Source organism: Lentzea aerocolonigenes, from assembly GCF_000974445.1.
In the GTDB taxonomy this organism is placed as follows: domain Bacteria; phylum Actinomycetota; class Actinomycetes; order Mycobacteriales; family Pseudonocardiaceae; genus Lentzea; species Lentzea aerocolonigenes.
This window is the reverse complement of the sequence record NZ_BBOJ01000042.1, coordinates 1-41,057: the sequence shown is the minus strand read 5'-3', so window position 1 is coordinate 41,057 and position 41,057 is coordinate 1. Positions and strand designations below refer to the sequence as shown.

General features: G+C 70.1%; 51 protein-coding genes and 1 pseudogene. 26 read left to right on the top strand and 26 right to left on the bottom strand.

The features are described from left to right. Positions 1 to 282: 282 nt before the first annotated feature. From AOM45_RS47640 to AOM45_RS47620, 5 genes are all read left to right on the top strand, one after another. Positions 283 to 1,188, top strand: coding sequence for a universal stress protein (locus AOM45_RS47640; protein ID WP_051784782.1), 906 nt, complete (start codon positions 283 to 285; stop codon positions 1,186 to 1,188). A gap of 78 nt (positions 1,189 to 1,266) precedes the next feature. Continuing rightward, positions 1,267 to 1,827, top strand: a complete 561-nt coding sequence (locus tag AOM45_RS47635) for a CBS domain-containing protein (protein WP_030473789.1) — start codon at positions 1,267 to 1,269, stop codon at positions 1,825 to 1,827. Between the two features lie 72 nt (positions 1,828 to 1,899). After that, entirely contained in the window at positions 1,900 to 2,337 is a 438-nt protein-coding gene (locus tag AOM45_RS47630; protein WP_030473790.1) for a universal stress protein, read from the top strand. After that, positions 2,334 to 2,792 (top strand): OsmC family protein, encoded by a 459-nt coding sequence (locus tag AOM45_RS47625; protein ID WP_063757215.1) that lies wholly within the window; start codon positions 2,334 to 2,336, stop codon positions 2,790 to 2,792. Before AOM45_RS47630 ends, AOM45_RS47625 begins: the two co-directional genes overlap by 4 nt. Then, a complete protein-coding gene (locus tag AOM45_RS47620) occupies positions 2,792 to 4,177 on the top strand; it encodes a DUF4389 domain-containing protein (RefSeq protein ID WP_051784783.1) in 1,386 nt (461 codons plus the stop codon). The genes AOM45_RS47625 and AOM45_RS47620 overlap by 1 nt, the downstream gene beginning before the upstream one ends. Positions 4,178 to 4,265: 88 nt before the next feature. Here the strand turns inward: AOM45_RS47620 and AOM45_RS47615 are convergent, their stop codons facing one another. The 5 genes from AOM45_RS47615 to AOM45_RS47595 all read right to left on the bottom strand — a co-directional run bounded on the left by AOM45_RS47615 (position 4,266) and on the right by AOM45_RS47595 (position 8,407). Further along, positions 4,266 to 5,003 carry a calcium-binding protein gene (locus tag AOM45_RS47615; protein WP_081902822.1) on the bottom strand — a complete coding sequence of 246 codons (738 nt, stop codon included), beginning with the start codon at positions 5,001 to 5,003 and terminating at the stop codon, positions 4,266 to 4,268. A 47-nt stretch (positions 5,004 to 5,050) separates the two neighbouring features. Then, positions 5,051 to 5,983, bottom strand: a complete 933-nt coding sequence (locus AOM45_RS47610) for a DUF2157 domain-containing protein (protein ID WP_063757216.1) — start codon at positions 5,981 to 5,983, stop codon at positions 5,051 to 5,053. A 269-nt stretch (positions 5,984 to 6,252) separates the two neighbouring features. Next, a complete protein-coding gene (locus AOM45_RS47605; RefSeq protein WP_030473795.1) occupies positions 6,253 to 6,906 on the bottom strand; it encodes a LiaF transmembrane domain-containing protein in 654 nt (217 codons plus the stop codon). Continuing rightward, positions 6,903 to 7,157, bottom strand: coding sequence for a DUF4342 domain-containing protein (locus tag AOM45_RS47600; RefSeq protein WP_030473796.1), 255 nt, complete (start codon positions 7,155 to 7,157; stop codon positions 6,903 to 6,905). The genes AOM45_RS47605 and AOM45_RS47600 overlap by 4 nt, the downstream gene beginning before the upstream one ends. A gap of 98 nt (positions 7,158 to 7,255) precedes the next feature. Beyond that, the gene (locus AOM45_RS47595) at positions 7,256 to 8,407 is read right to left on the bottom strand and encodes a site-2 protease family protein (protein WP_030473797.1); all 1,152 of its coding nucleotides are present in this window, start codon (positions 8,405 to 8,407) and stop codon (positions 7,256 to 7,258) included. Positions 8,408 to 8,570: 163 nt separating this feature from the next. Here AOM45_RS47595 and AOM45_RS47590 point away from each other — a divergent pair, with 163 nt between their 5' ends. After that, on the top strand, positions 8,571 to 8,822 hold the full coding sequence (locus tag AOM45_RS47590; RefSeq protein WP_030473798.1) for a hypothetical protein: 252 nt from the start codon (positions 8,571 to 8,573) through the stop codon (positions 8,820 to 8,822). 1 nt (position 8,823) lies between these two features. Continuing rightward, positions 8,824 to 9,006, top strand: a complete 183-nt coding sequence (locus tag AOM45_RS47585; protein ID WP_030473799.1) for a hypothetical protein — start codon at positions 8,824 to 8,826, stop codon at positions 9,004 to 9,006. Positions 9,007 to 9,040: 34 nt separating this feature from the next. Here AOM45_RS47585 and AOM45_RS47580 read toward each other — a convergent pair whose 3' ends face one another. Beyond that, complete coding sequence (locus AOM45_RS47580; RefSeq protein ID WP_035913950.1) at positions 9,041 to 9,841, bottom strand: 2-oxo acid dehydrogenase subunit E2; 801 nt, start codon at positions 9,839 to 9,841, stop codon at positions 9,041 to 9,043. Beyond that, positions 9,838 to 10,893, bottom strand: coding sequence for an acyltransferase family protein (locus tag AOM45_RS47575; RefSeq protein WP_030473801.1), 1,056 nt, complete (start codon positions 10,891 to 10,893; stop codon positions 9,838 to 9,840). The genes AOM45_RS47580 and AOM45_RS47575 overlap by 4 nt, the downstream gene beginning before the upstream one ends. 12 nt (positions 10,894 to 10,905) lie before the next feature. Here AOM45_RS47575 and AOM45_RS47570 point away from each other — a divergent pair, with 12 nt between their 5' ends. Together AOM45_RS47570 and AOM45_RS47565 are read left to right on the top strand one after the other, a co-directional pair. After that, on the top strand, positions 10,906 to 11,604 hold the full coding sequence (locus AOM45_RS47570) for a CPBP family glutamic-type intramembrane protease (RefSeq protein ID WP_030473802.1): 699 nt from the start codon (positions 10,906 to 10,908) through the stop codon (positions 11,602 to 11,604). A 94-nt stretch (positions 11,605 to 11,698) separates the two neighbouring features. Beyond that, positions 11,699 to 13,009 carry a wax ester/triacylglycerol synthase family O-acyltransferase gene (locus tag AOM45_RS47565; RefSeq protein ID WP_030473803.1) on the top strand — a complete coding sequence of 437 codons (1,311 nt, stop codon included), beginning with the start codon at positions 11,699 to 11,701 and terminating at the stop codon, positions 13,007 to 13,009. On the opposite strand, the gene AOM45_RS47560 is transcribed toward AOM45_RS47565, so the two are convergent. From AOM45_RS47560 to AOM45_RS47535, 6 genes are all read right to left on the bottom strand, one after another. Then, on the bottom strand, positions 12,966 to 14,063 hold the full coding sequence (locus tag AOM45_RS47560) for an ABC transporter permease (RefSeq protein WP_030473804.1): 1,098 nt from the start codon (positions 14,061 to 14,063) through the stop codon (positions 12,966 to 12,968). The two genes, AOM45_RS47565 and AOM45_RS47560, sit on opposite strands and share 44 nt — an antisense overlap. Continuing rightward, positions 14,060 to 15,229 (bottom strand): ABC transporter permease, encoded by a 1,170-nt coding sequence (locus AOM45_RS47555; RefSeq protein WP_030473805.1) that lies wholly within the window; start codon positions 15,227 to 15,229, stop codon positions 14,060 to 14,062. Before AOM45_RS47555 ends, AOM45_RS47560 begins: the two co-directional genes overlap by 4 nt. A 3-nt stretch (positions 15,230 to 15,232) precedes the next feature. Continuing rightward, positions 15,233 to 16,156 carry an ABC transporter ATP-binding protein gene (locus AOM45_RS47550; RefSeq protein WP_030473806.1) on the bottom strand — a complete coding sequence of 308 codons (924 nt, stop codon included), beginning with the start codon at positions 16,154 to 16,156 and terminating at the stop codon, positions 15,233 to 15,235. Then, positions 16,113 to 16,565, bottom strand: coding sequence for a universal stress protein (locus AOM45_RS47545; RefSeq protein WP_051784786.1), 453 nt, complete (start codon positions 16,563 to 16,565; stop codon positions 16,113 to 16,115). Before AOM45_RS47545 ends, AOM45_RS47550 begins: the two co-directional genes overlap by 44 nt. Before the next feature lie 123 nt (positions 16,566 to 16,688). Further along, on the bottom strand, positions 16,689 to 17,003 hold the full coding sequence (locus AOM45_RS47540; protein WP_030473808.1) for a hypothetical protein: 315 nt from the start codon (positions 17,001 to 17,003) through the stop codon (positions 16,689 to 16,691). After that, positions 17,000 to 17,341, bottom strand: coding sequence for a spore germination protein GerW family protein (locus AOM45_RS47535; protein WP_030473809.1), 342 nt, complete (start codon positions 17,339 to 17,341; stop codon positions 17,000 to 17,002). The genes AOM45_RS47540 and AOM45_RS47535 overlap by 4 nt, the downstream gene beginning before the upstream one ends. 306 nt (positions 17,342 to 17,647) lie before the next feature. Here AOM45_RS47535 and AOM45_RS47530 point away from each other — a divergent pair, with 306 nt between their 5' ends. Continuing rightward, positions 17,648 to 17,950: an HPF/RaiA family ribosome-associated protein gene (locus tag AOM45_RS47530; RefSeq protein ID WP_030473810.1), complete on the top strand. Its 303-nt coding sequence runs from the start codon at positions 17,648 to 17,650 to the stop codon at positions 17,948 to 17,950. On the opposite strand, the gene hypF is transcribed toward AOM45_RS47530, so the two are convergent. Genes hypF through AOM45_RS47500 form a run of 6 tightly spaced genes read right to left on the bottom strand, consistent with a single transcriptional unit; the run spans position 17,934 to position 24,660 of the window. Then, positions 17,934 to 20,135 carry a carbamoyltransferase HypF gene (gene hypF, locus AOM45_RS47525; protein ID WP_030473811.1) on the bottom strand — a complete coding sequence of 734 codons (2,202 nt, stop codon included), beginning with the start codon at positions 20,133 to 20,135 and terminating at the stop codon, positions 17,934 to 17,936. The two genes, AOM45_RS47530 and hypF, sit on opposite strands and share 17 nt — an antisense overlap. Further along, on the bottom strand, positions 20,132 to 20,773 hold the full coding sequence (locus tag AOM45_RS47520) for a DUF6084 family protein (RefSeq protein WP_030473812.1): 642 nt from the start codon (positions 20,771 to 20,773) through the stop codon (positions 20,132 to 20,134). The genes hypF and AOM45_RS47520 overlap by 4 nt, the downstream gene beginning before the upstream one ends. After that, on the bottom strand, positions 20,770 to 21,396 hold the full coding sequence (locus tag AOM45_RS47515; protein ID WP_236704100.1) for a DUF5947 family protein: 627 nt from the start codon (positions 21,394 to 21,396) through the stop codon (positions 20,770 to 20,772). The genes AOM45_RS47520 and AOM45_RS47515 overlap by 4 nt, the downstream gene beginning before the upstream one ends. Beyond that, positions 21,393 to 21,872, bottom strand: coding sequence for a NifU family protein (locus AOM45_RS47510; protein ID WP_030473814.1), 480 nt, complete (start codon positions 21,870 to 21,872; stop codon positions 21,393 to 21,395). The genes AOM45_RS47515 and AOM45_RS47510 overlap by 4 nt, the downstream gene beginning before the upstream one ends. Next, positions 21,869 to 23,632, bottom strand: coding sequence for a nickel-dependent hydrogenase large subunit (locus AOM45_RS47505; protein WP_030473815.1), 1,764 nt, complete (start codon positions 23,630 to 23,632; stop codon positions 21,869 to 21,871). The genes AOM45_RS47510 and AOM45_RS47505 overlap by 4 nt, the downstream gene beginning before the upstream one ends. Further along, positions 23,629 to 24,660: an NADH-quinone oxidoreductase subunit B family protein gene (locus tag AOM45_RS47500; protein ID WP_030473816.1), complete on the bottom strand. Its 1,032-nt coding sequence runs from the start codon at positions 24,658 to 24,660 to the stop codon at positions 23,629 to 23,631. The genes AOM45_RS47505 and AOM45_RS47500 overlap by 4 nt, the downstream gene beginning before the upstream one ends. A 181-nt stretch (positions 24,661 to 24,841) precedes the next feature. Here AOM45_RS47500 and AOM45_RS47495 point away from each other — a divergent pair, with 181 nt between their 5' ends. From AOM45_RS47495 to hypB, 11 genes are all read left to right on the top strand, one after another. Continuing rightward, positions 24,842 to 25,372: a helix-turn-helix domain-containing protein gene (locus AOM45_RS47495; protein ID WP_030473817.1), complete on the top strand. Its 531-nt coding sequence runs from the start codon at positions 24,842 to 24,844 to the stop codon at positions 25,370 to 25,372. Between the two features lie 134 nt (positions 25,373 to 25,506). Then, complete coding sequence (locus AOM45_RS47490; protein WP_030473818.1) at positions 25,507 to 26,097, top strand: D-sedoheptulose-7-phosphate isomerase; 591 nt, start codon at positions 25,507 to 25,509, stop codon at positions 26,095 to 26,097. Then, positions 26,094 to 26,312 (top strand): HypC/HybG/HupF family hydrogenase formation chaperone, encoded by a 219-nt coding sequence (locus AOM45_RS47485; protein ID WP_030473819.1) that lies wholly within the window; start codon positions 26,094 to 26,096, stop codon positions 26,310 to 26,312. The genes AOM45_RS47490 and AOM45_RS47485 overlap by 4 nt, the downstream gene beginning before the upstream one ends. Then, positions 26,312 to 26,929, top strand: coding sequence for a D-sedoheptulose-7-phosphate isomerase (locus AOM45_RS47480; RefSeq protein ID WP_051784787.1), 618 nt, complete (start codon positions 26,312 to 26,314; stop codon positions 26,927 to 26,929). Before AOM45_RS47485 ends, AOM45_RS47480 begins: the two co-directional genes overlap by 1 nt. Beyond that, positions 26,926 to 28,242, top strand: coding sequence for a hypothetical protein (locus AOM45_RS47475; protein ID WP_051784788.1), 1,317 nt, complete (start codon positions 26,926 to 26,928; stop codon positions 28,240 to 28,242). The genes AOM45_RS47480 and AOM45_RS47475 overlap by 4 nt, the downstream gene beginning before the upstream one ends. Continuing rightward, on the top strand, positions 28,239 to 28,706 hold the full coding sequence (locus tag AOM45_RS47470; protein ID WP_030473822.1) for a hydrogenase maturation protease: 468 nt from the start codon (positions 28,239 to 28,241) through the stop codon (positions 28,704 to 28,706). Before AOM45_RS47475 ends, AOM45_RS47470 begins: the two co-directional genes overlap by 4 nt. Before the next feature lie 4 nt (positions 28,707 to 28,710). Next, positions 28,711 to 28,983, top strand: a complete 273-nt coding sequence (locus tag AOM45_RS47465; RefSeq protein ID WP_030473823.1) for a HypC/HybG/HupF family hydrogenase formation chaperone — start codon at positions 28,711 to 28,713, stop codon at positions 28,981 to 28,983. A gap of 26 nt (positions 28,984 to 29,009) precedes the next feature. Further along, positions 29,010 to 30,137 carry a hydrogenase formation protein HypD gene (gene hypD / locus AOM45_RS47460; RefSeq protein WP_030473824.1) on the top strand — a complete coding sequence of 376 codons (1,128 nt, stop codon included), beginning with the start codon at positions 29,010 to 29,012 and terminating at the stop codon, positions 30,135 to 30,137. Next, on the top strand, positions 30,134 to 31,210 hold the full coding sequence (gene hypE, locus AOM45_RS47455; protein WP_030473825.1) for a hydrogenase expression/formation protein HypE: 1,077 nt from the start codon (positions 30,134 to 30,136) through the stop codon (positions 31,208 to 31,210). The genes hypD and hypE overlap by 4 nt, the downstream gene beginning before the upstream one ends. Next, complete coding sequence (gene hypA, locus AOM45_RS47450; RefSeq protein WP_030473826.1) at positions 31,211 to 31,582, top strand: hydrogenase maturation nickel metallochaperone HypA; 372 nt, start codon at positions 31,211 to 31,213, stop codon at positions 31,580 to 31,582. Then, positions 31,546 to 32,223: a hydrogenase nickel incorporation protein HypB gene (gene hypB / locus AOM45_RS47445; protein WP_081902824.1), complete on the top strand. Its 678-nt coding sequence runs from the start codon at positions 31,546 to 31,548 to the stop codon at positions 32,221 to 32,223. The genes hypA and hypB overlap by 37 nt, the downstream gene beginning before the upstream one ends. 4 nt (positions 32,224 to 32,227) lie before the next feature. Here the strand turns inward: hypB and AOM45_RS47440 are convergent, their stop codons facing one another. From AOM45_RS47440 to AOM45_RS47430, 3 genes are all read right to left on the bottom strand, one after another. Further along, the gene (locus tag AOM45_RS47440; RefSeq protein WP_236704099.1) at positions 32,228 to 33,232 is read right to left on the bottom strand and encodes an MEDS domain-containing protein; all 1,005 of its coding nucleotides are present in this window, start codon (positions 33,230 to 33,232) and stop codon (positions 32,228 to 32,230) included. A gap of 205 nt (positions 33,233 to 33,437) precedes the next feature. After that, a complete protein-coding gene (locus tag AOM45_RS47435; RefSeq protein WP_030473829.1) occupies positions 33,438 to 33,887 on the bottom strand; it encodes a hydrogenase maturation protease in 450 nt (149 codons plus the stop codon). After that, on the bottom strand, positions 33,884 to 35,179 hold the full coding sequence (locus AOM45_RS47430; RefSeq protein ID WP_030473830.1) for a Ni/Fe hydrogenase subunit alpha: 1,296 nt from the start codon (positions 35,177 to 35,179) through the stop codon (positions 33,884 to 33,886). Before AOM45_RS47430 ends, AOM45_RS47435 begins: the two co-directional genes overlap by 4 nt. Before the next feature lie 161 nt (positions 35,180 to 35,340). Here AOM45_RS47430 and AOM45_RS47425 point away from each other — a divergent pair, with 161 nt between their 5' ends. Next, complete coding sequence (locus AOM45_RS47425; RefSeq protein ID WP_030473831.1) at positions 35,341 to 36,537, top strand: RNA-guided endonuclease InsQ/TnpB family protein; 1,197 nt, start codon at positions 35,341 to 35,343, stop codon at positions 36,535 to 36,537. Between the two features lie 30 nt (positions 36,538 to 36,567). Here the strand turns inward: AOM45_RS47425 and AOM45_RS47420 are convergent, their stop codons facing one another. The 4 genes from AOM45_RS47420 to AOM45_RS47405 are packed head-to-tail and all read right to left on the bottom strand — an operon-like array spanning position 36,568 to position 39,603. Continuing rightward, the gene (locus AOM45_RS47420) at positions 36,568 to 37,305 is read right to left on the bottom strand and encodes an NADH-quinone oxidoreductase subunit B family protein (protein WP_030473832.1); all 738 of its coding nucleotides are present in this window, start codon (positions 37,303 to 37,305) and stop codon (positions 36,568 to 36,570) included. After that, the gene (locus AOM45_RS47415; protein ID WP_030473833.1) at positions 37,305 to 38,090 is read right to left on the bottom strand and encodes an FAD/NAD(P)-binding protein; all 786 of its coding nucleotides are present in this window, start codon (positions 38,088 to 38,090) and stop codon (positions 37,305 to 37,307) included. Before AOM45_RS47415 ends, AOM45_RS47420 begins: the two co-directional genes overlap by 1 nt. Continuing rightward, positions 38,087 to 38,548: a Crp/Fnr family transcriptional regulator gene (locus tag AOM45_RS47410; RefSeq protein ID WP_030473834.1), complete on the bottom strand. Its 462-nt coding sequence runs from the start codon at positions 38,546 to 38,548 to the stop codon at positions 38,087 to 38,089. Before AOM45_RS47410 ends, AOM45_RS47415 begins: the two co-directional genes overlap by 4 nt. Further along, positions 38,545 to 39,603: a 4Fe-4S dicluster domain-containing protein gene (locus tag AOM45_RS47405; RefSeq protein ID WP_030473835.1), complete on the bottom strand. Its 1,059-nt coding sequence runs from the start codon at positions 39,601 to 39,603 to the stop codon at positions 38,545 to 38,547. Before AOM45_RS47405 ends, AOM45_RS47410 begins: the two co-directional genes overlap by 4 nt. 155 nt (positions 39,604 to 39,758) lie before the next feature. Between AOM45_RS47405 and AOM45_RS47400 the strand changes: the two genes are divergently transcribed. The 4 genes and pseudogenes from AOM45_RS47400 to AOM45_RS47390 all read left to right on the top strand — a co-directional run. Continuing rightward, a complete protein-coding gene (locus tag AOM45_RS47400) occupies positions 39,759 to 40,169 on the top strand; it encodes an Hsp20/alpha crystallin family protein (protein WP_030473836.1) in 411 nt (136 codons plus the stop codon). A 104-nt stretch (positions 40,170 to 40,273) separates the two neighbouring features. Beyond that, positions 40,274 to 40,402: pseudogene (locus AOM45_RS53970) on the top strand (helix-turn-helix domain-containing protein); the annotation flags it as partial. A 33-nt stretch (positions 40,403 to 40,435) separates the two neighbouring features. Further along, positions 40,436 to 40,759, top strand: coding sequence for a helix-turn-helix domain-containing protein (locus AOM45_RS47395; protein ID WP_236704098.1), 324 nt, complete (start codon positions 40,436 to 40,438; stop codon positions 40,757 to 40,759). After that, positions 40,756 to 41,057: IS3 family transposase (locus tag AOM45_RS47390; RefSeq protein WP_156249783.1), on the top strand; the 302-nt coding region annotated here is incomplete at its 3' end. The genes AOM45_RS47395 and AOM45_RS47390, both read left to right, overlap by 4 nt.

Below are 41,057 nucleotides of genomic sequence, written 5' to 3'. Positions count from 1 at the left end.
TGCCGGTGATGCGTCTCGTGCCACCACACCACGATGATCGTGGCCGCGACGGTGAGAGCAGCCCACAGCAGCAGCATCAGAACGGCCGCCGCGAACCCTTCCAAGCCGGCTGAGTTGCCGTTGTACCAGTGCATCGAACGCTCCCCGGGGCCGTGACTGCGGTTGACGGCGACGGTTCGAGACTCGCGGCCCGGTGCAGGTGCGGAGCAGGGGCGAAAGGCCTGGGTGGGGTGGGCACGTCCGCCCTGCCCAGGCCGCGCCGCGGAGCGAATCGTGAGTCGCATGCGAGGAACTTCCCGTGGTGACAGGCCGAAATCTCCTTCCGCGCCGATCGTGGTGGGCGTCGACGGCTCCGCTTCCGCGCTCGGCGCGGTCAGCTGGGCCGCGGCCGAATGCGCCCGGCACCACGTGCCGCTGCGGCTGGTGCACGGCTTCATGCTGCCCACCAGCGACTACCCGGAAATCCTGGTGACCAGCGCCGAGGTGCGGCACGCGATCGAGCAGCAGGTTCGCGACTGGCTGACCGAGGCGACGGCGGCTGCCCGTGCGACCGCCCCGGACGTTGAGGTCACGACGGAGATCCTGTGCTGCGGCGCGGCGGGTCTGCTCATCGAGGAGTCGAGGAAGGCCCGGCTCGTGGTGGCCGGTTCGCGGGGGCTCGGCACCGTCACCGGACTGCTCGTCGGTTCCACGGCGGTGGCGTTGGCGGCGCACGCGCACAGCCCGGTGGTCGTGGTGCGCGGGACGGAGACACCGCACGGTCCGGTCGTCGTCGGCGTGGACGGTTCACCGACGAGCGAGGCGGCGCTGGCGTTCGCGTTCGACGAGGCCTCGGTCCGCGGTGCGGTGCTGGTCGCGGTGATGACCTCGCAGGACTTCACCGTCGACAGCGCGTACAACGTCTCGCGCATGGCCGTCGACTGGGCACAGGTGGAGGAGGACGAACGCAGGCTGCTCGCGCAGCGGCTGGCCGGGTGGCAGGAGAAGTACCCGGACGTGGACGTGCAGCGCGTGGTGCTGCGGGACCGGCCGGCGCGGGCGCTGCTGCGGTACGCGGCCCAGGCGCAGCTGCTGGTCGTGGGCAGCCGCGGCCACGGCGGGTTCACGGGCATGCTGATCGGCTCGACGAGCCAGGCGCTCGTGCACCACGCACCGTGTCCTTTGGCGATCGTCCGCCCGGTGAGGTGACGGCAGGGACCTACGTCACCGCCACGTGGTGGCCAACCGCACTGCCCGGGCCAACCCCGGCGATCGAAGCTGAGCGGTATGAACGCTGCAGATGTGATGACCAGCCCGGTGGTCGTGGTCAGCCCGGCCACCACGGTCCGCGAGGCGAGTGCCGTGCTGGGCGACCGCGGGTTCTCGGCCCTGCCCGTGGTGGACGAAGAAGGTGGCCTGGTGGGCATCGTGTCCGGCGCCGACCTGCTGATGGCGGGTATGACGCCGGAAACCGCGAACAGTCCGGTGGCGCGGGTGATGCGCAAGTCCGTGATCAGCGCGCCGATGTCGGCGACACCGGAGGAGCTGGCCACGACCATGTTGTCGCAGAGGCTGCGGTGCCTTCCGATCGTGTCGGACGGGCAACTGCTCGTAGGGGTGGTGAGCCGCAGTGACCTGCTGCGCATCCTGACCCCGGCCGACGCGGTGGTCGCGGCGCGGGTCGACGCGGCGTTGCGGTCGTACAGCGGCAGTCCACGGTGGACGGTGGCGGTGCACGACGGCGAGGTCAGCGTGTCCGGACCGTTCGCGGACGTGGCCGAGCGCAAGGTGGTCGAGGCTCTCGTGCGCACGGTGCCCGGCGTGCGCGGGACGCAGGTCGCGTCCTGAGGACGAAGGTCCCGTGCGGGGCGGGCCCCGGGCCACTGACCGGCACGCGTGCCTCCCGCGACGCTGAAGTACATGAGCGATGACGAACCTCGGCCGATCGTGGTCGGCGTCGACGGGTCGGCGGCCGGTGCGGCGGCACTTCGCTGGGCCGCCGAGGAAGCACGTCAGCACGACTGCCCGATCGACGCCGTCTCCGTGTGGCACATGGACTACGGCGTGATGATGTCGCCCGGGCCTGCCGTCTCCGGGCTGGACCCGGCGAGCATCGAGGCGGCGAACCGGTCCGTGCTCGACGCGGCGACGGCGGACCTCGACGACGTGGTCGTGCGGCGGATCCTCATCGAGGGCGACGTGAAGAAGCTGCTCGTCGAGATGTCCCGGGGCGCGCGAATGCTCGTCGTGGGCAACCGGGGGCACAGCGCGGCGGTCGAACTGCTCCTGGGTTCGGTGAGCGCCTACTGCGTGCACCACGCCGTCTGCCCCGTCGTCGTGATCAAGGAGTCGTCATGAGCCCGGGACTGCACCGCCTCACCGTCGAGCACGTCCGCGGCGACGAGTTCGTCGTGCGGCTCCGTGCTCACGAACTGCACACCGACCAACCGGACAGCGACCGCGGGCCGTCGCCGATCGAGCTGTTCGTGGTGTCGCTCGCGACGTGCGTCGCCCACTACTCCGGGGCGTACCTGCGCCGGCACGAGCTCTCGGACGCCGGGCACGTCGTGCACGCCGAGTACGAGATGGCGACCGACCGGCCGGCCCGCGTGGCCGAGATCCGCGTCACCGTTCAAGTCAAGACTTCGCTGACGCCGCAACAGAAAGCAGCGTTGCAGGCGGTCGCGGACCACTGCACCGTCCACAACACGCTCCGGCAGCCGCCGGCGGTCGAGATCCGGGTCGACTCGGGTGACGAGGGGGATCCCGCCGAACGAGCACCTGCCGGGCGAGGAAACGCAGGGAGGCAATGATGACCACTGCTGCCGCCGGTTATCCGGTGCACGTGCACGCGCGGCTCGACCCCGGCCTGAGCCGGTGGTTGTGGCTGGTGAAGTGGTTCCTCGCGATTCCGCACTACCTGGTGCTCGCGTTCCTGTGGCTGGGGTTCGCGGTGTTCAGCGTGGTCGCGTTCTTCGCGATCCTGTTCACCGGTCGCTATCCGCGCGCGTTGTTCGACTTCAACGTCGGCGTGCTGCGCTGGTCGTGGCGCGTCGCCTACTACACCTACGGCGCGCTGGCGACCGACCGCTACCCGCCGTTCAGCCTCGGCGCCGAGCCGGACTACCCGGCGACGCTCGACATCGCCTACCCGGAACACCTGTCCCGCGGGCTGGTCCTGGTGAAGTGGTGGCTGCTCGCCATTCCGCACTACCTGATCGTCGGGTTCTTCGTCGGCGGTGGCACGTACGTCACCTACCAGGCGGGTGAGACGATCCGCAACACCGGCGGCGGCCTGATCAGCCTGCTGGTCGTCTTCGCGGGCGTGGCACTGCTCTTCACCGGCAAGTATCCGAAGAGCCTGTTCGACTTCGTGCTCGGCATGGACCGCTGGGCGCTGCGCGTGGCCGCCTACGCCGGACTGATGACGGACGCCTATCCACCGTTCCGGTTCGACTCCGGCGGCGACGAACCGGGCACGACGACGATCGACCAGGCGCCACCCGCTCCCGCACCCGGACATCCCGGCTGGACGCCGGGGCGCGTGATCTCGGTGGTGATCGGGGCACTGCTGCTGATCACCGGTGCCGCGATCGGCGGCACGGGCGGGTTCGGGCTCTGGGCCGACTCGACGCAACGCGACGCGGCCGGGTTCCTCAGCACCCGCGCGGAGTCGTTCCACGGCACGGGTTACGCACTGGAGTTCGGCACGGTGGAACTGCGGTGGACGGACGCGGACTGGGGACTCGCGGACAGCTGGCTCGGCGAGGTCCGGGTGAAGGCGGACAACGACGTGTTCATCGGCATCGCCAGGACGGACGACGTCACGCGTTATCTGTCCGATGTGGAGCACGACGAGGTGACCATGGCCCAGTCGCGGGTGAGCTACGTGCACCGCGGCGGCGGCATGCCCGCTGACCCCGCCGCGCAGACGTTCTGGGCGGCCTCCGGTACCGGCGAGGTGACCTGGCGGGCCGACCAGGGCAACTGGACCGCTGTCGTGCTGAACTCCGACGGCTCGCGAGTCGTCGACACCCGTCTCGCGGCACAGGCCGAAGTGCCCGCGCTGCGGCCGGTGTCGATCGGCCTGATCGTCGGTGGCGGCGTGCTGGCGGTGCTGGGACTGGTCCTGATGCTGGTGGCCGCGCTCACCGCCAGTCAGTCCCGGCGCGACGACACGACGCCCTCGGTGACGTAGTCGCCGGCGGATCCGTCCGGATGTGGCCGTGGTCGTGGAGTGACGCGAACACGGCCACACAGGCGTGGCACGAGGCGGAGTCCACCTCTCAGAAGATGATCTCGCAGTTGGACAGCGACTCGAAGCGCGAGTCGCAGCGATCTGCCTGACCGGCTCCACCGTCCCCGACGTCCAGCCCGGACGGGTCGGTGAGCGTGTCGTTGCCCGCGTCACCGTTGAGGACGTCGTTCCCGGCGCCGCCGTCGAGGTCGTCGACGCCCGCACCGCCGTTGAGACGGTCGTTGCCGTTGCCGCCGTTCATCCGGTCCGCGCCGTTCTGACCGTTGAGGGTGTCGGCGCCGTCGCCACCGTTGACGGAGTCGGCACCTGCACCGGCGTTGACGGTGTCGTCGCCCGGACCGCCCTCGATGATGTCTGCGGCCGCACCGCCGTTGAGGATGTCGTTGCCGGCTGCACCGTCGAGGCGGTCCGGACCTTCGCCACCGAGAAGCGTGTCGTTGCCCGCTTCACCGTTGAGGGTGTCGGCCCCCGCCTCTCCGCTGGCCCAGTCGTTTCCGTTGCCACCGAAGAACTCGTCGGCACCGGCCCCCAGGCATGCCGTGTCGTTTCCGTTGAGACCGAACACGACGTCGTCGCCGCCGAGGGTCACGAACACGTCCGGACCGTTGGTGCCGAACAACACGTCGTCACCGTTCGTCCCGACCTGCGTCGCGGCCAGGCCGTTGCAGGTGGGCGGCGGCTGCGCGGAGGCGGTGCCGATCGGCCAGAGCACCAAGCCCGCGGTCGCGAGGAGAGCGGGCACCACTGATCTTCGCCAGTTGTCCATGCCAGCAGTCTCTTGCGGTGCGGGTTGGTCTCCCAAGTGGCCAAATCTCAGCGCGTGCGGCGCATCCACGTGCTGCCCAGGCTGGTGGCGAGCAACACCGCACCGGCCACGAGGAGCAGCACGCCCCCGCCCACGGCGCCATCGGTGAGGTCCCACACCACTTCCGGCACGACGATCGTCGTGGCCACCACGCCCGCCACGAGCAGAACCGTCGAACGCACCCCGAAGTAGGTGGCGAAGCAGACGAGCGCGAGGCAGGCGGTGAGCGCGTAGGCCACCGGCGCATGGCCGCCCAACGGTTGCTGCGCACCGAAGAGGGCTGTGGCGGCACCGACGGCGAGCGCGAGCTGGGTGGGCCGCAGAACGTCCACAACGGACAGGAACATGCCGATGACGCCGAGTGCGAACAACGCCGCGGCGCCGGGAAGCACGCTGTCGGGCACCAGCTCGGTGACCCACGCGAGAACCGCGCCGATCGCCGCCGCTGCCAACGTCAAGTAGGCCAGTGCGGTGGTGACCAGGACGTACGCGGCGGCCGCCACGACCAGACCCGTCGTCGCCCCCACCACGACCTCGTGTGAACTCACCGCCGTGCCGGCGGTGAACGCGGCCGTCACGGCGGCGAGCGAGAAGAGCGTGCTCACCACACGCCGCCTGCGGTGCGAGACCGTCCGCACCGCAGACAGTCCGCCCGCCACGACGAGAGCGGCGACGATCAGCGCCGCGGTGGCCCCGCCGAGCACCGCGACCTTCGCCGGCCTGGTCAGGTCCTCCCAGGAGACTCCGAGCACCAGTGCGGCACCTCCGAGCACCAGCCCGCCGCCGAGGTACGCGGCGATCTCGGCGATGCGATCGGCGAGACGCGACGGTGCGCGGGTGTCCTCGAGCGCCGCGATCACCGTGCTTTCCTGTTCAGCCGACAGCACTCCGCGCGTCGTCAGCTCGTGCAGCGTCTCCTTCTGCCGCGCGGTCAGCGCCATGGTCACCACCCTCTCGATGCCAGATCTCCCGTGCGGTCAACACGACCGGGACGGCGAACAACGCCCCCCGGCACCACACCGGTCGCGACTGCGACGATGACGGTCAACGGGTGCAGCCGCAAGCACTCTCCGCGGTACTCGACGCCGGCGGAGTCAGGACACCGCAGGCAACAGTCAGGCGGCCACCGTTGCCGCGCCCGCCAGCAGACGTGCACGAGCGCCGGCAGCACCAGTGCGGCGATTCCGCCCGGCTCCACCGGCGCGGTCGGTCATGGTTTCGGTTGGTTCGCGACCACGACGGCACCGAACAGCGCCGTGCCGTTCACGGTCAGCACCGGCGCGTCATCGGGGAGTTCGCGCTCGTCGTTGCTCGTCTTGTCGTCGATGCCGCCCATGAACGGCAGCCCGCCGACCGAGACGCGCCAGCCCTCGGGCACGAGGACGTCGACTCCGCCGAAGAGCGCGAACGCGTCGATGTCCGCGTCCTTGTCGATGTGCGCCTCCCGGAGGTCGAGCGTGGCGCCTCCGAAGATGGCCGACACGTCGGCGTGCCGCAGGTGCTTCGACCGCTCCTTCGTGCTGGCACCGCCGAACATCGCGATGGGCGTACGAGTCCCGTGGTGCCGCCGCAGGCCGATGAGCACCGCGACCCCCACCCCGGCGAGCAGCGTGGGCACCAGGAGGTCCCCGCTCGTCCAGTCGAGGGTGCCCGCGAGCAGCACGAGGCCGAGCACGACGATCACGACCGGCCCGAGCGACACCCGCCGTTCCGCGATCATGGCGACGAGGCCGAGCACGACCACCGCGGCCGGCCACCAGTCCGCGATGACCGGACCGGAGTCGAGCACGCCGACGGCGTCGAGGATGCCGAACACGCCGAGCGCGAGCAGCACCAGCCCGATCCACAGCCGCACGGGTTTCACGGCTGCTCTCCCTGGCGTTCGACCTCGATGGTCCAGTCGCTCGCGAGCGCGGCGATGGCACCGACGGCCGTGACGACGGGCGCGGCGATCGCGGCCACCACACCCGCGGTGACCGGGACCTCCATCACCGTGTGTCCCTTGTCGTTCTTGATGATCAGCCGCCGGAAGTTGCCCTCGTGGATGAGCTGCTTGGCCCTCTCCACGAGTGCGTCGCCACGCAGGCGGGTCTCGGGCTTCTGTTCGATGGACATGGTTGGTCTCCCTTCCACCACAACGGTCTCCCTGCGTGAGGCCGCAGGGCAGTGACCTTCGGTCACGTGTGCGGGGCCGTCGGCCACTGCCGCGGACCTCAGGACGTCACCCCGTGACGGGTGAGCGGCGCGCTGCGGGAAAGTTCCAGCGCCCAGGCCACGTCCTCGGGTCCGATGACGCCCACGAGGTGCTCGTCGCGCAGGACGAGCACGAGATCCCGCCCTTGTCTGAGCGGCGCCTTGCCGAGGACGTCGAGCAGCTTTTCGTCCGGGGACGTGACGGTCTCCACGGAGGGAGCGCGGCACACGTCACTGATCCTGGTGTTGAGCGGGTCGGGCACGCGGACGAGCTCCGCGAGGCCGACGGACCCCACGACGGCACCGTCGAACGACACCACCGGGAACACGAGCCGGTGCGGGCCGGTGGCGAGGCCGGCCAGGAACGTCCCCACGGTCCACCAGCCCGGCGCGATCGGAGGGTCCGGGATCATGACGTCACGCACGCGCACGCCGCCGAGCCGGTGCTTCATCTCGTTCGCGGACTGTTCCGCGGCGCTGCTCACGACCAGGTACGCACCGAGCAGCACCAGCCACAGTCCGGACAGCGCGCCGGCGAAGACCTGCATGAGCCCGAACGCGACCAGCGCCAGGCCGAACGCCCGGCCCGCCAAGGCCGCCGTCTTCGTGCCGCGATGTTCGTCGCCCGTGCGCCACCACACGGCTGCGGCGAGCACGCGGCCGCCGTCCAGCGGTGCGGCGGGCACCAGGTTGAACACGGCCAGCACGCCGTTGGTGATGGCCAGCCACAGCAGAGGAGAGCTGATGAGCGCGGGTGCGCCCCACGACGCGAGCCCGGTGCCGGCGGCGCCCGCGAGGACCGCGACGACCACACTCGTGGCAGGACCCGCCACGGCGATCAGGAACGCGGCTCTCGGGCTGCGCGGCGAGGACGACAGCCGCGACACGCCACCGAGCAGCCACAGGTCGATGCGGTCGACGCCGACGCCGAACCGTTGCGCGGCGAGCGCGTGTGCGAGCTCGTGAGCCAGCAACGACAGCATGAACGCGAGTGCGGACAGCACGCCCGCGATCCAGTAGACGACCGTGGCGTGGCCCGGTGCCGCCTGCGGAAGCACGGACATCGCGACGACCTGCGCGATCACGATGACCGCCACGAGCGTCGACCAGTGAGCGCCGACCACGATGCCACGCACCCGCCCGAGCGGAATCGAAGGCAGTCCGGTGTTCATGGGACCAGCGTCCCGACCCGGCCGGGGCCGGGAGCAGAGACCGAGGTCTGTCCCGTCCGCGGCAATGGTCCCGGACTCGTGGTCACCTTGTGTTCTGCATCACGTCCGCGGTGAAGAGCAGGCTCACCTCAGTTGCCGGAAACGCGGAGGAAAGGGGAGCGACATGACGACCAACGGCTACACGGCGAGGCACCGGGCGATGCTGCAGGCGATCGCGGACGGACGTGGCGAGCTGGTGTGCGGGCGCACCCCGAGCCTGAGCGTCGATGGTCTGTGGTGTGACTTCACCGCCACGGTCGAGCTGTTCACGGGCGGGTTGTTCCGTCCTGTGAGTGAAGCGGCGTTCGGCAGTCCGTCGCCGGCTGTCCTGACCGCGTCCGGTTTCCAGGTGCTGCGCTCGTTGGCAGTGGCGTGACATGACCAGACGAACGCGGATCGTCATCGCCGCGGTCGCCGCCACCACCGTTGTCCTGGATCTCGTCGTCGTGCTGGTCAGGTTGCGCGGCGACCGAACGGAACCGGCGGCGCCGACCTCCACGCCGACCTCCCCGAGCGGCGAGACCACGAACCTGCGCGTGCACTTCCACCGCGCCGGGTGATCCGGGCACGGTCGTCGCAGTGCAGAGCTGACGGTCACACCGGTTCGAAGGCGCGGGGGTCGGCGCAGTACTCCCGCGCCGCCGCCGCGAACCGCACCGCCTGTGACCCGTCGACGTAGCGGTGGTCGAAGGTCGCCGTGACCCCCAGCACCGGCCGGGCCACCACTTCGCCGTCGACGACCACCGGCCGCTGTTCCACCGCGCCCACCAGCACCAGGACCGGCATCCGGTAGTACGCCGCCAGCGGCGAGAACGCCCGCCGCACACCCCACATCCCCACCGAGGTCACCATGGCCCCGCCGAAGGCCTGGCGCGGCATGCCGAGCGCTTTCAGGTCGAGGTTGAGCGCCGTGGTGAGCCACGCCCCGCACCTCATCACCGGGCGCAACAGCCAGATCGGCAGCCATCCGAGCAACGCCTTGCTCCTGCCGAACTCCGGATCGGCGCCCGAGACGATCGCGGCGTGCCTGCGGGTCAGCTCGTCGGCGACGTCGACCGCGGACTTGTGCTCGACGTCGGTGATCTTCACGCCGCTGAGCTCCTTGCCGTTCTCGACAGAGGTGATGAAGAAGACGTCGGCGGTCTCGCGCTCGTACTCCCGCCCGAACGCCACGCGCACCCGCAGTTCGGGTACCTGCACGAGTCCGTGGGCCACCGCGCGCCCGATGAGATGCGTGATCGTCACACGCGTACCACTCGTCTCACGGACGTGGTCGACGTAGGCGAGCAACGCGGTCGCGTCGAGGTCAAGCTCGCCGTAGAACTGGGGGTCCGACGGGGCACGCCAGGCCGCCCAGGCGAGTTTGCGCCAGGTGGGGATGGTTCGTGAGCTCACGTGCGCCTCCTCAGTCCGAAAAGGACGATCACGGGCAGGGTGAACAGCAGCGGCACCACCACGGCGAGCGGACGCTGCAGCCACCAGATGAGGTCAGGAGCGCGGTCGTCGGAGATCTGACCGCCGAGCAGGAGGAACCCGGACACCCTGGCGAGCGCCATCCCCGTGCTGTGGAAGAGGAACAGCGGCAGCGCGATCGAGCTGACCACCGCCACCACCCGTCGCGCGACCGTGCCGTCCAGGACACGCTCGACGAGTGGACGGGTCACCACCGCGAAACCGATCTGGAACACCAGCAACGCCACGATCACGAACGTCGGCGGGCCGATGTTGGACAGCCGGTCGCCGGGCACCCCGACCATCGATCCCGGGTACAGCCCGGAGAACACCAGCCCGGCGAGGCCGAACAGGCCGCAGAAGAACAACGCCCATCCCGTGCGCCGGGTCAGCCGGTGGTGGAAGAAACCGGCCTGGTGGGCGAGCCACCACACGACGAGCATGTTCACCCAGCCGATCCACGGCAGGTCGTAGCGGAACCGCAGCACGTCGACGACCATCGCGATCCCGCCGAGCCAGACGGGCACGAGCACGTCGAACCGGCGGTGCAGCCACGAGCTCACCGGCACGAGCGCGATGAGCACGACGTAGACCCCGAGGAACCACAGCGGACTCACGACCAGCAGCACCACACCGCGGATCCAGGAAAGCCCGAAGATCGCCCAGGACACCGCTCCGAGCACCACCCAGGTGAGCACGAGCAACAACGCTGGAACGAGCAGGTGGCGGACGTGACGCCACACGTAGTGGCCGACACCCTGCTTGCGGTCACGAGCCCACGAGCTGCTGTGCACGCAGCCGCCGACGTAGAAGAACATCGGCAGGACCTGGAGCAGCCACGTGAGAATCCACACTCCGGACCAGAAACCGAGCGGACTGGTGGGGACCGGACCCGTCGGTGTCCAGCGCAGAATCGTGAAAGCCCAGTGCCACAGGACGACCACGACGAGGCTCGTCGCCCGCAGCCAGTCCAGGTACTCGTCGCGCGGGCGCATACTGGAGTCATCATGAGTCGTCGCGCCGCGGCGCTGACCGCCGCTGTCCTGTTGCTCGTCCTGGCCACCACGCTCGCGAACCGCGTCCTGCCCGGATGGGCCTATCCGCTGTGCGGCCTCGTCACCGCGGGCGCGCTCGTCGGACTCGCCCGCTGGTCGGGTCTGCGTGCCGCGGCGATCGGGCTGGATCGTGCACACCTGCGCCGGGCCGGTCTCTTCGGCCTGGCGGGCCTCGGCGTGATCGCGCTCGGCTTCGGCATCGCTCTCGTGGTCCCGGCACTGAGGTCGTTCTTCCACGACGGGCGGATGCCCGACCTCGCCGTGAGTTCCGTGCTGTGGGTGGCGCTGATCCGCATCCCGCTGGGCACCGTGCTGCTGGAGGAGATCGCGTTCCGCGGCGTGCTGCCCGCGCTGCTCGGCGGTGGCGACCGCTGGCGCTGGGGGCCGGTGCTCGGGGCGTCGGCGCTCTTCGGGCTGTGGCACGTGCTTCCCTCACTGGCGTTGACGCACAACGCCGCGGTGAGCGCGGTGTTCGGCAGTGCGTCGTTGGTCCTCGTCTCGTCGGTCGCCGTGCTGGCCGCCGCGGTCGCCGGTGTCGTGCTGCTGTGGTGGCGGCACACCGGCCGTGGTGTGCTCGCTCCCGCACTGGTGCATCTCGCGACGAACTCCGGCGGCGTGCTCGTCGCCTGGTACGTCCTGTCCTCAGCGTGATCGAGCACTGCCCGCGCGGGCAGGGCCGAAGGGCTCGCGAGCGGTGGGACGCAGGGCCGTGGGCGGCGGAACCCGTTGGTGCTGCACTGGGGGAATGGACCAGCTCAGCCCGTTGGACGCTGCCTTCCTCGAGGTGGAGGACGCCGATCCGCACGCCTCGCTGGCGATCGCCTCGGTGGCGGTGGTCGAGGGACCGGTGCCGAGCCACGCCGAGTTCCTCGCGCTGATGCGGGCGAAGTTGCCGGTGCTGCCCCGTGCCCGGCAGAAGCTCGTGCGCACACCGTTGGACCTGAGCACACCGGCTTGGCAGGATGATCCGTCGTTCGACCTCACCTATCACGTGCGACGCACCGCCTTGCCCGCACCGGGTGGCGACGCGGAGCTGTGCGCCCTGGTCGCCCGGATCATGGGGCAGCGGCTCGACCGCGACCGGCCGCTGTGGGAGTACTGGGTCGTGGAGGGCCTCGCCGAGGGGCGGTGGGCCGTCCTGGCCAAGGTGCACCACTGCATGGCGGACGGCGTGAGCGGCACGATGATGTACGACGTCATGTACGGCGACGCGCCCGCACCGGAGCCTCCTGGCGAAGATCCGTCCACGAGCCTGTTCTCTCTGCTGTCCAACGTCGTTCGCGCACCGCTGGCGCTGGCCGGCGGCGTGTTGTCGCTCGCGCTGTCGTTGCTGCCGGTGCGCCCGTCGTCACTCTTCGGGCAGATCGGCTCGCCTCGCCTCTACCGGGTGGTCCGAGCCTCGTTGCCCGAGGCGAAGGAGATCGCCCGCACGTTCGGGGTGACGGTGAACGACGTGGTGCTGGCCGCGGTCACGCAGGCGTACCGGGCGCTTCTGCTGGAACGCGGCGAACGGCCGTCCCCGCACAGCATCCGGACGATGGTGCCGGTGTCGGTCCGCGGTGATCGGCGGCTGGACAACCAGATCAGTCTCCGGCTCGCGTTCCTGCCGGTCGACGCCGGGACCGCGGTGGAGGCGCTTTCGCTGGTGCACGAGCGCTTCGCCGACGCCAAGCGAGGGCACCAGGCCGAGACGGGGAACGCTCTCGTCCAGCTCGCGAGGCACGAGCCGTTCGCGCCGCTCGCGTGGAGCGTCCGGCTCGGGGCCATGATGCCCCAGCGCAGCATCGTCACCGTGACCACGAACGTGCCGGGCCCGCGCAAGCCGTTGCGGGTGCTGGGCCGGCGGATCGTGGAGATCCTGCCGTACGTTCCGATCGCGATTCGGATCAGGACGGGCATCGCGGTGCTGTCCTACACCGACAGGGTGGCGATCGGCATCACCGCCGATCGCGCCAGCACCTCCGACGTGGACGTGCTGGCCGAGGCGCTGCACAAGGCGTTCGCTGAACTGCTCACCGCGTCACGGCGCGACGCAGCGTCCACGCACCAAGGCTGAACAGGACGGCCGCGAACCCCACCAGCACGGCCAGGTGCGGTGCGACGGTGAACAGGTCCCCGCCGCGCCTGGTGAGTGTGGAGAAGCCGTCGTTGGCCCAGCCGTGCGGCGTCGCGAACGCCACTTTCCGCAGCACGGGACTGAAGAACTCGAGCGGCACCATGCACCCGCCGAACGCGGCGAGGCTCAGCCCCAGCAGGATGCCGGCACCCGTCGTCTGCTGCTGAGTGCGGCAGACCGCCCCGAGCAGCAGTCCGGCGCCGCCCGAGACGAGCGCGAAGGCGCACAGCAGCGCGGCAGCACCGAACGGATCACCCCAGCGCACGCCGAACAGCAACGCCGACCCGACGAGCACGATCAGACCTTGCAGCAGGGCGATCGCGACCCGGCCCAGTGCCTCGCCGGCCACGATCACCCGTGCGGACGTCGGTGTGGCGAGCATGCGGCGGGTGACGCCGAGCCGGCGGGTCTCCACGAGGTAGGCGGCTGTGGTGAGCGCGTTGAGGAACGTGAACACGATCAGCTGGTTCGACGCACCGAGGTCGAACCCGGAGTAGCCCTCCGGGAACAGCACCCGGCCGGCGGTGCTCACCCGCACCTCGACCGGCGCCACTCGCACCGAGTCCACGACGGACAGAGCGGTGGTGCGGTCCAGCCCGGTGTGCGCGGAGACGAACTCGCCCGCCGCGATCCGGTTGGCCTCACGGGTGAGCGAGGTGGTCACGAGCATCCGGAGCTGCTGCCCCGTCCGGTCGGCGCGGACGAGGAGGCGAGGGGTGTCGCCGTTCGTCCGCACGAGTCCGGCGCTGATCTCGCCGTGCTCCACCGCCGTGCGCAGGGCTGACTCGTCCGGGAAGTTCCGCACCTGCACCGCGGGTTCGGCACTCAGTGCGCCGGCGTCGCCCACCACACCGACCACCGGTGTCGTCGCGCCACCGAACGCCGCGCCGATGACGAACACCAGCATCAGCGGCAGCGCGACGAGGAAGAACAACCCGGTGCGGTCGCGCAGCGCGCGGTGCACGTTGATCCAGCCGATCGAGAGGACCTTCACGGTCGCACCACCTTCCGGAACAGCAGCAGCGCGATCGCCCCCGTCACCGCCGCGAACGCGGTCATGGCCGCCACCGACGGGAGGACCGCGGCGACACCTCCGCCCGCGAGATCCGCGAGCCCGCGCAGGAACCACCGGTGCGGCGCCAGCAGGCTGAGCTTTTCCAGCACGCCACCCGCCTGCGTCACCGGGAAGAACGCGCCGCCGAGCGCACCGAGCACGATCGCGACGATCGCCTGCCAGCCGCCCGCCTGTTCCGACGTCTTCGCGATGGCGGCGACCACCGCCATCGCTCCGGTCGCGGCCAGCACACCGGACAGGACCAGCGCGGCGACGCCGGCGGGATGGCCCCACCGCGCGCCCATCAGCAGGGAGCTCGCCACCACGAGGACCGTCATGCTCACCACGCCGACGACGACGCTGGTCAGCAGTTTGCCGGTGAGGATCGACGAGCGGCGCACGGGTGCGGCCAGCAGCCGCGCGAGCGTGCCGTTGCGGCGTTCGTCGAGCAGTCCGGTCACTCCCGGCTGCACCGCGAAGAACAGGAAGAACACCGCCATGCCCGCCGCGTACTGGGTCTTCGCGTCGAGCTGTCTGCGGCCGGTGGTGTCCTCGTCGACCACGGCTTGCGGGAGCACTGCGGCCGCGGCGGCGGCGAGTTCGGCGGGCGGTGTCGACACTCCTGAGTGGACGGTCGCGGCGACAGCGGTGCGGACCGCGCCGAGCCGGTCGGTGTAGGCCTGGGCCAGCGACCGCGCGACGTCGGTACCGGTCGGCGCGTCGACGTTGCCGACGACCTCGATCCGCGCGGCGCGCCCCGCCTGCACGTCCTCGGTCAGCCCGGCGGGCAGCAGGAACGCGGCGGTGGCCGTGCCGTCGTCCACCAGCGTTCTGGCCTCCTGCTCGGACGAGACGGTGCGCAGCGCGATCGCACCGGAGGCCGCAGCCTTCCGCAGCACGTCGTCGGTGAACGCACGGGCGACCACACCGCGGTCGGCGTCCGCGACGGCGTAGGTGAAGAGCTGGCTGTCGCCGCTGATGTTGCCGAGGATCAACGTGAACACGCCGGCGAGCCCGAGGGGCAGGACGATCGCGAGCACGTAGGCCGTGCGGTCACGGGCCCGCTCACGCAGGTCGCGTGCCGCGATCAGCAGTGCGTGGCGCATGGCTCACTCCCGCAGCGCTTTGCCGGTCAGGTGCAGGAACACGGTCTCCAGGTTCGGTTCGGTCACCTCGACCGACCGCACCACGACACCGTTGGTGGAGATCGCCGCGAGGACAGCGGGCAGGCATTCCCGCGCGTCGTCGACCACGAGCTCGAGTCCCTGTCCGTGCGGCGCCACACCGCGCACGTTCGCGATCGCCCCGAGCACGGCGGTGGCGTGGCCGAGATCTCCGTCGAGCAGCAGCGAGATGCGGTCGCGTTCGCCGAGCCGCTCGACGAGTTCGCGGCGGGTGCCCTCGGCGATCAGGTGGCCGGAGTCGATGACACCGACCCGGTCGCACAACCGCTCGGCCTCCTCCATGTAGTGCGTGGTGTAGAGAATTGCCATGCCCTGGGCGGCCAGCTCGCGGACGTTCTCGATGATCTGGTTGCGGCTCTGCGGATCGACCCCGGCCGTGGGTTCGTCGAGCACCAGCAACCGGGGCTCGTGCAGCAGCCCGATCGCGACGTTGAGCCGTCGCTTCATCCCCCCGGAGTACTCGCGGGCGAGATCGCCGGCTCGCTCGGTCAGGCCGACCACGTCGAGGACGTGGTCGACCCGTTCGCGGCCGGCGCCGTAGAGGTTCGCGAAGAACCGCAGGTTCTCCCGGCCGGTGAGGTCCGGGTACAGAGCGAGTTCCTGCGGCACGTAGCCGACGAGGCGTTTGGCGGCGATGGCGTGCGTCGACATCGCGATGCCGTCGACGAACACCTCGCCCGCGTCGCGTTCGAGCACGCCGGTGATCATCGAGATCGTGGTCGTCTTGCCCGCGCCGTTGGGACCGAGCAGGCCGTAGGTCTCGCCTTCCGCGATCGTGAACGACACGTCGTCCACGGCCACGACGTCATCGAACCGGCGTCTCAGGCCGGAGCATGAGAGGACCGTCATGGTGCGCTCCTTCCAGCGGGACGGCGACCACCGGGCAGCGGGCGTGCCTCAGGCAGTAGCTGGTGACGGCGCTCATGACCAGCACTCCGGCCTTGTCGTAGCCGTGGTCGCCGACCACCAGAAGAGCAGCGTCCTGCGAGAACGCGACGAGCGTGGGGCCGGGCTGGCCGAACGGCACGTCCTGGTCGATCCGGACACCGTCCGCCGTCAGGCCGAGGGCGTCGACCGCGGCCGCGAGCTCGTTGCGGTGCGTGTCGGCGAACGGGCCGGACGACTGGCTCAGCTGGCAGACGGACAAGGCGAGCACGGACGCGTTGGTGCGCTTGGCTTCCTGAACGGCCCAGACGAGTGCGGCCTTCGCGGCAGGCGACCCGTCGACACCGACGACGATCCGGGAAGGGGAGTTCATGATTGGCTCCTCGGGTGGGGTGCGGCTCAGCGTGCCCGCGCGGGCCGCTCGCCGCGCAGGGTCTTTCGTCCCTGGTGCCGACTGCGAACGAATCGTCCACTGAGGACGGATCAGGTTTTCGGCCTATGCCGTCGCCGACGCCTTGCGGCGCCGCCTCGACACGTGCCTGTGCCCGCCGAAGACGGTGTGCAGCAGCCCGATCCCGGCGACGAAGCCGAAGTCGTACCAGTTCCCGTTGTTGCGCACCTCGTAGATGTTCACGTTGTCGTTGAACAGCGAGATGATGAACGTGACCGGGTAGATGAACCCGTGCCAGAGGCCCTTCCAGAACCCGGCCGGCTGCACACCGTCCACGTGGGACACCACGTTCGGTCCGGCCGCGCAGGCGGTGACGAGCACCGCGACAGCCAGGAGGAGCAACCACAGTTTCGTCTTCATCGCGGCTGCGCCTTCAACTTGACGATGCGCACCGCCACGAAGAGCGCGGCGATGGCGACCGCACCCGCGGTGGCGACCAGCTTGTTCACGTCGACCGCCGGCTCCCAGCGGACCTTGCCGTCAGTGATGACGAACGCCCCGGTGGGCTTCGCGTTGAGGCCGAAGCCGCCGCCCTCGCCCTCCTGGCCCTTCTCGTCCCGTCCCGTGCCACCGCCCGATCCGCCGGAGAGGGTGGCGGCGGCGATCACGGTGATCCCGTCCTTCTCGTACGGCTCGGCGTAGACCTTCCTCGCCTCGAGGGAGTCCTTCGTCTTCGTGATCAGCTCGTCGATCTTCATCACCGCTCCTGGAGGTCGATTTCCTCCTGCCAGCGTCGGCCGGGCCGCGGTGGCGGGACAGGGCCTCAGGTCCTCCCGCACCAGGGACCAGTCCTCGTTCAGCGGTCTCCGTGTCCGCGACACCGCTGTCGTGGCTGCTCGTCATCGGTTCGCGGGGTCGCGATGTCGTCTGACGGGGTCCGCAGGTGCCGCCGACGAGCTCTTCCGGCAGGGACCCAGGTCCCGCCGAAACCGGCTCTTTCGGACCTGTCGAGGAGAGATCGACACGGGTGAAAGTGCGGGTGTCACTTCGCATGGAGGTTCACCATGAAGCACGCAGGCGCGACGGAGATCGGCAACGTCGTGGTCGAGCTGGACGGCCGGATCGCGGCCGAGGCCAGGCAGTACGCCCACGACAAGATCAGCCCCCTGGCCCGCTACGCGCCGGAGCCGACCGAGTTCGCCCACGTCCGGCTCACCCCGAACGGGCCGCGCACGATCACCGTGCACGCCAACCTCGACGTCAACGGCACCCCGGTCGTCGCGAAGGCGGAGGCGCCCACGTACGAGGAGGCGGTGGACGCCGTGCACGACCAGCTCCACAGCCGGCTGCTCAGGATGCACAACTGACGAGGGCCGCGGCGACGGCGGCCTGCCCCAGGCTGATGCCGCCGTCGTTCGGGGGCACCCGGCGGTGCGTGAGCACCCGGAACCCCGAACGCCGCAGTCCGTCGACGGTGCGGCGCAGCAGCAGGGCGTTCTGGAACACCCCGCCGGACAACGCGACCGAGGTCAGTCCGGTCTCCTCCCGCGCCGCTGTGCAGCAGGCCACGATCGCGTCGGCGACGCCGTTGTGGAACCGGGCGGCGACCACGCCCGGATCGACGCCCGCGCACAGGTCGGCGACGAGGGCTCGCAGCAGATCTTCACCGCACACGACCAGGCCTTCGGTCCCGGCCCGGTAGCCGTCCGAAGTGGACGGATCCGCGCGCTGCTCCAGCTCGACGGCGGCCTGGCCCTCGTAGGTGATCACGTCCCGCACGTCCAGCAGCGCGGCCGCAGCGTCGAACAGCCTGCCCGCGCTGGACGTGAGCGGTGCGTTCACCCCGTTGCGCGCCATCGCGACCACGGGTTCCCAGCGCGACTCGTTGCGCCGCGCCACCGGAAGCCGCACCTCCGGGAGGTACGCCGCGGCCATCCGCCAGGGCTGTCTGATCGCGGTCGCGCCACCGGGCATCGGCACCGGTTTCAGGTGCCCGATGCGCCGATAGCCGGCGAGGTCGGCGACCAGGAACTCCCCGCCCCAGATCGTGCCGTCCGGCCCGTAGCCCGTGCCGTCGAACACGACCGCGATGACCGGCCCCTCCTCGTCGTTCTCGGCCAGGCAGGACGCTGCGTGCGCGTGGTGGTGCTGCACACCCACCAGGTCGACGCCGACGAGGTCGGTGGCGTACCTCGTGGAGCGGTAGTCGGGGTGCAGGTCGTGGGCCACGACCCGCGGCGTGATGCCGAACAGCCGCCCGAAGTGCTCGACGGTCCTGGCGAAGCGGGTGAACGTCGCGTGGTCGCTCAGGTCGCCGAGGTGGGGCGACAGGAACGCGCGCTCGTCCCGCACGAGGCAGAACGTGTTCTTCAGCTCCGCGCCACAGGCGAGAATCGGCAGCGGAGTGCGCACGGGCAGGCTGACGGGTTCGGGCGCGAACCCCCTGGCACGACGCAGCACGCGGCCTCCACGCACCACCGAGTCGTCGGCGGGAGAACGGATCGGGCGGTCGTGGGTCAGCACGGCGTCGGCCACCTCGCCGAGTGAGCGCGCGTGACGGTGGGCGATCGGTTCGTCCGAGACGTTCCCACTGGTGAGCACGATCGGTTCACCCAGCTCGCGCAACAGCAGGTGGTGCAACGGCGTGTACGGCAGCAGCAGGCCCAGTTCGTTCGTCCCGGGAGCGACCGCTTCGGACACCGGTGCGCCTGCCCGGCGGGGCAGCAGCACGATCGGGCCGCGCGGATCGCGGAGAGCCTCGGCGTCGTCGACCTCGCACAGCTCGGCGGCCTGGCGCAGATCGGCGACCATCACCGCGAAAGGCTTGTCCGGGCGGCGTTTGCGGGCGCGCAGCACGGCCGCGGCCGCGGGATGCGCGGCGAGCACGGCGAGGTGGAAGCCGCCGAGCCCTTTGACCGCCAGCACCTGTCCTTCGGCGAGCCGTGCGACGGCCTCACCGAGCGGATCCGGGCTGTCGCCGAGCACGAGACGGGGCCCGCAGCCGGGGCAGCAGATCGGTTCGGCGTGGAAGCGCCGGTTGGTGGCGTCGGTGTACTCCGTCCGGCAGTCCGCGCACATCGGGAACCGCGCCATGGTCGTCCGCGCCCGGTCGTACGGCACGGCGCGCACGATGGTGTACCGCGGGCCGCAGTGGGCGCAGTTGACGAACGGGTACCGGTAGCGGCGGTCGGCCGGGTCGAACAGCTCGCGCAGGCAGTCCGCGCACGTGCCGACGTCCGCGGGCACGAGCGCGGACGGCTGTGGGCCGGCGCGGCTGGTGCTGATCCGGAAGCCCGTCGTGCCGCGGGCGGGGCGTTCGGACACCTGCACGCGGTCGATCCGGGCTCGCGGGGGAGCGTCCCTGCACAGAACGGCCAGGAACTCCGCCACGTTCTCCGGCGTGCCCTCGATCTCGATGAACACGCCTTCGACGTCGTTGCCGACCTGCCCGCTCAGCCGCAGCCGGGAGGCCAGCCGGTGCACGAACGGGCGGAACCCGACGCCCTGCACGACACCGGCGACGCGGAGGCTCCGGCCGACGCGGGCGCTCACCGGTCCTGCGCCCGCACCTCGGCGAGCAACGCGGCCACGGCGTCGTCCCAGGTCGTGAACGCGTGCTCGGACCGGAAGCGCTGCAGCTCGTCCATCGTGTCCTGGCGCAGCCGCAGCCACGCGCTGCCGGGGAAGTGGTAGTCGACGGTCCTGCGCCACACCTCCACCGGGAGTGCGAAGGACTCCTCGTTGCTCCACGGCACCTGGCGGACGCGCAGCCTGCCGTCGTGACGGCCGAACACCGTGCCGCTGAACAACAACAGCAGCGGGATCGAACCCTGGTCCAGTGCGTTGAAGTACTTCGTGGACGCGACCTCGAGGTCGTACGAGCACGGCACGTCGAGATCGACGACAGTGCTGCCGGTGAAGCCCGGCACCATCGCCGGCACCGTCGCCAGCGACACCGGCTTGAGCGTGCGCGCCCACCGGCCGGTGTCGCCGAACAGGTCGACCAGGCGCCGGGCCTCGTCCGCGGAGTAGCGCCTGCGGTGCGGCTCGATGCGGATCTGGCAGCGCAACGCCACGGCGTCGACCGGTTCGTCGCCGCCCTGGCTGATCCGCAGGCGCAGCGTGATGGCGGGCACGGCGGCGTACGGGTTGGCCTGTGCGTCAACGCATTCGAAGTGCAGTGAGTTCATGGTCGTGCCTTGTCCCTGATCTCCGCGAACAGCGCCTCGATGTGCTCCCGCAGCTGTTCGCCGCCGTCGAGGCCGGTCCAGTACAGCCGGATCGTGCCGACCAGCCGGTAGCAGACGTCGACCGGCACCAGGAAGCAGTCGGCGCCCTTCTCGGTGCGGCGGAACAGGATCGCCTCCACGTCCGGCTCGGCCATCGTCAGCAGCGGGTGCGCCACGGCCAGCCGGTTCCACACGCCGGTGTCGAGCGGGCGTTCGGTGGCACCCGCGGGACTGGGGTGGAACACGGTGACGCCGGTGCTCGTGCGGAGCAGGAACGCGGTGCCCACCGGGATGTCCAGCACCTCCCACTGCGCGGCGGTCACCGGGTGTTCCGGGTCCCGGAGGTAGCGCTCAGGTACGGCGCGATAGCGCGTTCGGTGATCCTTGTGCCGGGTGAACAGGAGGAAGCACGCGCGGCAGGAGCACATGAGCGCGCGGCGCTGGACGTCGACCACGTGCCCGTGCCGCGAAGCGACCGGGGTGCCGCACAGCTCGCACCGCTCCAGCTGTTCCATCCGTGCGGCGCGCTGTTCGCGCAGGAAGTGCGGTGTGCCGGTGAAACGGCGCAGGCGGTGAGGGCTCACGACGCCACGCTCCACCCCGGTGGTGGCCTCATCCCGATCTGCAGGAGCGGGCCGGCGGTGGTGATCTCGACCGAGACGACCTCGGGCGCGGCGTCGAGCACCGCCCTTTCGACCACGGCCTGTGCGCTGGAACGACAACCACCGCGCAGCCGCAACCGCACGACCCCGCTGTCGTCGATGCCGAGGTACTCGACCGCGTCGAACGCAGCGAGCGCGCGGCGGATCCGGCTGTCCGGGTCGTCCGGGTGCAGGTCGTGCACCATGAGCAGGCTCGCCACGAGATCGTCCGCGGCGATCGTCCTGAGCAACGTCGCGTCGTGCTCGCGCAGCACCGCGACGATGCGCGCGAGGCCGTCGCCGTACAGGTCCATCAGCACCCGCACGAGGTCTTCCGCGACCTCCCGGTCCTCACCCGAGCGCAGGGTGGCGAGCAGCTCCTCGACCTTCTCGCCCGCGCTCTCCACGTCGTCCGTCACGGCGCACCACCGAACGCGTGCGGCGTGTGGATCTTGGTCAGCGTCGTCCCGGCGCCGATGGACATGTGGACGCCGCAGGGCATGCACGGGTCGAAGCTGCGCACCGCCCGCATGATGTCGATGCCCTTGAAGTTCTCCCTGGTATTCTCCTCGAAGATGGGGGTGTTCTGCACCGCGTCCTCGAACGGGCCGGGTGTGCCGAAGCTGTCGCGCACGCTCGCGTTCCACGGTGTCGGCGGGTACGGCTGGTAGTTCGCGATCCGGCCGTCGCGGATCACCATGTGGTGCGAGAGCCCGCCGCGCACCGCCTCGGTGAACCCGCAGCTGAACGCGTCGTCGGGCACCGTGAACTCCGACCACGTGTCCGTGCGCCCGCCGCGGACCTCGGCGAGCGCGCGGTCGCAGAAGTGCAGCGCCAGCGCGGCGATGTAGGCCTGGAAGTAGGTGCGGGCGCGGTTGCGCTCGATGGCGTTGCTCCAGCGGGGGATCCGCCACTCGAACGTCGCCTCCGGCCGGGTCATGGTGCGCGGCAACGTGATGCGCACGCTGTGACCGGTCGCCTCGACGTGGTCGGTGCGCACGAGGCCGGCGAGCGCGGTCGTCCACAGCCTCGCGAGCGGCCCGCCACCGGTGTCGAGCGGGAGGTGCTGTTCGCCGTCGAACCACCGCGGCGACATCGTCCACGAGTACCTGTCGCCGAAGTCCCGCTTGCCGGGCCTGGGAATCGTGTGCTGGTTCCACGGGTGCCGCGCGTCGACCGGGTTGCCGAGGTCGTCGTGCGTCACGAACCTGTCCATGCCCTCCCAGTCGTCGTAGAACGACGAGCCGAGAAGGATCCGCATGCCCAGGTTGATGTCCACGAGGTCGGTCGTGACGAGCTTCCCGTCGACGACGATTCCCGGCGTGATGAACATCTTCCGGCCCCACGAGGCCATGTTGCGGTAGGTGAAGTCGCAGTGCTCCGGATCGTTGAGACCACCCCAGCACGCGAGCAGGACCCGCCGCCTGCCGACCTCCTCGTAGCCGGGCAGGGCGGTGTAGACGAAGTCGAACAGGTCGTCGTGCATCGGCACGACCTTCTTCATGAACTCCACGTACCGCATCAGCCGGGTGAGGTAATCGGTGAACAGCTGCAGCGTGGCCACCGTGCCGACCCCGCCGGGGTACAAAGTGGACGGATGCACGTGCCTGCCCTCCATCAGGCAGAACATCTCCCTGGCCTGCCGGGAGATCTGCAGCGCCTCGCGGTAGAACTCGCCCTCGAGCGGGTTGAGCGAGCGCATGATGTCGCCGATGGTGCGGTAGCCGTGCACACCGGCGTGCGGCGCCTCGGTGCGGTTCGCCAGCTCCAGCACCCCGGGGTTGGTCTCGCGGACCATCTTCTCGCAGTAGTCCACACCGACCAGGTTCTCCTGGAAGATGTTGTGGTCGAAGAGGTACTCCGCGGACTCGCCCAGATTGATGATCCACTCCGCGAGGTGCGGAGGCTTGGCGCCGTACGCCATGTTCTGCGCGTAGACCGAACACGTCGCGTGGTTGTCCCCGCAGATGCCGCAGATGCGGCTGGTGATGAAGTGCGCGTCGCGCGGATCCTTGCCCTTCATGAAGACGCTGTAGCCGCGGAAGATCGACGAGGTGCTGTAGCACTCGACCACCCGCCGTGCTGCCCAGTCGATCCTGGTGTGGATGCCGAGACTTCCGACGATCCTGGTGATCGGGTCCCAGGTCATCTCGACGAGATCGTGGTTCTTGGCGGTCATCGCGGTACCGGGCTCACTGCCTTCGTTCTGACGTCCCGCAGGACGCGGATGGCGGTGCCGGTCAGGGTTCTGGCCGGCGCGGGGGTGGTGCCGCCGAGCGGGTGCTCCATGAACGGCATGAACTTGTCGGGGAAACCAGGCATGGTGCAGGCGATGCAGATGCCGCCCACGTTGGGACAACCGCCGATGCCGTTGATCCAGCCGCGCTTGGGCACGTTGCACCGGACCACCTGACCCCAGCACCCGAGCTTCACGAGGCACTTCGGCGAGCCGGGCCGCTGGGCGAAGTCGTCCTGCTCGTAGTAGCCGGCCCGGTCGCAGCCCTCGTGCACGGTGGTCTCGAACAACCACCTGGGGCGCAGCGCCTCGTCGAGGTCGATCATCGGCGCGTTGCCCGCGACCTGGTAGAGCAGGTGCAGGATGGTCTCGGAGAGGTTGTCCGGCTGCACTGGGCAGCCGGGCACGACCACGATCGGGATGCCGTCCTTGGACTTCCAGTCCCAGCCGAGGTGGTCGGGCACACCCATCGCGCCGGTCGGGTTGCCCTCCATGGCGTGGATGCCGCCGTAGCCCGCGCACGTGCCGACGGCGAGGACCGCGGTCGCCTTGGGCGCCAGCCGGTCCAGCCACTCGGTGGTGGTGATGGGCTGGCCGGTCGCGCGATCGGTGCCGAAGCCGCACCAGAACCCGGTTTCCTTGTTCCGCTCGTCCGGCACCGAGCCCTCGACGACCAGCACGAAGGGCTCGAGCTCACCGCGGTCGGCCCGGTGCCACCACTCGATGAAGCTGTCCGCTCCGCCGCTCGGGCCGCACTCGAAGTCGAGCAGCGGCCAGTGCATCGCGACGCGGGGGAGTCCTGGCAGGCCGCCGAGGACGATCTCCTCGATGCTGGGCTGCGTGGCGGCGGTGAGGGCGACCGAGTCGCCGTCGCAGCCGAGGCCGCCGTTCATCCAGAGGACGTGCACCACGGGTTCGGGTTCGACCTGGGCCTGTGCCGGGGTGCCGGGCGGTTGCTCGGCCCTGGTCATCGCCGGACACCTCCTGGTGAAATAGTGCCGGAACGCGCGAAGCTCAATTTTTCGTGCTTCGGGGGCGGTCGGGGAGCCGCAACGCTAGACCTTTCCTCGTTCCTGTCGCAAGACTGAACTGTCGGCGCACCGGACAATGCTGTCGCGGCGTTAGCATCGAGGTCGCGGAAGGGCGGTTTGCGTGCCTGAGTCGATCGAGATCTTTCCCGTCGTGGTGCTCACGAGGGTGTTCGCGGCGCGGCCCTCCGCCGTTCCGGAAATACAGGACTTCATGCGCAGGTGCATGGCGGACGCACCGCTGTCCGACGACGACGCCCGCGAGCTGAACAGGACGATCATGGAGGTGCTGCTGGCCGCCGCGGGGCCGGCCGGGAGGATTCACGTTTCGTGCCGGACCTACCCCGACAAGGTCGAGTTCGACGTGCTGCCGGGGTCGGCCGAACTCCTTCACCCGGTTGGCCGTCACCCGGAGGAGTCGACTTCAGGCAGGTCAGAAGTGTCCGTTTCGCAGGATCCGGTCGCACTGCCGTCCAGCTTCGCCGAGTGGATCACGGAGGTCCTGCGCCGCGAGGGGCTGACGCGGGAGGCCGCGGCGAGGCAGCTCGGCGTCTCCGTGAAGACCGTCAGCCGCTGGGCCGGCGGCGAGACCGAGCCCCGCCTGCGCGAGCTGCGGCGCGTTCAGGACCAGTTCGGCGACATGCCGTTTCGCTGACCGTCGAATTCGATTCGGCCAGACCGGTGAGTTTCGCCGTCGCCGGGAATCGCTGCCCTTGCGCGTGGTACCGGACGTGAAGTAAACAACCGGCCTGGATTGTGGAAAATCGGTTTCGAGGTGAAGAAGAGCACGTGGGAAAAGCTCCGGCTACTGACCGTTCCGACCGCTTCTACGAATTGTCACGGCGGCGCGCGGTCCCATTGGAAGAGCTCGCCGGGCACGCCGAGGAGATCGCGCGCGTCTGCCTGCGGATGGCCGAGCGGTTCCGGGCGGGAGGCAAGCTCGTCGTCTTCGGCAACGGCGGTCCGAGCACCGACGCCCAGCACGTCGCCGTGGAGTTCGTCCACCCGGTGATCGTGGGCAAACGCGCGCTGCCCGCCGTTTCCCTCACCTCGGACGTCGCCACGCTCACCGGTGTCGCCGTGCGCGAGGGGTTCGCCGAAACCTTCGCGCACCAGGTCCGCTGCCTCGGTGAACCCTCCGACATCGCACTCGGCCTGTCCGCGGACGGCGAGTGCGAGAACGTCCTGCGCGGACTGGCGGTGGCACGCGAGCGCGGCCTGCTGACCGTCGCGCTGGCCGGTGGAGGCGGAGGCCGGCTGGAGGCCGACCACGTGCTGGCGACCGCGTCGACGGATCCGTTGGTGGTCAAGGAGATCCACGTGACCGCCTACCACCTGCTGTGGGAGCTGACGCACGTGTTCCTGGAAGGTGCGGTGTGAGCGACGAGAAACCTGTGTGCCGCGAGGACGTCTGCATCACGTGCGCGGACCTCGCCGCACCGGGCACGGTGGTGCGGTTGCTCGACGAGGACATGGCGGTGGTCTGGGCGGAGAACGGCTGCTTCCAGGAGGTGAGCGTCGCACTGGTGACCGCACAGGTCGGCGACGTGGTGCTGCTGCACGCCGGTGAGGCGATCGCGGTGGTGTCCCGATGATGGAGGCGCTGTACCCGTTCCTGTCCGACCAGCGGTCCGAAGTGGACACCCTTGCTCAGGTGGCCGAGTCCACCAGGGAGAAGATCAGGGACGCGATCGCCCTGCGGGACAGGGTGTTCGAGGCGGACTCCGCCCGGCTCGCGGACTGCGCCGAGGCGATGGCGGAGCGGTTCGCCCGCGGTGGCAGGCTTCTCGCGTTCGGCAACGGCGGCAGCTCGACGGACGCCCAGGACCTCGCGAGCCTGTTCGTGAGCGCGGCGCACCCGCTGCCCGCGATCGGGCTGACCAACGACATCGCCGTGATCACCGCGTTGTCCAACGACGTCGGGTTCGACGTGGTGTTCTCCCGGCAGATCGCGACGTTCGGGCGCACCGGCGACATCGCGGTCGGCCTGTCGACCAGCGGCAGCTCCGCCAACCTGGGACCGGCCTTCGCCGAGGCCCGCCGGCGCGGCCTGCTGACCGTCGGGTTCGCTGGTGGTGACGGTGGCGCGATGGCGGCTTCGCGCGACATCGACCACCTCTTCGTCGTGCCTTCGTCGTCGGTGCACCGGATCCAGGAGACGCAGACGACGCTCTACCACGTGCTGTGGGAGCTCACCCTGGAGCTGCTGTGAGAGACCTGGCGAAGGCGATCGCGGACGCCGTCCTGTACGAGGGCTACCTGCTCTACCCGTACCGCGCGTCCGCGCCCAAGAACCGGCTGCGGTGGCAGTGGGGCGTGCTGATGCCTCCGTCGTTCACCACCGGCGGCGAACACCCGGACTCGCACGCCGAACTGCTCGTCGTACCCGGCCACGACGCCGTGTTGCAGGTTCGCCTGAGGTTCCTGCAACTGCAGGCCCGTGTCGTGGAGGTCGACGACCGGGCGGTGCCGTCGGCGGTGGTGGCGGGACGCGAGTACACGACGTGGGACGAGGCGGTGGAGCGCGAGGTCGACGTGGAGCTGCCGCTGGGCAGCGCCGGCAGCTTCCCGTTCGAGATCGCCGGCGGCCAGGACGTCGAGCCGATCGCCGGCGGAATCCGGCTGGTGCGCCGCCGATCCGTGCTCTCGGGCGCGGTGACCGTGCACGCGGACGTCGTGCCGCCAGGCCTGGTGCGGCTGCGGCTGGACGTCGTGAACACCTCCCCGTGGTCACAGCCGGACGCGGACCGCGGCGCCGCCGTGCACCACGCGTTGATCGCCGCCCACACGCTGCTCTCGGTGTCCGAGGGATCCTTCATCTCGCTCATCGACCCACCGGAGTGGGCGGCGCAGGCGGTGGCGGACTGCCGCAACGAGCGCACCTGGCCGGTGCTGATGGGCGGCCCGGGCCGCAGCGACACCGTGCTGTGCGCGCCGATCATCCTCTACGACCACCCGCAGATCGCCGCGCAGAGCCACGGCGACCTGTTCGACGGCACGGAGATCGACGAACTGCTGACCCTGCGCACGATGACGCTGACCGACGAGGAGAAGCGGCAGGTGCGGGCGACGGACGCGCGGGCGGCCGAGCTGCTGGACCGGGTGGAGGGGTTGCCCGCGGCGTCGCTGGAGGCGTTGCACGGCACGATGCGCCGCGAGGAGCCGGGTGTGGGGGCGCTGTCGTCCGCGGCGGATCTTCCGGAGGCGGGCGCGGGCGCTGTGCCCTCGCCGCTCATCGAGCCGGCAAACCCGGCCGCGGACTGTGACAGCGAAGGCCCCGACCACGTGCTCGTCGGCGGAACCGAGGTCGGCAAGGGCTCCAAGGTCCGCCTGCGCCCTTCCCGCGCCGCCGACGCCCAGGACATGTTCCTCACCGGCCGCGTGGCCGAGGTCCGCCGGGTCCTGTCCGATGTGGACGGCGCCTGGCACCTGGCCGTGACGCTCGACGACGACGAAGCCGCAGACCTGCTGGACGAGTGCGGCCTCTACCGCTACTTCGCTCCGGAGGAGGTGGAACCGCTGTGACCGAGCGGGTGCTGGTCGCCGGGATCGGCAACGTGTTCCTCGGCGACGACGGCTTCGGTGTCGAGGTGGTCAGGCGTCTGGCCGGTGTGCCGCTGCCGGAGTGGGTGCGGGTCGCCGACTACGGCGTGCGCGGGTTGCACCTCGCCTACGACCTGGCCGGTGCCGACCGCGAGCTCACGATCCTGGTCGACGCCACCGAGCGCGGAGACGAGGCGGGCACCGTGCACGTGGTCGAGCTCGACACGTCGGTCCGCGGAGAGCCCTGCCTGGACGCGCACGGGATGCAACCGGACGTGGTGCTGAACCTGGTGGCGTGGCTCGGCAACGAGCCGCGGAGAGTGGTGCTGGTCGGCTGCGAACCCGAGGTGCTCGACCACCGGATGGGGCTGAGCCCGGCGGTCGAGCGGGCCGTCGGCACCGCGGCCGGCGCGGTGGTCGACCTCGTCGTGAACCACGGCAGGTGACCGGATGTGCCTGGGCATACCGGGAGAGGTCGTCGAGATCCAGGAGGACCACCCGGACCTCGCGAAGGTGGACGTCAGCGGCGTCCGGCGCACGATCAACATCGGTCTGCTCGCCGACGAGGGCGTCAGCTGCGGTGACTGGGTGCTGATCCACGTCGGCTTCGCGATGTCGAAGATCGACGAGGAGGAGGCCCGGTCGGCGCTCGAGTTCCTGGAGACCCTCGGCAAGGCGTACCAGGACGAGATGGACGCGCTGCGGGATTCCCAGATCGACTAGCCCGAACCGACCAGAAGGTGCGCGACATGCGGTTCGTCGACGAATATCGCGACGCGGACAAGGCCAGAGCCCTGGCGGCGGAGATCGCCCGCCTGTGCGGGCCGGGCCGCGAGTACAAGTTCATGGAGGTCTGCGGCGGCCACACGCACACCATCTACAAGCACGGCATCGAGGACTACCTGCCGGAGAACATCACGCTGGTGCACGGTCCCGGCTGTCCGGTCTGCGTTATCCCGATGGGACGCGTGGACGACGCGATCCACATCGCGCGCCAGCCCGGTGTGCTGATGACGTCGTTCGGCGACATGATGCGGGTTCCCGGCGGCGGCGGGAACTTCTTCGACTCCAACGCCGAGGGCACGAACATCCGGATGGTCTACTCGCCGCTGGACGCGCTGAAGATCGCGCGGGAACGGCCGGACGTGCGGGTCGTGTTCATGGCGATCGGGTTCGAGACCACCGCGCCGTCCACGGCGATGACCGTGCTGAGGGCGGCGAAGGAGGGGCTGGAGAACTTCTCGGTCTTCTGCAACCACGTCACGATCCTCCCGGCGATCAAGGCGATCCTGGACTCGCCGGACCAGCGGCTGGACGGTTTCCTGGGGCCTGGTCACGTGTCCACGGTGATCGGCTGCGAGCCGTACCGGTTCATCGTGCGGGACTACGGGAAACCGCTCGTGGTGGCTGGCTTCGAGCCGTTGGACGTGCTGCAGTCGATCTACCAGCTCATGCTCCAGGTGCGCGACGGGCGCGCCGAGGTCGAGAACCAGTACGCGAGAGTCGTTCCGTGGCAGGGGAACCCGACGGCGCTCAAGGTGATCACCGAGGTGATGGAGCTGCGGCCGTACTTCGAGTGGCGCGGTCTCGGGTTCATCTCGCACTCCGCCCTGCGGCTGCGCGAGGAGTACGCCCGCTTCGACGCGGAGCGCCTGTTCGACCTTCCCGGTGTGCGGGTCGCGGACCCGAAGTCCTGCCAGTGCGGCGAGGTGCTCAAAGGTGTGCTGAAACCGTGGGAGTGCAAGGTGTTCGGCACCGCCTGCACCCCGGAGACCCCGATCGGCACGTGCATGGTGTCGCCGGAGGGTGCCTGCGCCGCCTACTACAACTTCGGCCGGTTCACCCGAGCCCGCGTGCGGGAAGCGAGTGTGCGATGAACGACAGGGAACAACAGGTGCTGGACCGCATCGAGCGGGCTCGCAGGCGCCGGGCCGGGGTCAAGGAGGAACGGATCACCCTCGCGCACGGCGCGGGCGGCAAGGCGACCAGCACGCTGATCGACGCCGTCTTCCTGGAGGAGTTCCGCAACCCGAGGCTCGAACCGCTGACCGACGCGGCCGAGCTGGAGATCGGGTGCTCCCGGCTGGCACTCAGCACCGACTCGTTCGTGGTCACCCCGTTGTTCTTCCCCGGCGGTGACATCGGCGACCTGGCGGTGAACGGCACGGTGAACGACCTCGCCGTCTCCGGTGCCCGGCCGCTCTACCTGACGGCAGGTTTCATCCTGGAGGAAGGACTTCCGGTCGCCGACCTCGAAAGCATCGCCGCCTCGATGGCGGCCGCCGCCGAGGCCGCCGGCGTGCTCGTCGTCGCCGGCGACACCAAGGTCGTCGAGCGCGGCAAGGGCGACGGCTGCTACATCAACACCGCCGGGGTGGGGGTGGTCGAGCACCCCTGGCGGCTGGGCACGTCCGGTGTGCGGCCGGGTGACGCGTTGATCGTGTCCGGGCCGATCGGCGACCACGGCGTGACGATCATGCTGGCGCGCGGCGATCTCGGGATCGAGGCGGAAGGTCTGGTCTCCGACACCGCGCCGCTGCACGGGGTCGTGGACGCCTTGCTGACGGCCACTTCCGGTGTGCGGATGATGCGCGACGCCACGCGCGGCGGTGTCGCGACCGTGCTGAACGAGATCGCCAGGGCGGCGGAGGTCGCGGTGGTCGTGGACGAGGACGCGGTTCCCGTCCGGCCGGAGGTGCGGGGAGCGGCCGAGCTGCTGGGCATCGACCCGTTGTACGTGGCCTGTGAGGGCCGGTTCGTCGCCGTGGTGGACGGGGCCGAGACGGATCGCGCTCTCGCCGCGCTGCGAGGCCATCCACTCGGTGCGGGCGCGGCGGTGATCGGACGCGTCGCCGCCGATCCGCCCGGTCTGGTGCTGCTGCGCACCGGGTTCGGCGGCACCAGGATCTGCGACGTGCTGGTCGGCGACCCGCTGCCGAGGATCTGCTGAATGCACGAGGTGTCGATCACCCAGGAGGTCGTCGCGGCGATCGCCGAACGCTTGGGGGACAAGAGGGTCACCGTGGTGCGGCTGGAGATCGGCAAGCTCTCCGGCGTGGTCGCCGACGCGGTCCGGTTCTGCTTCGACCTGGTGGCCGAGGGCACGACGGTGGCGGGTGCCCGGCTCGAGATCGCGGAACCGCCCGGCCGCGTCCTGTGCCGCGACTGCGCCACCGAGTACGAGGCCGACTCCCTGATCGTCCTGTGTCCTGCCTGCGGCAGCGCGCACGCGGAAGTCCTGTCCGGCAACGAACTGCGCATCAGATCAGTGGAGGTGAGCGTTCCGTGTGCGGCACCTGCGGCTGCTCCGCGAACTCGGTGACCATCCCGTTGGAGCAACGGGTGCTCGCCCGCAACGACGACCTCGCCCACCGCAACCGGGAGTGGCTCGCGCAGCGGGACGTCCTCGCGGTGAACCTGATGAGCTCACCGGGCTCCGGCAAGACGACCCTGCTGGAGCGCACGATCCGCGACCTCGGCGGGGATCCGGTCGTGTCGGTGGTCGAAGGCGACCAGGAGACGTCCTTCGACGCCGAGCGGATCCGCGCGACCGGGTGCCGGGCGGTCCAGGTGAACACCGGCGCGGGCTGCCACCTCGACGCGGGCGTGGTGGCAGCCGCACTGGACGACCTGGCACCGCCGGCGCACTCGGTGGTCTTCGTCGAGAACGTCGGCAACCTGGTGTGCCCGGCGCTGTTCGACCTGGGCGAGCGGCACCGCGTGGTGGTCGCGTCGGTCACCGAGGGCGAGAACAAACCGCTGAAGTACCCGCACATGTTCGCCGCGGCGGACGTGGTCGTGCTCAACAAGACAGATCTGTTGCCGCACCTGGACTTCGACGTGGACGCCTTCGCCGGGCACCTGGACCGGGTCAACCCGCGTGCCGCGCTGATCCGGTTGTCCGCCACCGGGGGCACCGGCTTCGAGGTGTGGACCGACCTCGTCCGCGGCTGGGTTCCGTGACCGCTCAGGCGCCGAACGCGAGCCGCTGCCTCTCGGCGCGCTTCATCTCGCCGCCCGAGTCGCCGGGCATCGCCAGCTCGATGGTGCAGCCGGACGCGTCCGAGGTCACGTCGAGCCACTCGCAGATCTGGTTGGTGAGCCACAGGCCGTCACCCGGCTCGCGCACCACGTCGGGCGGCCGGTAGCCGAGGAAGGTCGGCACGCAGGCGAGCGGCTCGTCGCTGTGCAGCGTGCACACGATGCGGCCCGCGGCGGGCCGCAGCCACACCGCGGCCCGCTCGACCCCCTGGCTGTCGAGGTACTCGACAGCCTCACCCACGGCGATGCCGAACATGCCCGCCGCGGCGTCGTCGGACCGCAGCAGGCGGGCGGCCGCCCTGAGCGCGTACCGGCGCACGGCGGTCAGGTCGCCCTCGAACCGGAAGAGCCCTTCGGCGGCCGCCGGTGGCATCGGTTCCACGTGCGACCGTGCGAACTCCTCCGGCCGCATGAACAGCGAGGAGGGCTCGACCCGGTGTCCCACCACGCATTCGGGATGGGTCCGGCGGGCGTCGTCGACGATGTGCGGACTGGTTGTTCTGGTGTCGTACGGGCAGATCATCCAGATCTGGGTGTCGGCCAGCACGACGTTGAGCGCCGCCTCCATGCGCTGCCACGCCGACACCTCGCGGGCGGGCCTGTCGGTCCACTCCGGTTCGGACAGCACCCGCACCGCACGGGACGTGGCCGGGGAGTGGTGGCGGCTCCAGTAGCGGTGGATGGCCGTGGCCCGCTGCGGCGGTCTCAGCCCGAGGTGCTCCCGCTCCACGTAGTCGACCTCGGCCTCCTGACCGATCTCGGCGTGCAGGAGTTCCAGGTTCGCCGGAGTCGTGGCCACCAGTACGGGTTCGTCGCTGCGCAGTCCACCCAGGACGAAGGGGACTGCCATCGCGAGAAACTCCGCGTCGCTGCCGTAGAAGCAGCCCTGGTGGAGGAAGGCGGGGTGCGCCGAGGTCCTCAGCGTGATCACTCTCCCAATCGATCGGGCGTGAATTTCAGTCGGGTGACGACTTGTCCGACGCGTGTCACAGGTGGCGGACGGAAACGCGTCGGCCGGATACTAACGTTCGGGCAACGACCGTGGAACTCCCATTTGTGGCCGCCTTGACCAGCGCAAACGGACAGATCTGGGAATTGTGGGACACATCTGTCCCGGCCTGGGGCAACGCCGGAAATCAATGACCTGGCATTGGGAATTCGGTGGTCACCTCGGTCAGCACCGCCGCGGTCAGCGGAACCACCGCGGCTTCCACAGCAGGGCTCAGCGACGTTCCGAAACCGACGTCTGCCACCTCCACGGCGTAGATCACCAGCTGCTGCGGGCGGCGGTCGAGTGCCTCGGCGAGCTCCACGGCCTCGGGAACACCGAAGCCGTGGGAGCTCGCGGCGGGAATGCTGTGCGGCAGGGTGGTGCGGTGCCAGCGGCCGGGCACCGACGGCGTGCACCGGACCGCGTCGACGATCACGACGACCTCGGCCCCGTCCCACGCCTCCATCAGCCGGACCGGGTCGCCGTCGCTGATCTCCGCGCGGATCCCGGACGCGGCCAGCGCGCGAGCCACGGCGGGACCCACTCCGTCGTCGCGGCGGAACTCGTTGCCCACCCCGATCACCACCACGCTCACGTTCGCTCCCTGGTGAAGTCGAGGAAGTGCGCGGAGCAGGAGATGCACGGGTCGTAGTTGCGGATCGTCTGTTCGCACAACGACTGCAGCGCGTGGTCGTCGAGGTGCTGGTGAGAGTGGACCACCTGGGTCACGTCCGCCTCGATCGCGGACTGGTTCTGGGACGTGGGCGGCACGATGTCGGCGCTGAGGATCCGGCCCGCCTGATCGAGCTCGTACCGGTGGTACAGCAGGCCGCGCGGTGCCTCCGTGATGCCGTGCCCGACGCCGGCACGCGGGTTCACCTCGACCGCGGGCGAGTCCGGCCGCTCGTACGACTCGATGATCCGCAGGGCTTCCTCGACCGCGTACACGACCTCGACGGCCCGCACGACGATGCTGCGGAACGGGTTGCGGCACACCGGACCGAGCCCGGCCGCGTCGGCTGCCTCCCGTGCGACGGGGGAGAGGCGGTCGGAGTTGAGGCTGTACCTGGCGAGCGGGCCGACCAGGAACATCCGGTCGTCCAGCCGCGCGTGCAGTGCCGTCGAGTGCGCCACCTGGTGTTCGACGACGTGGCGGCCGAACTCGGCAGTCGGGAAGGCGAGACCGTTGCTGACGCAGGGCTCGCCGCGATCGAGCGGGTAGCCCTCGACGTCTCGCAACGCCAGCAGGTCGTGCGGCACCTCGAGGTCGGGGAAGTCGAACCCGGCCACCCACTCCAGGGTGCCCAGCGCGTCGTACAGCGCCTGGTGCAACGTCTTGGCGAGCGGCCGCAGCTCCTCGGGCGTGGGCACCCGGTAGAACCCGCCGACGCGGACGTTGACCGGGTGGATCGCCCGTCCGCCGACCAGGTCCATGATCTGGTTGCCGGCCTTCTTCAGCGCCAGCCCGCGTTCGACGATCGCCCGGTGCGCGCCCGCCATGGCGATGCCGTCGGGGAAGCCGAGGAAGTCCGGCGCGTGCAGCAGGTGGATGTGCAGGGTGTGGCTGGAGATCCACTCACCGCAGTACAGCAGCCTGCGCAACGCTCGCAGCTGACCGTCGACCCGCACGCCGCACGCGTCCTCGATCGCGAGGCACGCGCTCATCTGATAGGCCACCGGGCAGATGCCGCAGATCCGTGCGGTGATGTCGGGAGGTTCGCGGAAGTCCCTGCCACGCAGGAACGCCTCGAAGAACCGCGGTGGTTCGTAGATGTTCAGCTCGACGCGGTCGACCTCACCGTCGACGGTGCGCACGTGCAGCGCGCCCTCGCCCTCGACCCTGGCCAGGCCGGCGACCTGCAGCGTTCGGTTCGCGCGATGGGTCATCGCGGCCTCCTTTCGTGGATACCCCAGTCTTGAGGCCGGGGAGGAAACGAACCTGCTGCGGAGCAGGGCGGGGTGCGGCGATCAGCCGTCCAGGCTGATTCGTCGTGCTCGTGTGATATCCCGGCCGCGGGTTCGTGATCCGGGTCGGTAGGGTGTGACGCGTGTTGTCGGAACCTGTGAAGCGGGCGTTCCGGTACCGCTTCTATCCGACGGAGGCGCAGGCGGCGGAGTTGTCGCGCACGTTCGGGTGTGTCCGCAAGGTGTACAACCTGGCGTTGCAGGCTCGCAGCGAGGCGTGGGCCCTGCGCGGGGAGCGGGTCGGGTACGAGGCCACGTCCGCGTTGCTGACCGCGTGGAAGCGCACCGAGGAACTCGCGTTCCTGGCGGAGGTGTCGGCGGTGCCGTTGCAGCAGGCGTTGCGGCATCTGCAGACGGCGTTCGGCCATTTCTGGGCGAGGCGTGCGCGGTTTCCGCGGTTCAAGTCGCGGAAGAAGTCGCGCGCCAGCGCGGAGTACACGCGGTCGGCGTTCCGCTGGCTCGACGGGACGTTGACGCTGGCGAAGATGGCCGAGCCGCTGGACATCCGCTGGTCGCGGCCCCTGCCCGAAGGGGCAACACCGTCGACGGTGACCGTGTCCCGGGACTCGGCGGGACGCTGGTTCGTCTCCCTGCTGTGCGAAGACCCGAGCGTGACGCCGTTGCCCGCCACGGATGCGGTGGTGGGGATCGATGTGGGTCTTGATCACCTGCTGGTGCTCTCGACCGGGGAGAAGATCGGCAATCCCCGGCACGAACGGCGGGACCGCACGGCATTGGCGAAGGCGCAGCGGACGTTGTGCCGCAAGCAGAAAGGCAGCAACAACCGGAACAAGGCCCGCGTCAAGGTGGCCCGTGTGCACGCCCGGATCGCCGACCGACGCACCGACTACCTGCACAAGATCACTACTCGGCTCGTGCGTGAAACCCAAACTCTCGTGATCGAGGATCTCGCGGTGTCGAACATGGTCGGCAACCACCGCCTCGCCCGCGCCATCAACGACGCGGGCTGGCGGCAGTTCCGCCAGTTTCTGGAATACAAGGCGAGCTGGCACGGGCGGAACGTGATCGCGATCGATCGCTGGTTCCCGTCGTCCAAGCTCTGCTCGGCCTGCGGCGCCCTCGCGGCTGAGATGCCGCTGCACCTGCGCACGTGGACCTGTGGCTGCGGCGCGTCCCATGATCGGGACGTGAACGCGGCACGCAACATTCTGGCCGCCGGGCTGGCGGTGACAGTCTGTGGAGCCGGTGTAAGACCTCAACGGAACCCTCCGGGCGGGCAGTCGGCTACGAAGCAGAAAACCCCGCGGCGCGAGCCGTAGGAATCCCCCTCATTCACGAGGGGGAGGAAGTCAAGTCCACTCCGCGTTGGCGTTGAAGGTGCGGAACACCAGGTGCAGCTCGTCGTCGCCCATGCCGCTGCGCCGCAGCAACGGCACGAGCGCGGGCACGTTGGGCTGGTTCATCGGACCGAAGCAGCCGTAACAGCCCCGGTCGACCGCAGGACACAACGCGCCGCAGCCGGCGTGCGTCACGGGGCCGAGACACGGTGTGCCGTGCGCGACCATCACGCAGGTGAGGCCACGCCGCTTGCACTCCGTGCACACGCTCGTGTCGGGCAGATCCGGCTTTCTCCCCGCCAGCAACGCCGTGAGCACCTCCAGCAGTTGCCCCTTGTCGATGGGACAGCCGCGCAGTTCGTGGTCCACCGCGACGTGCGCGGAGACGGGCGTGGAGGTGCCCAGCGTCGCGATGTGCTCGGGGCGGGCGTAGACGATCGAGCGGAACTCGTCGACGTCGGCGAAGTTCCGCAACGCCTGGATGCCGCCTGAAGTCGCGCACGCGCCGACGACGACCAGCACCCCCGACTGCTCCCTGATCCAGCGGATCCGCTCGGCCTCTTCCGGCGTGGTCACGGATCCCTCGACGATCGAGATGTCGTAGGGGCCGGGCTCGCTGACGCTCGTGGCCTCCAGGAAGTGGGCGATGTGGACGCGTTCGGTCAACGGCAGCAGCTCGTCCTTGCAGTCCAGCAGGGTGAGCTGGCAGCCGTCGCACGAGGTGAACTTCCAGACGGCGATGCTCGGCATCACAACTCCTTCGCCAGCAACAGCGGTTCGGCCGTCGGATAGCCGGTGACCGGGCCGTCGCGGCACAGCAGCAGCGGCCCGAGCTGACAGTGCCCGCACAGTCCGATGCCGCACTGCATGTTGCGCTCCAACGACACCTGGATCCGCTCGGCGCGCACGCCCCGGCCGAGCAACGTCCTGGCGCAGAACCGCATCATCGGCTCAGGGCCGCACAACAGCGCGGTGGTGCGGTCGGGGTCGAGCGGGATCGACGCGAGTGGTTCGGTGACGAAGCCGACGCGGCCGTGCCAGTCGTGGTCTCCGTGGTCGACGGTGAGCACCACGTCCACATCGGACAGTCCCGCGAGCTCGTCCTGGTACAGCAGGTCCTGCCGGGTTCGCGCGCCCGCGACGAGCACCGTGCGCTTGGCCGGGTGGCCGAGCACGGGACGCAGTGGCGCGAGGCCGATGCCGCCCGCGACCACGAGCAGGTCCTCCGCGCCGTCGAGTTGCCACGCCGTGCCGAACGGGCCTCGGACCCCGATCACCGTGCCGGGTCCGGCGTCGTGCAGCGCCCGGCTCACCGCGCCGACAGCGCGGATCGTGTGCACGAGCGTGCCGTCGCCCGGGATCCCGCTGATGGAGATGGGCACCTCGCCGATGCCGTGCGCGTAGAGCATCGCGAACTGGCCAGGACTGAACGCGGGCAACGACTCGGCGACCGGCCGCAGCACCAGGGTCACCGAGTCGTGTGTCTCTACGGTGCGTGTCACGACCTGGTAGGGCGTCGGCGTCCAGGTCGTCATGCGGGGTTCCGGTAGAGGTCGAGCAGCCGGATCCGGGTGGCCTGCAACCGGTTCAGCAGTGCGTCGATCAGGATCAGGGAGAGCTGGTAGCCGAGCGCGGGGTCCTCGTCGGCGAGCACGCGCAACGCCCCGGTGTCCACGACAGCCGCTCGCGTCGAGGTCACCGCGGTGGCGCCGAAGTGCCAGCGGTACGGCGGCACGAGCCACGACCAGCCGAGGAGTTCACCGGGTCCGATGCTCTGCAGGGCGACCTTGCCGCGCGGGGGCACCACCGTGTCGATCACGACGCACCCGGTCAGCACCACCCAGCACTGGTCGGCGAGCCCTCCTTCGTCGAACAGCCGGGTGCCGGCTTCGTAGGTCTCGATCCGGCTGACTCCCGCGATCGCCGCGCGCTGCGTGTGTGACAGTCGCGTGAGGAGGGGAAGTGCGTCGAGATCGGTCATGGGAGTGGTCATGGTTGTTCACTTCCCGCCAGAGCTGCCGCTTCCTCGGTGATGTCGATCCCGGCCGGGCACCACGCGATGCACCGTCCACAGCCGACGCAGCCGGACGTGCCGAACTGGTCGTGCCACGTGCCGAGTTTGTGGGTCATCCACTGGCGGTAGCGCGAGGCACCGGACGTGCGCACCGCGCCGCCGTGGAGGTAGGAGAAGTCGATCTCGAAGCACGACGCCCAGCGCTGGGAGCGTTCCGCGTTCCCGTCGAGATCGGTGGTGTCCTCGACGGAGACGCAGAAGCAGGTGGGGCAGACCATGGTGCAGTTGCCACAGGTGAGGCACCGTTCGGCCACTGCCTCCCAGTGCGCGGAGTCCCGGTTGCGGGCGAGGAGGTCGCGCAGGTCCAGTTCGGGCATCGCCCGGCCCATGCGGTTCGCGGCGGCCTCGACGTCCTGCTCGGCGAGCGCGACGTCGTCCGGTGACGCGGCACGGGCGGGCACACGAGCGAGGACCTCGGCGCCTTCACCGGTGCCGGAGGTGGCGAGGAACCGGTGACCGGTGGAGTCGATCCGTTCCGTCAGCGCGATGTCGTAGCCGGAGCCGGCGGCAGGTCCGCAGCCCATCGAGGCGCAGAAGCACACCTCGCCGGGCTCCGTGCACTGGGCGGCGACCACGAAAGGCGCTCTGCCGCCGACGATCTGCCGCAGCTTGGTGATCGCGGCCAGGTCGCAGGGCCGCACACCGAGGAACGCGTAGTCCGGCGCGTTGTCCTCGACGGGGTGGAATCCCGCGGGGTCACTGGAGATCAAGGCTCGGCGGGGCGGGTGCAGGAACCTCTTCCACGACTGCGGACCGGCCGAATGGCCGAAGACCGCGGTGTCCTGGCGACGGCGTACCCGGTAGTGGCCGGGACCTGTCCCGACGCCCCACCCGCTCGGCAGGTCCGCGGCGGAACCCAGCTCTGCCAACGTGATCGCGTCGTCCCGCAGGACCGGGCCGACGACCACGCGGCCGTCCTGCCTCAGCACGCCGATGAGCGCGTCGAGACCGTCGAGGTCCAGCACGACCTGCATGTCCGCCACCTCCTGAGTCGTCTCCCATCGTCACGGCAGGGCAAGCCCGCCCCCAGTGACCAAGGGCCCATCCGGTGAGGCGCTTCGGTCCCTGTCCTCGCGGTGCGTCCGGTGGTGGGCTGGAAGTGTTGGAGCGCAACAGGAAAGGAGATGACATGACCTCGCTGGCTCGCCGTCCGGCAAGCTCGCTGCTTCCCGACCTGTGGGAGATGTTCGACGCCACGTGGCCGTTCGGGACCCGGCATCCGATGCACATCGAGGACTTCGTCGAGGAGGGCGCTTACGTGCTCCGCGCGGAGTTGCCGGGTCTGGACGCTGCGAAAGACATCGACGTGAGCGCGACCGACGGCACCCTCACCATCACCGCCCAGCGGGAGGAGACGAAGAAGGACCAGCACCGTTCCGAGTTCCGCTACGGCTCGTTCAGCCGGACCGTGTCGCTGCCCTCGGGCGCGGACACCTCGAAGATCTCCGCCGAGTACAAGAAGGGCATTCTCGAGGTCCGCGTGCCGATCGCCGCACCGCCGGAGGAGCGCAAGGTTCAGATCGACGTCCAGCAGGACTGACCGCTTCGACGATGAAGGGCTCCTTCATCCACCTCACGTGGATGTGAACCGCTCCCCGGAAGTTGGACTGGGAATCCAGTTCCGGCTCTCCGGGGAGTGGTGGGGTGCATCCAGGTAGTTCGTTGTCTGAGCGGGAGCGGGCATCCGCTGTCGTGTTGTTCGAGAACGGGTATGGCGCGAAGGCTGTGGCGACCCGGTTGGGTGTGTCGCCGACGGCGGTGCGACGCTTGCGTGATCGTTGGATGCTGCGGAGCGCGGGAGCGCTGATGAGGAAGCCGGGCAAGCCGTCGTTCACGTTCGAGTTCAAGCTCGAGGTCGTGCGCCGGTATGTCAGTGGTGAGGCGACGGCGCTCGAGCTGGCGCGCGAGCACGGTCTGTCCTCGCCCAAGCTGGTCGAGACCTGGGTTCGGGCGTATCGCAGTGAGGGCGAGGAAGCGTTGCGGCCCAAGCGGAAGGGCCGTCCTGCCGGTGGTGCGTCCGCGCCTGCCGACAGTGAGCTGGAACGGTTGCGGGCGGAGAACCTGCTGCTGTCCGCGGAAGTCGCCTACCTGAAAAAATTGCGGGCCTTGAGGGAGCAGGGGCGAGGGTGAAAACCCAGATCATCGCCGCCCTCAAGGCTGAGTTTCCGCTGCCGGTGCTGCTGGCGGTCGCCGGCCTGACCCGCTCGACGTTCTTCTACCACCAGGCCCGCCTGGACCGGCCCGATCCGCATGCCGAGCTCAAGGCGGCGATCACGGAGGCGTTCGAGCAGGCCAAGGGCCGCTACGGGCACCGGCGGATCCACACGGTGCTGACCCGCCAAGGCTGGCAGGTGGCCAAGAAGACCGTGCTTACGCTGATGAACACGCTGGGTCTGGTCTGCATAGTGCGGCGGCCCCGGCGGTACCG

Coding starts and splice junctions, on each gene's coding strand:
- AOM45_RS47505 (WP_030473815.1), bottom strand. CDS start 23,632: ATGACCGCCAAGAACCACGATCTCGTCGAGATGACCTGGGACCCGATC.
- AOM45_RS47585 (WP_030473799.1), top strand. CDS start 8,824: ATGACCAGACGAACGCGGATCGTCATCGCCGCGGTCGCCGCCACCACC.
- hypD (WP_030473824.1), top strand. CDS start 29,010: ATGCGGTTCGTCGACGAATATCGCGACGCGGACAAGGCCAGAGCCCTG.
- AOM45_RS47635 (WP_030473789.1), top strand. CDS start 1,267: ATGAACGCTGCAGATGTGATGACCAGCCCGGTGGTCGTGGTCAGCCCG.
- AOM45_RS47520 (WP_030473812.1), bottom strand. CDS start 20,773: ATGAACTCACTGCACTTCGAATGCGTTGACGCACAGGCCAACCCGTAC.
- AOM45_RS47545 (WP_051784786.1), bottom strand. CDS start 16,565: ATGAACTCCCCTTCCCGGATCGTCGTCGGTGTCGACGGGTCGCCTGCC.
- AOM45_RS47430 (WP_030473830.1), bottom strand. CDS start 35,179: ATGACCCATCGCGCGAACCGAACGCTGCAGGTCGCCGGCCTGGCCAGG.
- AOM45_RS47415 (WP_030473833.1), bottom strand. CDS start 38,090: ATGACGACCTGGACGCCGACGCCCTACCAGGTCGTGACACGCACCGTA.
- AOM45_RS47615 (WP_081902822.1), bottom strand. CDS start 5,003: ATGGACAACTGGCGAAGATCAGTGGTGCCCGCTCTCCTCGCGACCGCG.
- AOM45_RS47590 (WP_030473798.1), top strand. CDS start 8,571: ATGACGACCAACGGCTACACGGCGAGGCACCGGGCGATGCTGCAGGCG.
- AOM45_RS47565 (WP_030473803.1), top strand. CDS start 11,699: ATGGACCAGCTCAGCCCGTTGGACGCTGCCTTCCTCGAGGTGGAGGAC.
- AOM45_RS47465 (WP_030473823.1), top strand. CDS start 28,711: ATGTGCCTGGGCATACCGGGAGAGGTCGTCGAGATCCAGGAGGACCAC.
- hypA (WP_030473826.1), top strand. CDS start 31,211: ATGCACGAGGTGTCGATCACCCAGGAGGTCGTCGCGGCGATCGCCGAA.
- AOM45_RS47480 (WP_051784787.1), top strand. CDS start 26,312: ATGGAGGCGCTGTACCCGTTCCTGTCCGACCAGCGGTCCGAAGTGGAC.
- AOM45_RS47500 (WP_030473816.1), bottom strand. CDS start 24,660: ATGACCAGGGCCGAGCAACCGCCCGGCACCCCGGCACAGGCCCAGGTC.
- AOM45_RS47640 (WP_051784782.1), top strand. CDS start 283: ATGCGAGGAACTTCCCGTGGTGACAGGCCGAAATCTCCTTCCGCGCCG.
- AOM45_RS47630 (WP_030473790.1), top strand. CDS start 1,900: ATGAGCGATGACGAACCTCGGCCGATCGTGGTCGGCGTCGACGGGTCG.
- AOM45_RS47610 (WP_063757216.1), bottom strand. CDS start 5,983: ATGGCGCTGACCGCGCGGCAGAAGGAGACGCTGCACGAGCTGACGACG.
- AOM45_RS47625 (WP_063757215.1), top strand. CDS start 2,334: ATGAGCCCGGGACTGCACCGCCTCACCGTCGAGCACGTCCGCGGCGAC.
- AOM45_RS47600 (WP_030473796.1), bottom strand. CDS start 7,157: ATGTCCATCGAACAGAAGCCCGAGACCCGCCTGCGTGGCGACGCACTC.
- hypE (WP_030473825.1), top strand. CDS start 30,134: ATGAACGACAGGGAACAACAGGTGCTGGACCGCATCGAGCGGGCTCGC.
- AOM45_RS47595 (WP_030473797.1), bottom strand. CDS start 8,407: ATGAACACCGGACTGCCTTCGATTCCGCTCGGGCGGGTGCGTGGCATC.
- AOM45_RS47540 (WP_030473808.1), bottom strand. CDS start 17,003: ATGAAGACGAAACTGTGGTTGCTCCTCCTGGCTGTCGCGGTGCTCGTC.
- AOM45_RS47620 (WP_051784783.1), top strand. CDS start 2,792: ATGACCACTGCTGCCGCCGGTTATCCGGTGCACGTGCACGCGCGGCTC.
- AOM45_RS47410 (WP_030473834.1), bottom strand. CDS start 38,548: ATGACCACTCCCATGACCGATCTCGACGCACTTCCCCTCCTCACGCGA.
- AOM45_RS47570 (WP_030473802.1), top strand. CDS start 10,906: ATGAGTCGTCGCGCCGCGGCGCTGACCGCCGCTGTCCTGTTGCTCGTC.
- AOM45_RS47400 (WP_030473836.1), top strand. CDS start 39,759: ATGACCTCGCTGGCTCGCCGTCCGGCAAGCTCGCTGCTTCCCGACCTG.
- AOM45_RS47395 (WP_236704098.1), top strand. CDS start 40,436: ATGAGGAAGCCGGGCAAGCCGTCGTTCACGTTCGAGTTCAAGCTCGAG.
- AOM45_RS47420 (WP_030473832.1), bottom strand. CDS start 37,305: ATGCCGAGCATCGCCGTCTGGAAGTTCACCTCGTGCGACGGCTGCCAG.
- AOM45_RS47555 (WP_030473805.1), bottom strand. CDS start 15,229: ATGCGCCACGCACTGCTGATCGCGGCACGCGACCTGCGTGAGCGGGCC.
- AOM45_RS47530 (WP_030473810.1), top strand. CDS start 17,648: ATGAAGCACGCAGGCGCGACGGAGATCGGCAACGTCGTGGTCGAGCTG.
- AOM45_RS47405 (WP_030473835.1), bottom strand. CDS start 39,603: ATGCAGGTCGTGCTGGACCTCGACGGTCTCGACGCGCTCATCGGCGTG.
- AOM45_RS47550 (WP_030473806.1), bottom strand. CDS start 16,156: ATGACGGTCCTCTCATGCTCCGGCCTGAGACGCCGGTTCGATGACGTC.
- AOM45_RS47535 (WP_030473809.1), bottom strand. CDS start 17,341: ATGAAGATCGACGAGCTGATCACGAAGACGAAGGACTCCCTCGAGGCG.
- AOM45_RS47575 (WP_030473801.1), bottom strand. CDS start 10,893: ATGCGCCCGCGCGACGAGTACCTGGACTGGCTGCGGGCGACGAGCCTC.